General features: G+C 70.4%; 37 protein-coding genes, 2 tRNA genes, 2 pseudogenes and 1 riboswitch (1 of these 42 cut by a window edge). Of the genes and pseudogenes, 18 read left to right on the top strand and 23 right to left on the bottom strand.

The window, feature by feature from the left end:
• Positions 1-272: 272 nt before the first annotated feature.
• A complete protein-coding gene (locus tag KWI83_RS29515; protein WP_218517422.1) occupies positions 273-821 on the bottom strand; it encodes a MarR family winged helix-turn-helix transcriptional regulator in 549 nt (182 codons plus the stop codon).
• Positions 822-961: 140 nt separating this feature from the next.
• Here KWI83_RS29515 and KWI83_RS29510 point away from each other — a divergent pair, with 140 nt between their 5' ends.
• Positions 962-2239, top strand: a complete 1278-nt coding sequence (locus tag KWI83_RS29510; RefSeq protein WP_218517429.1) for an MFS transporter — start codon at positions 962-964, stop codon at positions 2237-2239.
• A gap of 24 nt (positions 2240-2263) precedes the next feature.
• On the opposite strand, the gene KWI83_RS29505 is transcribed toward KWI83_RS29510, so the two are convergent.
• Both KWI83_RS29505 and KWI83_RS29500 read right to left on the bottom strand, forming a co-directional pair.
• A complete protein-coding gene (locus tag KWI83_RS29505; protein ID WP_218517421.1) occupies positions 2264-3910 on the bottom strand; it encodes a SpoIIE family protein phosphatase in 1647 nt (548 codons plus the stop codon).
• 242 nt (positions 3911-4152) lie between these two features.
• Entirely contained in the window at positions 4153-5538 is a 1386-nt protein-coding gene (locus tag KWI83_RS29500; RefSeq protein ID WP_218517420.1) for an NAD(P)/FAD-dependent oxidoreductase, read from the bottom strand.
• A gap of 406 nt (positions 5539-5944) precedes the next feature.
• On the opposite strand from KWI83_RS29500, the gene KWI83_RS29495 reads away from it, so the two are divergent.
• Positions 5945-6694: a TetR/AcrR family transcriptional regulator gene (locus KWI83_RS29495; protein ID WP_218517419.1), complete on the top strand. Its 750-nt coding sequence runs from the start codon at positions 5945-5947 to the stop codon at positions 6692-6694.
• 227 nt (positions 6695-6921) lie between these two features.
• Positions 6922-8730: a sigma-70 family RNA polymerase sigma factor gene (locus KWI83_RS29490; RefSeq protein WP_218517418.1), complete on the top strand. Its 1809-nt coding sequence runs from the start codon at positions 6922-6924 to the stop codon at positions 8728-8730.
• 4 nt (positions 8731-8734) lie between these two features.
• Here the strand turns inward: KWI83_RS29490 and KWI83_RS29485 are convergent, their stop codons facing one another.
• Positions 8735-10825: an asparagine synthase-related protein gene (locus KWI83_RS29485; protein ID WP_218517417.1), complete on the bottom strand. Its 2091-nt coding sequence runs from the start codon at positions 10823-10825 to the stop codon at positions 8735-8737.
• A gap of 745 nt (positions 10826-11570) precedes the next feature.
• Between KWI83_RS29485 and KWI83_RS29480 the strand changes: the two genes are divergently transcribed.
• The 4 genes from KWI83_RS29480 to KWI83_RS29465 all read left to right on the top strand — a co-directional run bounded on the left by KWI83_RS29480 (position 11571) and on the right by KWI83_RS29465 (position 16991).
• Positions 11571-12995, top strand: a complete 1425-nt coding sequence (locus KWI83_RS29480; protein ID WP_218517416.1) for an MFS transporter — start codon at positions 11571-11573, stop codon at positions 12993-12995.
• Between the two features lie 175 nt (positions 12996-13170).
• Positions 13171-14379 carry an L-2-hydroxyglutarate oxidase gene (gene lhgO, locus KWI83_RS29475; protein WP_374106403.1) on the top strand — a complete coding sequence of 403 codons (1209 nt, stop codon included), beginning with the start codon at positions 13171-13173 and terminating at the stop codon, positions 14377-14379.
• Positions 14380-14807: 428 nt separating this feature from the next.
• Entirely contained in the window at positions 14808-15638 is an 831-nt protein-coding gene (trmB, locus tag KWI83_RS29470) for a tRNA (guanosine(46)-N7)-methyltransferase TrmB (protein ID WP_218517414.1), read from the top strand.
• A gap of 42 nt (positions 15639-15680) precedes the next feature.
• Positions 15681-16991, top strand: a complete 1311-nt coding sequence (locus KWI83_RS29465) for a PrsW family intramembrane metalloprotease (RefSeq protein WP_218517413.1) — start codon at positions 15681-15683, stop codon at positions 16989-16991.
• A gap of 121 nt (positions 16992-17112) precedes the next feature.
• On the opposite strand, the gene KWI83_RS29460 is transcribed toward KWI83_RS29465, so the two are convergent.
• The 4 genes and pseudogenes from KWI83_RS29460 to KWI83_RS29445 form a co-directional block, all read right to left on the bottom strand.
• Positions 17113-18162 carry a M23 family metallopeptidase gene (locus tag KWI83_RS29460; protein ID WP_218517412.1) on the bottom strand — a complete coding sequence of 350 codons (1050 nt, stop codon included), beginning with the start codon at positions 18160-18162 and terminating at the stop codon, positions 17113-17115.
• 11 nt (positions 18163-18173) lie between these two features.
• Positions 18174-18352: riboswitch (cyclic di-AMP (ydaO/yuaA leader) on the bottom strand.
• A 263-nt stretch (positions 18353-18615) separates the two neighbouring features.
• Positions 18616-18689: transfer RNA gene (locus KWI83_RS29455), tRNA-Met, on the bottom strand.
• A 565-nt stretch (positions 18690-19254) separates the two neighbouring features.
• Positions 19255-19879: pseudogene (ribA, locus tag KWI83_RS29450) on the bottom strand (GTP cyclohydrolase II).
• 122 nt (positions 19880-20001) lie between these two features.
• Positions 20002-20514 carry a MarR family winged helix-turn-helix transcriptional regulator gene (locus KWI83_RS29445; protein ID WP_218517411.1) on the bottom strand — a complete coding sequence of 171 codons (513 nt, stop codon included), beginning with the start codon at positions 20512-20514 and terminating at the stop codon, positions 20002-20004.
• An 84-nt stretch (positions 20515-20598) separates the two neighbouring features.
• Here KWI83_RS29445 and KWI83_RS29440 point away from each other — a divergent pair, with 84 nt between their 5' ends.
• On the top strand, positions 20599-21729 hold the full coding sequence (locus KWI83_RS29440) for a dihydrofolate reductase family protein (protein WP_218517410.1): 1131 nt from the start codon (positions 20599-20601) through the stop codon (positions 21727-21729).
• A 128-nt stretch (positions 21730-21857) separates the two neighbouring features.
• Positions 21858-22463 (top strand): flavin reductase family protein, encoded by a 606-nt coding sequence (locus KWI83_RS29435; RefSeq protein ID WP_308122249.1) that lies wholly within the window; start codon positions 21858-21860, stop codon positions 22461-22463.
• Between the two features lie 303 nt (positions 22464-22766).
• Here the strand turns inward: KWI83_RS29435 and KWI83_RS29430 are convergent, their stop codons facing one another.
• The 6 genes and pseudogenes from KWI83_RS29430 to KWI83_RS29405 all read right to left on the bottom strand — a co-directional run bounded on the left by KWI83_RS29430 (position 22767) and on the right by KWI83_RS29405 (position 29004).
• Positions 22767-23486: a leucine-rich repeat domain-containing protein gene (locus KWI83_RS29430; RefSeq protein ID WP_308122248.1), complete on the bottom strand. Its 720-nt coding sequence runs from the start codon at positions 23484-23486 to the stop codon at positions 22767-22769.
• 809 nt (positions 23487-24295) lie between these two features.
• Positions 24296-24682 carry a hypothetical protein gene (locus KWI83_RS29425; RefSeq protein WP_218517408.1) on the bottom strand — a complete coding sequence of 129 codons (387 nt, stop codon included), beginning with the start codon at positions 24680-24682 and terminating at the stop codon, positions 24296-24298.
• 117 nt (positions 24683-24799) lie between these two features.
• Positions 24800-26002, bottom strand: a complete 1203-nt coding sequence (locus KWI83_RS29420; RefSeq protein WP_218517407.1) for a hypothetical protein — start codon at positions 26000-26002, stop codon at positions 24800-24802.
• A gap of 40 nt (positions 26003-26042) precedes the next feature.
• Positions 26043-26762, bottom strand: coding sequence for a TIGR02391 family protein (locus KWI83_RS29415; RefSeq protein ID WP_256362962.1), 720 nt, complete (start codon positions 26760-26762; stop codon positions 26043-26045).
• A gap of 800 nt (positions 26763-27562) precedes the next feature.
• The gene (locus tag KWI83_RS29410; RefSeq protein WP_218517406.1) at positions 27563-28102 is read right to left on the bottom strand and encodes a GNAT family N-acetyltransferase; all 540 of its coding nucleotides are present in this window, start codon (positions 28100-28102) and stop codon (positions 27563-27565) included.
• Positions 28099-29004, bottom strand: a pseudogene (locus tag KWI83_RS29405) (hypothetical protein). The gene KWI83_RS29410 and the pseudogene KWI83_RS29405 overlap by 4 nt, the downstream one beginning before the upstream one ends.
• 619 nt (positions 29005-29623) lie before the next feature.
• Between KWI83_RS29405 and KWI83_RS29400 the strand changes: the two are divergent.
• The 7 genes from KWI83_RS29400 (at position 29624) to KWI83_RS29370 (ending at position 38619) form a co-directional block, all read left to right on the top strand.
• Positions 29624-30070: an ATP-binding protein gene (locus tag KWI83_RS29400; RefSeq protein WP_218517405.1), complete on the top strand. Its 447-nt coding sequence runs from the start codon at positions 29624-29626 to the stop codon at positions 30068-30070.
• A gap of 227 nt (positions 30071-30297) precedes the next feature.
• Positions 30298-30486 (top strand): hypothetical protein, encoded by a 189-nt coding sequence (locus KWI83_RS29395; protein ID WP_218517404.1) that lies wholly within the window; start codon positions 30298-30300, stop codon positions 30484-30486.
• 190 nt (positions 30487-30676) lie between these two features.
• Entirely contained in the window at positions 30677-30856 is a 180-nt protein-coding gene (locus tag KWI83_RS29390) for an FxLD family lanthipeptide (RefSeq protein WP_016825826.1), read from the top strand.
• A 213-nt stretch (positions 30857-31069) separates the two neighbouring features.
• Positions 31070-34024 (top strand): lantibiotic dehydratase, encoded by a 2955-nt coding sequence (locus KWI83_RS29385; RefSeq protein WP_218517403.1) that lies wholly within the window; start codon positions 31070-31072, stop codon positions 34022-34024.
• Entirely contained in the window at positions 34021-35295 is a 1275-nt protein-coding gene (locus tag KWI83_RS29380) for a lanthionine synthetase C family protein (RefSeq protein ID WP_218517402.1), read from the top strand. Before KWI83_RS29385 ends, KWI83_RS29380 begins: the two co-directional genes overlap by 4 nt.
• A gap of 21 nt (positions 35296-35316) precedes the next feature.
• Positions 35317-37398: a methyltransferase, FxLD system gene (gene fxlM, locus KWI83_RS29375; RefSeq protein ID WP_218517401.1), complete on the top strand. Its 2082-nt coding sequence runs from the start codon at positions 35317-35319 to the stop codon at positions 37396-37398.
• Positions 37399-37485: 87 nt separating this feature from the next.
• The gene (locus KWI83_RS29370; protein WP_218517400.1) at positions 37486-38619 is read left to right on the top strand and encodes a hypothetical protein; all 1134 of its coding nucleotides are present in this window, start codon (positions 37486-37488) and stop codon (positions 38617-38619) included.
• A 6-nt stretch (positions 38620-38625) separates the two neighbouring features.
• Here the strand turns inward: KWI83_RS29370 and KWI83_RS29365 are convergent, their stop codons facing one another.
• The 5 genes from KWI83_RS29365 to KWI83_RS29345 form a co-directional block, all read right to left on the bottom strand.
• Positions 38626-40332 carry a relaxase/mobilization nuclease domain-containing protein gene (locus tag KWI83_RS29365; protein WP_218517399.1) on the bottom strand — a complete coding sequence of 569 codons (1707 nt, stop codon included), beginning with the start codon at positions 40330-40332 and terminating at the stop codon, positions 38626-38628.
• A complete protein-coding gene (locus KWI83_RS29360; protein WP_218517398.1) occupies positions 40329-40898 on the bottom strand; it encodes a MobC family plasmid mobilization relaxosome protein in 570 nt (189 codons plus the stop codon). Before KWI83_RS29360 ends, KWI83_RS29365 begins: the two co-directional genes overlap by 4 nt.
• A gap of 345 nt (positions 40899-41243) precedes the next feature.
• A complete protein-coding gene (locus KWI83_RS29355; protein ID WP_308122247.1) occupies positions 41244-42083 on the bottom strand; it encodes a DUF2637 domain-containing protein in 840 nt (279 codons plus the stop codon).
• 517 nt (positions 42084-42600) lie between these two features.
• Positions 42601-43911: a DUF3631 domain-containing protein gene (locus KWI83_RS29350; protein WP_218517396.1), complete on the bottom strand. Its 1311-nt coding sequence runs from the start codon at positions 43909-43911 to the stop codon at positions 42601-42603.
• Positions 43912-44142: 231 nt separating this feature from the next.
• Complete coding sequence (locus KWI83_RS29345) at positions 44143-44373, bottom strand: hypothetical protein (protein WP_043434156.1); 231 nt, start codon at positions 44371-44373, stop codon at positions 44143-44145.
• A 94-nt stretch (positions 44374-44467) separates the two neighbouring features.
• Here KWI83_RS29345 and KWI83_RS29340 point away from each other — a divergent pair, with 94 nt between their 5' ends.
• Positions 44468-45157, top strand: coding sequence for a helix-turn-helix domain-containing protein (locus KWI83_RS29340; RefSeq protein ID WP_218517395.1), 690 nt, complete (start codon positions 44468-44470; stop codon positions 45155-45157).
• A complete protein-coding gene (xerC, locus tag KWI83_RS29335) occupies positions 45154-46791 on the top strand; it encodes a tyrosine recombinase XerC (RefSeq protein ID WP_218517394.1) in 1638 nt (545 codons plus the stop codon). The genes KWI83_RS29340 and xerC overlap by 4 nt, the downstream gene beginning before the upstream one ends.
• A gap of 34 nt (positions 46792-46825) precedes the next feature.
• On the opposite strand, the gene KWI83_RS29330 is transcribed toward xerC, so the two are convergent.
• The 4 genes from KWI83_RS29330 to KWI83_RS29315 all read right to left on the bottom strand — a co-directional run.
• Positions 46826-46898: transfer RNA gene (locus KWI83_RS29330), tRNA-Lys, on the bottom strand.
• 98 nt (positions 46899-46996) lie between these two features.
• Complete coding sequence (locus tag KWI83_RS29325; protein ID WP_218517393.1) at positions 46997-48571, bottom strand: amino acid permease; 1575 nt, start codon at positions 48569-48571, stop codon at positions 46997-46999.
• 68 nt (positions 48572-48639) lie between these two features.
• Complete coding sequence (locus KWI83_RS29320) at positions 48640-51720, bottom strand: VCBS repeat-containing protein (RefSeq protein ID WP_218517392.1); 3081 nt, start codon at positions 51718-51720, stop codon at positions 48640-48642.
• 191 nt (positions 51721-51911) lie between these two features.
• Positions 51912-53169: the 3' portion of a DEAD/DEAH box helicase gene (locus tag KWI83_RS29315; RefSeq protein WP_218517391.1), read on the bottom strand. It continues 905 nt past the right edge of the window; only the last 1258 of its 2163 coding nucleotides appear in the window; its start codon lies beyond the right edge, outside the window — the gene reads right to left on this strand; the stop codon is at positions 51912-51914.

Below are 53169 nucleotides of genomic sequence, written 5' to 3'. Positions count from 1 at the left end.
TCTCAAACCTTAGCGGATCCTCTCGGCGATTCCCAATCGACTCTCATTCGAGTCGACCGACGCCACCGAGTCCCATTCGGAATTGAATTCGGGCACGCCGAAATCGACCCCGTCGGGAGATCGTGCTGGAGGTTTGGTTTGCCGCTCTCGCGGCGGGAGGCGCTGCCGAAGAACCGTTACGGCTCCGTGGCAACCCGAAGAACCTTACGGATCGGGCGGGGGGCTGTCAAGCACCCCCTGTCCATCCCCTCGTAAGGAGCCGGAGGGCCCCGTCAGTCGAGGTCGCTGAGGCGGCCGCCCGCGTCCGGCTGGGCGTGTTCCACCCTGCGCAGGAGCCTGGTCAGGACCTCGCCGAGGGTCGTCCGCTCGTCCGGGGACAGGTCCTGGAGGAGGTCCTCCTCGAAGACCGACGCGAGGCGCATCGCCTCCAGCCACTTCTCACGGCCCTCCGACGTCAGCTCCACGATCACCCGTACGCGGTTGCTCTCGTCCCGCTCCCGGGTCACCAGTCCCTCGGCGACCATGCGGTCGATCCGGTGGGTCATCGCGGCCGGCGTGAGGCCGAGGCGCTTGGCGAGGTCGCTGGGGCCCATGCGGTAGGGGGCGCCGGACAGGACGAGGGCCTTGAGGACCTCCCACTCGGCGTTGCTGATGCCGAGAGCGGCGGTCTGGCGGCCGTAGGCGACGTTCATACGGCGGTTCAGCCGGGACAGCGCCGAGACGATCTTCTCGACCTGCGGATCGAGGTCCTGGAACTCGCGCTGGTACGCGGCGATCTGCTCTTCGAGGGTCGGCTCAGTGACGCCGGGGGTGTCGCCCATGGGGCGAAGTATCGCACGAGGCTCGTTGGCATTGAAGTCCTTCTGTATGTAGTCTTTAGCTTCGAAGTTTAGTTTCGAAGTCTTCAGGTCTAACCTCTGAAGCCTTCGCGATCTTGAGAGAGGTGAACGTGACCAGGGCGATGGGCGCAGCGATGCGCCGGATCCACGTGGGTAACGCACTCAGCGCCTTCGGGCTCGGCTTCACCGTCCCCTACCTGTACGTCTATGTGGCGCAGGTGCGGGGACTGGGGGCCGTGACGGCGGGGCTCGTCCTCGCCGTCTTCGCCGTGGCCGCGCTGATCGTGCTGCCGTTCGCCGGGCGGGCCATCGTCCGGCGCGGCCCGCTGCCGGTGCTGCTCGCCGCCCTGGTCACCGCCGCGATCGGCGCGCTGAGCCTGGGCCTCGCGGGCAGCGCGGCCGCCGTACTGCTGTCGTCGGCCGCGCTGGGCGCCGGGCAGGCCGTGATGCAGCCGGCGCTGGCGACGATGATCGTGGACTGCTCGTCGGCGGAGACGCGGTCGCGGGCGTTCGCCATGCAGTTCTTTCTGCAGAACCTCGGGCTCGGCGTCGGTGGGCTCATCGGGGGGCACCTCGTCGATGCGACGCGGGTGTCGTCGTTCACGCTGCTGTTCGCGATCGAGGCGGCGATGTTCCTGCTGCTGGTCGTGGTGATGGTGACCGTGCGGATGCCGCACTCGCCGCGGATCGCGGATGCGCCGACGGCGGCCGTGTCCGCCAAGGGCAGCTGGAAGCAGCTGCTGGGGAACCGGGCGATGGTGCAGCTGTGTGTGCTCGGGTTCGTGCTGTTCTTCGCCTGCTACGGGCAGTTCGAGTCGGGGCTCAGTGCGTACGGGGTCGAGGCCGCCGGGATCTCCACGTCCGCGCTCGGGACGGCGCTGGCCGCCAATACCGCGATGATCGTGGTGGCGCAGTTCCTGGTGCTGAGGTTCGTGGAGCGGCGACGGCGGTCGCGGGTGATCGCCGCCGTGGGGTTGATCTGGGCCGTGGCCTGGGTCGCGGCGGGGTACGCCGGGCTGGGGCACGGCAGCCAGGAGATGGCGACCGCTGCCTTCATCTCGACGTACGCGCTGTTCGGGCTGGGTGAGGCGATGTTGTCGCCCACGGTGGCTCCGCTCGTCGCCGATCTTGCGCCCGGTGGGATGGCGGGGCAGTACAACTCCGCCTTCGCCCTGGTGAAGCAGCTGGCCCTGGCCGTCGGCCCGGCGGTGGGCGGGCCCATGGGGGCCTCGTTGCACGCGCCGTACATCGTGACGTTCCTGCTGTTCTCGCTGGGGATCACCGTCCTCGCCCTGCGGCTGGGGCGGCAGCTGACCGAGGCGCAGGACCAGCCGTGGCCGGCCCGCAGCCGTGTCGTGACGCGGGGCGGGGCCGCGGAGCCGGTGCCGACCAAGGCGTAGCCGTACGGTCCGCAGCCGCGCCGGTCAGATCGACTTGCTCGGCAGTGCGAACTCGCACCACACCGCCTTGCCGCCGCCCGGCGTTCTCCGGCAGCCCCACGCCGAGGCGATCGTCGCCACGATCGCGATGCCGCGGCCCGACTCGTCCCCCGGCTCCGCTCGGCGGCGGCGGGGGAGGTGGTCGTCGCCGTCGGTGACTTCGATGATCAGGCGGCGGTCGGTGCGGCGCAGGCGCAGGCGCATGGGTGGGGTGCCGTGCTGGAGGGAGTTGGCGACCAGTTCGCTGGCGGCCAGGACCCCCAGGTCGTGCAGGTCGGTCGGGAAGCGCCAGCTGGTGAGGACGCCGGAGGCGAAGGCACGCGCGCGTGGGGCCGCTTCCACGCCGCCGAGGAGTTCCAGGGCGGCGTTGCGGAAGAGGTCGCTGTCGGCGCCGGTGCGGGCGGGGTGCTGGAGGACCAGGACGGCCACGTCGTCGTCGTGGTCTGCGGTGACGCCTGCCGAGCGGAGCAGGCGGTCGCAGATCACCTGGGGCGTGCCGGTGGCGCCGGCGAGGGCGTTCTGGAGGGCCTCGATGCCCTCGTCGAGGTCGGCGTCCCGGCGTTCGACCAGGCCGTCGGTGTAGAGGACGGCCGTGGAGCCGGGGGTGAGCGGGACCGAGCCCGAGGCGTGCATCCAGCCGCCGGTGCCGAGGGGTGGGCCGTTGGGCTCGTCGGCACGCAGGACCGTGCCGTTCTCGTCGCGGACGAGGATGGGGAGGTGGCCGGCGGATGCGTACACCAGTCGGCCCTCGTTCGGGTCGTGGATGGCGTAGACGCAGGTGGCGATCTGGTTGGCGTCGATCTCCGTGGCCAGGCCGTCCAGCAGTTGCAGCACCTCGTGCGGGGGCAGGTCCAGACGGGCGTAGGCGCGGACCGCCGTACGGAGCTGGCCCATGACCGCCGCCGCGCGGACGCCTCGGCCCATGACGTCGCCGATCACCAGGGCCGTGCGGCCGCCGCCGAGGGTGATCACGTCGTACCAGTCGCCGCCGACCGCGGCCTCCGTGCCACCCGGCTGGTAGGCGACGGCGATGCGCAGGTCGTCCGGTTGTTCGAGTTCCTGGGGGAGCAACGATCTCTGGAGGGTGACGGCCGTCTCGCGCTGGCGGCGTTCGCTGGCCCTGAGGCGTTCGGCAGCCTCGGCGTGGTCGGTGACGTCGGTGGCGAAGATCAGGACGCCTGGGCCGTCGCCGTCGGCCACGGGGGTGCAGGTGAAGGTGTAGGAGCGGCCGTCGGGGGCCTTGCGGGACTTGACCGTGCGGGGCTTGCCGCTGCGCAGGACCTGGTCGAGCAGGGGCAGCAGGCCCAGGTCGCGGAGTTCGGGGAGGGCCTCGCCGGCCGGTTCGCCCGGCGGGCGGCCGCCGAAGGCCGTGGCGTAGGCGTCGTTGACGTAGGCGAGGCGGTGGTCGGGGCCGTGGACGAGGGCGACGAGTGCGGGGACGCGTTCGAGGACCGCGCGTACCGGCAGTTCGTCGACGGCGGGGGTGGACGGCGGGTCGTCGGTCAGTTGTTCGGCGCGGGCGGCGGGGACGGAGCCGTCCCCGCGACGGTTCGTGGTGACCGTCTGGTCGGTCCGCGCTGCGGCGCGGCGCTGTGTTCCGGGGAGCCGGGCGCTCCAGCGCGTGAAGTTCACGAATCCTTGCCTCGTGTAGTCGTCGTCGACCGGCTCCGGACCCGGCCCGGTCCCCCAGGGGTGACGCGGCGGTGGCCGTGCCTTGTCACGGCCCCTGGGAAGTGCAGCACTTGGGAAAAGCCTCGTGGGTTCGGTGGGCAGGTGGGTGGCGGCCCGCCCTCGCGTGGACCAGTCTGGCAGGGTGGCCGACCGGGCCGACATCCGTCAGACGCCGGGGTGGCCGTAGGAGTTCCTCGGGATGGTCAGGTCGACCCCTTCGGGTCGTAAGGAGGCTTTCCACCGGCCGCGAGTTCGAACTCCGCTCGGGGGTGTTCGAGTGAACCGAGGGAGACGATCTCCCGTTTGAAGAGGCCGGAGAGGGTCCATTCGGCGAGTACGCGCGCCTTGCGGTTGAAGGTCGGCACCCTGCTCAAGTGGTAGGCCCGGTGCATGAACCACGCGGGGTAGCCCTTCAGTTTGCGCCCGTAGACGTGGGCGACGCCCTTGTGCAGTCCGAGGGAGGCGACCGAGCCGGCGTACGTGTGGGCGTACGTCTGGAGGGGCTCGCCGCGCAGGGAGTGGACGATGTTGTCGCCGAGGACCTTCGCCTGGCGGAGCGCGTGCTGCGCGTTGGGGGCGCACTTCGCGGCGGATGCGCCGGGCTCGCGAGGCGCGTCGGCGGTGACGTCGGGCACGGCGGCCGCGTCACCGGCGGCCCACGCGTGCGCGTGCCCCTCGATCGCCAGCTCCGGGGTGCACTTCAGGCGGCCTCGCCCGTTGCGCGGGAGGTCGGTGGCGGCGAGCAGCGAATGGGGTTTGACGCCGGCCGTCCAGACGACCGTACGGGTGGGGAAGCGCTGTCCGTCGCTGAGCACCGCCACCCGGTCGGCGCAGGACTCCAGGCGGGTGTTGAGGAGGACCTGGATGTTGCGGCGGCGCAGTTCGGTGACCGTGTAGCGGCCGAGTTCCTCGCCGACCTCGGGGAGGATGCGGCCGGAGGCCTCGACGAGGATCCACTTCAGGTCCTCGGGGCGGATGTTGTGGTAGTACCGCGTGGTGTAGCGGGCCATGTCCTCCAGCTCGCCGAGCGCCTCGACGCCGGCGTAGCCGCCGCCGACGAAGACGAAGGTGAGGGCCGCGTCGCGGATCGCGGGATCGCGGGTGGAGGAGGCGATGTCCATCTGCTCGATGACGTGGTTGCGCAGGCCGATGGCCTCCTCGACGGTCTTGAAGCCGATGCCGTGGTCGGCGAGACCGGGGACGGGCAGGGTGCGCGAGATCGAACCGGGGGCGAGGACCAGTTCGTCGTACGACAGCTGCTCGGCGCCCGTGCCCTCCTCCTCGGTGGCGAGAGTGGTGAGGGTCGCGAGGCGTTCGGCGTGCCGGATGGAGCGGACCTCGCCGACGATCACGCGGCAGCCGGGCAGGACGCGGCGCAGCGGTACGACGACATGGCGCGGCGAGATGGAACCGGCGGCCGCCTCGGGGAGGAACGGCTGGTACGTCATGTAGGGGTCGGGCGTGACGACCGTGATCTCGACCTGGCCTCGCCCCAGTTCCCGCCTCAGCTTCCGCTGCAGGCGCAGGGCCGTGTACATCCCGACGTAGCCGCCGCCGACAACGAGAATGCGCGCACGTTCCTTCACCATCCCATGACGCACCCGTCGCTTGCGTTTGTCCACAGCCCCGACAATTTGTGTGACCGGGCGGGGAGCGTGCCCATGGTTGGCCGAAATGACCGGGCCGGAGGGAGCCGTGCAGGTCAGGTGGTGTATGCCGGGTGAGACAGGGGGGCGCAATCAGGACGTATACGCCCCGTACTCCGATCGGGGGGCGCTCCGTGCGGAACCTGCCCCTTCTGAATTGACTGTCTCTCAACTATGTTCGTGTGTCGACGGGGTGTAGGGGGATGCGCTCGTCGGTTCTCCGGGTTCGCGACGGGCGGGCCCGGCGGCCCGGCGGGCCGGCTCGCGGGTAGGGGCCTGTTCCACGCGCTCCGGCTACCAATGGCGGGGAGTGTCTCCGGGGGGAGACGTCATTACCGGGGGATTTCGTATGCACATTCAGGATTCTCGTTGGTCTTCCGCGTCTGCCATCGCACCTGGTGGCGCGGTCGGCGCGGTGGCGGGGAACGGACGCGGGGACGGCCCGCGGACCGCGCCGCTGCGTGTGGACGCACAGCGCAACCTCGAACATGTACTGCGGGCCGCGCGCGAGGTCTTCGGCGAGCTGGGCTATGGCGCGCCGATGGAGGACGTGGCACGCCGCGCGCGGGTCGGTGTCGGCACGGTGTACCGGCGCTTCCCCAGCAAGGACGTCCTGGTGCGGCGAATAGCCGAGGAGGAGACCTCCCGGCTCACCGACCAGGCCCGGGCGGCGCTCGGCCAGGAGGACGAGCCCTGGTCGGCCCTGTCACGCTTCCTGCGCACGTCGGTGGCGTCCGGCGCCGGGCGGCTGCTGCCGCCGCAGGTGCTGCGGGTCGGGGTCGCCGAGGAGGGCGAGAGCGACGAGGCACGCGTGCCGCAGCAGCGGACGCAGCCGGGCGGCGGTGAGCTGCGGCTGGTGCCGGAGGCGCCCGCGGCGGCCGGGGACGACGCGGGTGCGGCGGCGCTGCTCGACGTGGTGGGCCAGCTCGTGGAGCGGGCGCGTGCGGCGGGCGAGCTGCGGCCGGACGTGTCGGTCTCGGACGTCCTGCTGGTGATCGCGACGGCGGCACCCTCGCTGCCGGACGCGGCGCAGCAGGCGGCGGCCTCGGCGCGGTTGCTGGACATCCTCCTGGAGGGCCTGCGGTCGCGGCCGGTGTGACGGTGGGCGTGGGCGCCGCGCCGCCCACGCCTCGCCCGCCCCTTTCCGACCGGTGTCCCACGGCAACGCGTGGTCTGCTGCTCCGAACGACTGAGCCCCAGCACTGGCTCACGACAGGCCCCCACGGACGGGTGGATGGTCTCCGCGACCACCTCCTGAACAAAAGCCAATATGGCAACCTGGCCCCTGTTCGGCACTGGTTGGGCAGGCGGCGGGGGCTTTCCGGGATGAGCGCTGACGGGCGGGACGAGTCACGGGGTGACGAGGGCGGTGAGGTCGACGGTCCGACCGCACCCCAGGTGCCGGCACAGCGCGAGCGGCGGGAGGACAGTGTCCTGCCGCCGCCGATCGAGCTGCCACCGTCCGACACCGAGCTGATCGGCCGGATGCGCACGGGTGACGACACGGCCTACGAGGAGCTGTACCGCCGCCACGCGCAGGCCGTACGCCGGTACGCGCGCACGTGCTGCCGCGACCCGCACACCGCCGACGACCTCACCGCCGAGGTCTTCGCCCGCATGCTCCAGGCGGTACGCGGCGGGCACGGCCCCGAGCACGCCGTACGGGCCTATCTGCTCACCACCGTCCGGCGCGTGGCCGCGCACTGGACGAACTCCGCCAGACGCGAGCACCTCGTCGATGACTTCGCGGTGTTCGCCGCCCAGTCCGCCCGCGCCTCCGAGGTGTCCGACACCGACACCCTGGACCTCGGCGCGGACGTGCGCGCCCTGCACGCGGCCGAGCAGTCCCTGGCGATGCGGGCGTTCCGCTCGCTGCCGGAGCGCTGGCAGGCCGTGCTGTGGCACACCGAGGTCGAGGACGAGTCGCCGAGCGAGGTCGCCACGCTCTTCGGGCTCGACGCCAACGGCACGCGCGTGCTCGCCAGCCGCGCCCGCGAGGGCCTCAGGCAGGCCTACCTCCAGGCGCACGTCAGCGCCACGCTCACCAGCGACGAGGAGTGCGCCCGCTACGCCGACCAGCTCGGCACGTACGCCCGCGGCAGACTGCGCACCCGCGCCGAGCGGGGGCTGCGCAAGCACCTGGAGGAGTGCGCCAGGTGCCGGCTGGCCGCGACCCAGATCGAGGAACTGGCGAGCGGCATCCCCGCCGTCGTGCCGGTCGCGGTCATCGGCTGGTTCGGGGCCGCCGGGTACGCCAAGGCGGCCGGGATCGTCGCGGGCGGCGCCGGGGCCGGTGCGGCGGGCGTGGCGAGCGGCGGGGGCGGTGCGGCGGCGTCGGAGGGCCTGGGCGCGCCGGTGAAGGCCGGGGTCGCGGCCGGTGTGGCGGCCACGGCGATCGCGGTCGTGGCCATCGCCCTGGCCGGCAACGACGTCCCGGCCGAGAGGAAGCCGGCGGCCAAGCCCCCCGCGTCGGCCCCGGCCGCCCAGCCGGAACCGCCCCCACCCACCCCGCCGGTACAGGCCCCGGAGCCTCCCCCAGCGCCCCCCGTCATCCCCGCGGCCAACCCGACCCCCACGCCCGCCCCGTCACCAACCCCAACCCCGACACCGACCCCCACCCCGGAGCCGACCCCGACACCCCGTCCGACGCCACCCCCCACGCCAACGCCCACTCCGCCCCCGGCACCGACTCCCCCGCCCCCCGTCTCCTACCAGCTCAACGAGCTGTCCTACGACGCCACGGGCGACGGCACCGAGCCCGAGCTGCGGCTGAGCGAGAGCGGCTGGGTCTGGCAGCGCTACGGCCTGTCGATCGGCGGGACGGCGTACGCGCGCGGGGTCAGCGTCCACGCCCGGTCGTCCGTCACCGTCGACCTGAACCGCGCGTGCACGTCGTACGACGCCCTGGTCGGCGTCGACGACTCGACGATGGGCCTGGGCACGGTCTCCTTCTCCGTCTACGCCGACGGCGCCCGGCTCTGGAAGTCCGGCCTGATCAGGGGCGGGGACGCGGCGACACCGGTGCATGTGAACCTCACCGGGCACAGGACGGTACGCCTGGTCGTACAGCCGCACGGCCACGTCGGCCACGTGGGGGTGGCGGACTGGGCGGAGTCCGAGTTCACGTGCGGGTGAACCCTCACCCGCCGGACGCCAGCGCTCCTCGCCGCGGCGTGATCCCCGCGGGCACCGCACGCGCGCGTGCGGGCGTCCCGGTCCAGCACGTGCCCCGACGGGCCAGCAGCCGTCGTAGCCACAGCTCCAGGGACACCAGGTCGGCCAGGCCGTCCAGGGGCAGCGGTTCGCCCTGGGTCGCCGCGCGCAGTGCCTTGCGGACGACGCGGGCCTCCACCAGACCTGCCTCCGCCAGCAGGGGCGTGTCGAACAGTGCCATCAGGGAGTCGACCGCCACCCGGAGACCGGCCCGCGCCGCGGCGGCCGCCGGTGCGTGGGAGGGGGCGCCCCAGCCGGGCGGGAGGTCGGTGATGCCCGCCCCTTGCAGGACCGTACGCAGGATCGCGGCGCGCGCCCCGGGCTGGACCCGCAGGGCCTCGGGCAGGGCGCGGCAGGCGCGTACGACCTGGTTGTCGAGGAACGGTGCGTGCAGGCGCTGGAAGCGGATCTCGGCGGCCTGTTCCAGCACCCGGATGTCCGCCGCCGTACGGGCGAGCGCCGCCCGCGCGCGGAAGTCGCCCGGCCGCTGACCGGGTCCGAGCCCGGCGCCGGAGCGATGTGTGGCCCCCTGCAAGCGAATCGATACTTCAGCCAGCGCCTCTCCGGTCAGCCAGCGCGCCGCCGGTCCGGGTCTGGCCCAGGTCAGCGCGGCGAGCGAGGCACCGACCGCGCCCCCGGGTTCCTCGAACCGCTTCTGCAGCAGCCGCTCGGCGAGGCTCTCCAGGCCCGACCCGTAGGGCGTGCGGGCGAGCCGCCGTGCCGCCGCGTACACGCGCGCGGGGACCAGGACGGACCCGTCGGCCTTGGCGAGGGCGGCCACCGGCCGGACGAGGTGGCGCCGCTGCCGGTCCATCAGCAGGTCGGCGAGGCGGGCCGGATGGGCGTCCAGCACCTGGCGGGCACCGTAGCCCGTGAGGTGGTCCGCGCTGCCGGAGGCGAGCCGGGCGCGGTGCCGGACGGCGGTGACCAGGCTGGGGCCGGGTTCGTCGGTCAGGGGGCCGTCGAGGTCCGCGTACGGCAGGGTCTCCTCGCCGCCCGCCACCACCACGTGGTGGAAGCGGGGGTTGGCCGCCAGTGCTCCCGCCCGTTCCAGCTCGGCCTCCCGGCCGCCGACCGCCAGATCGTTGAAGGTGACCGCCAGCAGCCGCTCCCCCGCGCCGGTGCCGTGGCCCAGCACGGTGCCCGGCATGCCCGGCAGCCCTGCCGCCAGCAGCGCCAGCGTGCCCGAGGCGGGCCCGCCCGACAGGTCCGCTCCGATGCCGGGGACCGGCATCCCGCGCGCGGCACGTCGTTCGGCGGGGCCCATGCCGGGAACGGGCCCGGGGTCGATGTCGGCGCCGGGGACGTGCCGGGGGGCGGCGAGGCGGGTGCGGACGGCCTCGACGAGGGCGTCGCGGACGGCGTCGACCGCGCGGTCGGGGTCGGCGGGCGGTGCGGCGACGGCGAGGGAGGCGACCGGTTCGTATCCGGCGACCTCGCGCGCCCCGGCGCGCAGGATCAGCGCATGCCCCGGCGGAACGCGACGTACGCCGTCGTACGGGGTGGAGTCGTGCAGCGCGGCGGGGACGTCGGGGGCGGCCAGCAGCGCGGCGAGGTGCCCGAAGTCGAGGTTGGCCTCGATGAGGTCGGCCAGCGGCAGCGCGGCGGTCGCGTAGGCGGTGCCGCCCGCCCAGGGGGTGTGGAAGACGGGCCTGGCGCCCGCCAGATCACCGCAGACGGTGATGCGCCGGCCGACCTGGACGACCGCCGTGTAGCTGCCGGGCCAGGCCGTCAGATGCCGAAGTGCCCCTCCGCGCGCGGTGAACAGCCCCAGGCGCAGTTCCTCGTCGGTCGCGCCGCAGGTGCCGAGGACCGCGATGCGGGTCTGGGCGTCGGCCGTGACGAGGCGGACCTCGTCGGGGCGCCAGTCGCCGACCGCCCACAGCGGATCCGGGTCGCCCCACAGGAGTTGGGAGCCGACCGGGTGCAGGCTCTCGCCGTCGTAGCCGGTGGCCCCCGCCGAGCCGATCCCGGCGGCTCCCGCGGCGGTGCTGCTCCAACCCACCAACCACCGCATCGACGCCTCCACAGGCTGTGGACAACCAGTGCACCGTACGAACCGGTTCACCATGCTGCCACGAAGAACGCGCCGCAGAGCGGCGGCGGTGCCGCTTGTGATCCCTCGAATGCGCCCCGCGCACCGCCTCGCGCAACCCCGAACCACCCCGGAGATACCCCGGAGGCCGCCGCATGACGCCCTCGGGGCCGCCCCAACAGCGGCTGGACGCAAGGCGACTACGACGCGAATGCGCCCCCGATACGCTCCCTGGTGACCCCCAACGCGCCCTCAAACTCCGTGGTGGCCACGGGAATTGCACACAGAGGGCGGGGTCTATTTTCGGCCAAATCGACCCCGGGCAGGTGCACGTGCATACGCTCCGTGCACGCTCCGTACAGGCTCTGCGCACCGCTCCCCGTACGCACGGTCCGGGAGGCGGAGCACGCCTCCCGGACCGGTCCGCCGCCCGCGGGGATTGAGGCGGCGGTATCCCCCAGCCCACTGGTCCAGTACAGCGGGCCGACCCACGCAGAGCCATGGAATCGCTCCCCCGTTGGCCGGAGAAGAGCGCACGGACGGGCGCACGGCCACACACCGGGAGCACGCCACAACTGTGCGTACCGGGACCGCACTTCCGTACGGACCACAATCCCGCCATCCGGAACAATGCCCCTTAACGCTTGGGATGCGGCGAACTACGCTGGGTTTACGAATGCCGCGTGGTTATGCCAGCACGGCAGCCGTCTGTGTCGAGGGGTGGCGCATGTCCAGGGAGCAACGCGGGCCGAACGAAAAGCTCGGCGCCGTTCTCGCCCTCGCGGGAATCAGCAACGCGGGACTCGCACGACGCGTCAACGACCTTGGCGCCCAACGCGGGTTGACGCTTCGCTACGACAAGACGTCGGTGGCGCGCTGGGTGTCGAAGGGCATGGTGCCGCAGGGTGCCGCGCCGCACCTCATCGCGGCCGCGATCGGCCAGAAGCTCGGCCGTCCGGTGCCGCTGCACGAGATCGGCCTGGCGGACGCGGATCCCGCGCCGGAGGTCGGCCTCGCCTTCCCCCGGGACGTCGGCCAGGCGGTCCGGTCGGCGACGGAGCTGTACCGCCTCGACCTCGCCGGCCGCCGGGCCGGTTCCGGCGGCATCTGGCAGTCGCTCGCCGGTTCGTTCGCAGTGAGCGCATACGCAACGCCCGCCTCACGGTGGCTGATAACCCCGGCCGACAGCTCGGTCGCGCGCGAGGCGAACGCGGCGGAAGGTTCCGGCGCACCGATCAAAGTCGGCCACAGCGATGTGCAGAAGCTGCGGGAGGCCGCGGAGGACGCCCGGCGCTGGGATTCCAAGTACGGGGGCGGCGACTGGCGTTCGTCGATGGTCCCGGAGTGCCTGCGGGTGGAGGCGGCACCGCTGCTGCTCGGCTCGTACTCCGACGAGGTGGGGCGGGCACTGTTCGGGGCGAGTGCCGAACTGACGCGTCTTGCCGGGTGGATGGCCTTCGACACCGGGCAGCAGGAGGCCGCGCAGAGGTACTACATCCAGGCGCTGCGGCTGGCTCGGGCGGCGGCTGACGTACCCCTCGGGGGGTACGTGCTGGCGTCGATGTCGCTGCAGGCGACCTACCGCGGTTTCGGCGACGAGGGCGTCGACCTCGCCCAGGCCGCACTGGAGCGCAACCGTGGGCTGGCCACCGCCCGCACCATGAGCTTCTTCCGCCTGGTCGAGGCACGTGCGCACGCGCGCGCGGGTGACGCCCAGGCCGCCGGGGCGGCCCTGAAGGCGGCCGAGGGCTGGCTGGAACGATCCCGCGACGGTGACAATGACCCGTCCTGGCTCGGTTTCTACTCCTACGACCGTTTCGCCGCCGACGCGGCGGAGTGCTACCGGGATCTGAAGGCGCCGCGGCAGGTACGGCGGTTCACCGAGCAGGCGTTGTCGAGGCCGACGGAGGAGTTCGTCCGCTCGCACGGGCTGCGGCTTGTCGTGTCCGCGGTTGCCGAACTGGAGTCCGGAAACCTCGACGCGGCGTGCGAGCAGGGGGTGCGGGCGGTGGAGGTCGCGGGGCGGATATCGTCCGCGCGGACCACGGAGTATGTGAGGGATCTTCTGCATCGGCTGGAGCCGTATGGGGATGAGCCGCGGGTTGTGGAGTTGCGGGAGCGGGCTCGGCCCTTGCTCATGGCTCCCGCGTAGGCCGAGGGTCCCGGAGCGTCTGCCCCATTGCTGTGGTCTTGGGACTGCGGGTGGTTCGTGGTTGGTCGCGCAGTTCCCCGCGCCCCTGTGGGGGCCTGCGGCCCCATAGGCGGCGCGCTGGTTTGAGGGCGTTGTCAGTGGCGCAGTGCACTATCGATAGCGGGAGGTGGTGCGGGTGCGGAAGGTCGCCTACGACTGTGACGTGCTGGTGATCGGCGGCGGGATCGTCGGGCTGTCGGCGGCGTATGCGATCACGCGTGCCGCGCCGGGGACACGGGTGACGGTGCTGGAGAAGGAGGCGGGGCCCGCCCGCCACCAGACGGGGCGCAACAGCGGTGTCATCCACAGCGGGATCTACTACCGCCCCGGCTCGCTCAAGGCGCGGTACGCGGTGCGGGGCGCGGCGGAGATGGTGAAGTTCTGCGCGGAGTACGACATCCCGCACGCCGTCACCGGCAAGCTGATCGTCGCCACCGAGCGCTCGGAGCTGCCCCGGCTGCACGCGCTCGTGCAACGCGGCCGGGAGAACGGCATTCCGGTACGGGAGCTGGTCGCGGGCCAGATCGCGGAGTACGAGCCGGAGGTGCGGGGCCTGGCGGCGATACACGTCGGGACGACCGGGGTCTGCGACTTCGTCGCGGTCGCGCGGCAGCTGGCCGAGGCGTCCGGGGCCGAGATCCGGTACGGCGCTCAGGTGCTGCGCATCGACCGGCGCCCGGAGCTGGGGGTCGCCGCGCGGACGGCGGACGGGGCCGTGGTGCGGGGGCGGGTGCTGGTGAACTGCGCCGGGCTGTACTGCGACGAGGTGGCCCGGATGACCGGGGACGATCCCGGCATGCGGATCATCCCGTTCCGGGGGGAGTACTACGAGCTGGCGCGGCCGGAGCTGGTGCGCGGCCTGGTCTATCCGGTCCCCGACCCGGCGTTCCCGTTCCTCGGCGTGCACCTCACGCGCGGCATCGACGGCGGCGTCCACGTCGGCCCCAACGCCGTACCGGCGCTCGCCCGCGAGGGCTACGGCTGGGGCGTGGTCCGGCCCCGCGAGCTGGCCCGGACGCTGGCCTGGCCCGGAGCGTGGCGGATAGCGGGCCGGCACTGGCGGTACGGGGGCGGGGAGCTGTGGCGATCGGTGTCGAAGGCCGCGTTCACCGAGGCGGTGCGGCGGCTGCTGCCCGCGGTGACGGAGGCGGACCTGGTCCCGGCGGCGGCCGGGGTACGGGCCCAGGCCGTGCTCCGGGACGGCACGCTGGTGGACGACTTCCTGATCCAGGAGGGTGCGCGCGCCGTGCACGTCCTGAACGCCCCGTCCCCCGCGGCGACGGCTTCCCTGCCGATCGGCCGAGAGGTGGCCCGACGGGCACTGACCGCACTGGCCCGGGCATGAGCCGCGTACAGCAGCCCGCACTGTCAGGTCGGCAGCGGCCGCGTGCCTCGCGCCCGTGCCCGCGGTCCCGCACGCCCGTCCACAACCCCCGAACCTCATCCACAGCCGCCTCCGCACGACGCCCGCAGATACCGCGTGCCCGCTCCCGGACCCCGCACGCGCGCCCGCAGCCCGCACGCCCATCCACAGCCGCCGCAGGCGCGCCCACAGCCTCCGCACGCACACCGGCACACCCCGCACGCCCGCTCCCAAGCCCCGCACCCGCCTCCACAGCCGCCACAAGCGAGCCCACAGCCTCGGCACTCACAACCGCACACCCAGCACCGGCGTCCACAGCCCCCGCACGCGAACCCGCCCAACCCGCACGCGCGTCCACAGCCCCCGCACGCGAACCCGCCCCACCCCGAACCCGTAAAATCGAACCCACTGTGTCTGACTCCCTCAACTCCCCCGAAGCCCCCCACCCCACCCCCGACGGCGGGATCCGCCGTCCCCGGGACAAGGGGGGGCCGCGCTTCCCGGACGGTCCCAAGGCGGACCCCGCCGGTTCGCACTTCGAGCGGCGGATCCGGAGTTTTCAGCCGCGGCGGAGCCGGGTGACCGCGGGGCAGGCGGACGCGTTGCAGCGGCTGTGGCCCAAGTGGGGGCTGGACATCGACGGGCGGCGGGTCCTCGACCTCGCCGAGCTGTTCGGCAACGACAACCCCGTCGTGCTGGAGATCGGCTTCGGCATGGGCGAGGCCACCGCCCGGATGGCCGCCGCCGACCCGGACACCAACATCCTCGCCGTGGACGTACACACCCCCGGCCAGGGCAATCTGCTCAACCTCGCCGACCAGGGCGGCCTCAGCAACATCCGGGTGGCCAACGGCGACGCCATCATCCTGCTGCGCGAGATGCTCACCCCCGACTCCCTCGACGGGCTGCGCGTCTTCTTCCCCGACCCTTGGCCCAAGAAGCGGCACCACAAGCGCCGGCTGATCCAGCCGGACTTCCTCACCCTCGCCGCGAGCCGCCTGAAGCCGGGCGCGATCCTGCACTGCGCGACCGACTGGGAGCCGTACGCCGTGCAGATGCTGGAGGTGCTCACCGCGCACCCCGCCTTCGAGAACACCCGGCCCGACGGAGGTTTCGCGCCGCGCCCCGAGTTCCGCCCGCTCACCCGTTTCGAGGGTCAGGGCCTGGACAAGGGTCATGTGGTGAACGACCTGCTCTTCCGCCGCGCACCGCACGACGACCAGCACGAAGGTCAGCCGTAAAACCTTCCCTCGTTCGAACCTCCCCTCGTTAGGGTCAATGCCGTGGCGATCAGTCCCCCGTACCCGACGAACCCCGGCGTCCCCACCGGCGGCACCCTGCGGCACGCGCACTGGTGGCAGCAGCGGTGGGTGCGGTACGGCGCACTGATCACGCTGCTCGCGCTGTCCGGCCTGGTGATCCTCGCCCTGGTCCGGGAACAGACCGGCACGGAGGGCTTCCTGGTCGGCCTCGGCCTCGCGATCCTGCCCGTACCGCTGCTGATAGCCGCCTTCCGCTGGCTGGACCGGGTCGAGCCCGGCCCCTGGCGGAACCTGCTGTTCGCGTTCTCCTGGGGCGCCTGCGCGGCCGCACTGATAGCGATCATCGCGAACAGCTTCGCGACCCAATGGATAGCCACCGCCACCGCCGACCCGACCAGCGCCGACACCTGGGGCGCCACGGTCATAGCCCCGATCGTCGAGGAGTCCGCGAAGGCGGCCGCGATCCTGCTGCTCTTCCTCTTCCGGCGCCGCGACTTCACCGGAATCCTCGACGGCGTCGTCATAGCCGGTGTCACCGCCACCGGCTTCGCCTTCACCGAGAACATCCTCTATCTCGGCACCGCGTTCGGCACCGACCAGCTGGCCGGCCACAGCGGCATCGCCTCCGTGACCGCGGCGACCTTCTTCGTGCGGGTCATCATGTCGCCGTTCGCGCACCCCCTGTTCACCGTGCTCACCGGCATCGGCTTCGGCATCGCCGCGCTCGCCGGGGAGCGCCAGCGGCTGCGCCGCGTCCTGCTGCCACCGGCCGGGCTGCTGCTCGCGATGGGCATGCACGCCTTCTGGAACGGCTCGGCGACCTTCGGCGACTACGGCTTCTTCGCGGTGTACGGCGGCTTCATGGTGCCCGCGTTCGGGCTGCTGACCTGGCTGGTGATCTGGACCCGGCAGCGTGAGCTGCGGACCGTACGCGAGGAGCTCCCGGCGTACGTCGTCGCGGGCTGGCTCTCGCCCGCCGAACCGTTCGCCCTGGGCTCGATGCGGGCCCGCCGCCTGGCCCGCGAGTACGCTGGCCACCACCTCGGCAAACCGGCAGCCCGGGCGGTCGCGCAGTACGAGGCGTACGCCACGTCGCTGGCCTTCCTACGGCATCGGGGCCGCCGGGGCCGCGCCCGGGCGGACTTCGTCGTCCGGGAACGCGAGCTGCTCCAGGAGCTGTGGAGCCGCCGGGAGATCGCCCGCCCGGCGCTGGAGTACGCGGCACGGGTGACCGCGCCGCCGGTGCCGGTGATGATGCCGCCGGTGTACGGCTGGACGCCGGGGTACGGGCCGACGGCGCCCTACCCGGCGTACAACCCGTACCGGTCGTAGACCCCCGACAGGCTGGGGGCAGCCGAACCCGGCAGCCCTGACATCGGGGGGTTGCCGTCAGGGCCACCGGCGTTCGAAAGAAGCGTCACTCAGGCTCTCTCAGGCGCGTTTCAGGCACCTCTCAGGGGTTGAGCCCCTTGCTCCGCAGCCAGGCCAGCGGGTCGATCCCGCCGGATCCGCCGGTGTGCACCTCCAGGTGCAGGTGGGCGCCGGTCACGTTGCCCGTCGCGCCCACGCGGCCGATCACCTCGCCCGTGGTGACCTTCTGGCCGACGCTGACGCCGATCGAGGACTGGTGGGCGTACCAGATCTCGGTGCCGTCGTCGAGGGTGAGCACGGTCTTGTAGCCGTACGACCCGCTCCAGCCGGCCTCGGTGATGGTGCCGCTGTGGACGGCCTTGATGGGCGTGCCGGTGGGGGCGGCGAAGTCGAGGCCGGTGTGGTAGCCGGACGACCACAGGGCGCCGGCCTGGCCGAAGGTGGAGGTGATGGTGTACGAGGAGGTCGGCAGCGCGTACTGCTTGGCCAGCGCGGCGAGCCGCTCGGCCTCGGCCTTCTTCCGGGCCTCCTCCTCGGCCTTCGCCTTGGCGGCGGCGGCCTTCTCCTCGGCCTCCTTCTCCGCCTTGGCCGCGGCTTCGGCGGCGGCCTTCTCGGCGGCGGCCGCGGCCTCTGCGGCGGCCTTGCTCTCGACCTGCTCCTGCTGCTGCTCGGCCTGCGCGATGATGCGGGCGCGCAGCGCCTCACCGGCGTCGGTGGTGCCGTCCGCGGTGTCCGCGGCGGTCGTGCCGAGGCTGCTGAGGGGGGCGCTCGCGGCCTTGGTGTCGGCGGTGTCGGAGTCGTCGTCGGATATCAGCGCGCCGACGGAGGGCAGGTCGGGCAGGGAGATCGACACCGGCGGCTTGCCGGTGTTCGCGCTGGCCATGCCGCCCGCGCCGACCGCGGCTATGACGCCGACGCCGAGCACGGTGGAGCTGCGGGCGAGTCCGCCGCCGCGCTGCTTGGTGACGCGATGCCGGCCGCGTACGGGACGGATGGAGTCCGCGGTGGGGTTCCACTCCTCCCACGGGCCCTCGTCGGTGCGCTGTGCGCCGTAGACGAACGTGTCGGTGCTGTCGGCGGTGCGCTGGTCCGGCACGAACGGGGCTTGTGGGGCAGGCCGGTTGGACGCCACGTAGGCGTACTCCTTTCCTTCCTTCTCGCCTACCGGGTTAGCTGACGGGTTCGGAGCAGGAAGGTCTCCTACGCGCGTAAACCAACCGTACTGGTACGGCGGCATACGCCCGATTCACCCCAAGGTGGTGGTTCCCCGGTTCCCTGTGTGGCCGGTGAGGGCCGCGCGCGGGATTCGGCGCGTGCGCACGGAGCCGCCTCTTGTGACGGCTGGGACGACCGCGCTGCGTTATCGGACGTTAATAGAACCGGGGCCTGATTTCCAAGCTGTTCCGCTTGATCATTAACGTCTCCTGCCAGGACGTACTGGCCATGAACGGCGAAATCGGGCGAGTTGACCGACATTCAGGATCGTAATCCTGCCTGACTGTGTGTCAGCTGTTACGCGGAGGGCGCTCCCGGGAACGACTCGGGGCCGGAATCCCTGATCTGGATTCCGGCCCCGGGCCTTCAGTAGCGGGGACAGGATTTGAACCTGCGACCTCTGGGTTATGAGCCCAGCGAGCTACCGAGCTGCTCCACCCCGCGTCGTTGTGTCACCAGTGTACGCCATGCGCGGGACCGGTCACGCCACCCGATCGAGCAGTAGCCGGTCGCCCATGTCTCGCGTTCCTCAATCTCGTCGTGGCCGCCGAGGAGGAGTTCGGCGTCGCGCTGCCCCACGAGCCGCTGGACCTGTCCCCCGCCTCCACGCTCGGCGAGGCCGCCCGGGTCTTCTGCGATGCGTCGTGACGCCGCGGTCACCAGGGGCCGGGCCGGTGCCTTGATGGGAAAGCGGCGCGTCGGCGCGACCGCCGGGGACCGTCCCCGCAACCGTCGGGGACCCCTCCCGCCGCCGCAGCCCTGGCTTCCGTACGGAGGCGACGCCCTCCGGCCCGTCTCCCAGCACGCCCGCCCCACCTCGCGCCGGCACCGGAACTCGCCGCCTTCGGAGTCACGCACACCCTCGCGAGATCGACCTACTCCTTCAGCACCTTGATCAGGCGGTACCGGCCGGACGCCCCCAAGGACACCTGCGGGACCGCCGCCGCGTTCAGCAAGCTGGTCATCGACAAGCTCCGGCAGTCCGACCCGCCCGTGTGGGCACTCCGGCTCACCCCGCGTTCAGCTCCGCGAGCGGCAGCGTGTGCTGGGTCTGGAGGACCTTGGCGCGCAGGTAGCGGACGTTGTGGGCGGTCGTGAAGACGCCGGTGGGGATGCGGTCGTGGACGGTGATGCCGACCCCGCGGAGCTGGTCGGCCTTGTCGGGGTTGTTGGACAGGAGGTCGAGGTCCGTGATGGACAGGGCCCGGAGCATCTGCGCCGCCGCCGTGTAGTCGCGGGCGTCCTCCGGGAGACCGAGCGCGGTGTTCGCCTCGTACGTGTCGAGGCCCTGGCTGCAGGGCGTACGCGTCGAGCTTGTTGTAGAGACCGATGCCGCGCCCCTCCTGGCGGAGGTAGAGCAGCACGCCGCCGCGGGCCGCGATGCGCTCCACCGCCTCGTGCAGCTGAGGGCCGCAGTCGCAGCGGGCGGAGCCGAAGAGGTCGCCGGTGAGGCATTCGGAGTGCAGTCGCACGAGGGGGCGGGGGCCGGGTTCGCCGAGGACGACGGCCACGTGTTCCTGGCCGTCGGTCAGGCCGTGGAAGGTGACCAGGTCGGCGTCGGCGCTGTAGCCGTCATGGAAGCGCAGCGGTACCCGGACGCGGGCGCGCGGCGTGGCGGCGGGGAAGTCGGGCATACGGGTCTCCGGGTGAGTGTTTCAGATTTGAAGCAGCTCCTCGACCGGCGACCCTACTGCATGCTTTAAATTTGAAGCAACAACTTGTGCGTGACCCATCTCACGGGCCCCCATGAGGCGGGTCACGAGCACGGTGACGACCGGCGCCGCCACGGCACATCCCCCGCCGCATTGCCGCCACCGTCTCCCTGAAGGGCCTGCGCGACCTCCGTGAAGATCTCCTCCAGCTGCCCCACCTGCCGCGGCGTCAGATGATCGAACAACGTCGCACGCACCGCCTCCACATGCCCCGGGGCCGCCCGCTCCACCACGGCCATCCCCGCGTCCGTCAGCGCGGCCACGCTCCCCCGCTTGTCCCCACGGCACTCCTCGCGCCGTACCAGCCCGTCCTTCTCCAGCCGGGTGACGGCGTACGTCAGCCGACTGCGGGTGATCTTCAGCTTCTCCGCGAGATCGGTCATCCGGAGGCGGCGTTCCGGGGCCTCGGAGAGGTTGGCGAGGATGGAGTAGTACAGGTGCGGCATGCCGGCCTCCTGCTGGAGCTGCCGGTCGAGCGCGTCCTCCAGGAGGAGGGTGGCTCCCATGTACGCGCGCCAGGCGCGCTGCTCCTCCGGGGTGAGCCAGCGAGTCGTCATGCCGCCAGTGTAGGTTTGTTTAAAATTTTAACCAAGCCCGCCGGTTCCCTCTCCGGTCCGCCGGCCCCGAGGTGGAGTGCGCCCATGCCCTACCCCTACGTCCTGCTGTCCGCCGCCGTCTCCCTCGACGGCTACCTGGACGACACCGGCCCCGAACGCCTCCTCCTGTCCAGCCCGGCCGACTTCGACCGGGTCGACGAGGTACGCGCGTCCGTCGACGCGATCCTCGTCGGCGCCGGCACGATCCGCGCCGACAACCCCCGGCTGCTGGTCAACTCCCCCGAGCGGCGGGCGGCCAGGGTGGCGGCGGGGAAGCCGGAGTACCCCCTGAAGGTCACGGTGAGCGGTTCCGGCGAGCTGGACCCGACCGCCAACTTCTGGCACACGGGCGGCGAGAAGGTCGTCTGTACGACGACGGAGGGCGCCCGGCGCCTCAAGGAGACGCCCGTCGCGGCGGACGTGGTCGCACTCGGCGACACCCTCGACTGGCGGGCGCTGCTCGCGCATCTGCACGACGTACGCGGCATCCGCCGCCTGATGGTGGAGGGCGGCGGCACCATCCACACCCAGCTCCTCCTGGAGGGCCTGGCCGACGAACTCCAGCTCGTCCTCGCCCCCCTCTTCGTCGGCGACCCGTCCGCCCCCCGCCTCTTCGGCCCCGGCCACTACCCGCCCGGACGCCTGCGCCTGGTCGAAACACGGCCCATCGAAGACGTCGTCCTCATGCGCTACGAGCCCACCGCCCCCGGCGTCGGGCCGCTGGCCTCGGCGGCCGACCGCCACTGGCTGGCACTGGCGTGCGAGCTGGCGGCGCTCTGCCCGCCGTCGGAGACGGCCTTCAGCGTGGGCGCGGTGGTCGTGGCGGAGGACGGGACGGAGCTGGCGCGGGGCCACTCGCGGGAGGGCGGCGACCCGGTCGTACACGCGGAGGAGGCGGCCCTCGCGAAGATCGACGCGCGGGACCCTCGGCTCCCCAGGGCCACGGTGTACACCAGCCTGGAACCATGCACCCACCGCGCCTCCCGCCCCCGCCCCTGCGCGCAGCTGATCCTCGACGCCGGTGTGGGTCGCGTGGTCACGGCCTGGCGTGAGCCGGACACGTTCGTGGCGGGGGCCGACGGGAGTGGGGTGCTGGCGGGGGCGGGGGTGGGTGTGGTGGTGCTGGCCGAGTACGAGGGGGCGGCCAAGGGGCCCAATCGGCATCTGGCCGGGTGAAGTGTTACGCGCATGCTTCGCCCGCCACCGAAACGTCGCGGGCCTAGCGTTCGCGCATGACGACCGACACCACCGCCGCCACCACCACTGGCGTGACCGGCACCCCTGGTACGACGAGCACACACCGCGTGATCCGCCCCAGCATCCTCTACTTCGGAACCCCGGTGGTCCTGCTCACCACCGAGAACGAGGACGGGTCCTTCAACCTCGCTCCGATCTCGTCGGCTTGGGCGCTGGGGCAGCGCGTTGTCCTGGGCCTGGGAAGCGAGAGCCAGACGGTACGGAACCTCCGGGCGTGCCCGGAGCTGGTGATCAGTGTCGCCTCACCGCAGGTGTGGGAGCACGTGGAGCGCCTCGCACCGCTCACCGGGGCGAATCCGGTACCGCCCGGCAAGAGGGCGGTGTACCGGTACGAGCGGGACAAGTTCGCCGCGGCCGGACTCACGCCCGTGGACTCCGACGTCGTACGGCCGCCGCGGGTCGCCGAGTGCGGCCTGCAGTTGGAGGCGCGGGCGGTCGGGTTGACGGCGGGCGGCGAGGGTCTGTTCTTCAGCGTGGAGTGCGAGGTGCTGCGCGTGCACGCCGACGAACGCGTCGTCATACCGGGCACGCACCACATCGACCCGGCCGTGTGGAGCCCGCTCATCTACAACTTCCGGCACTACCACGGGCTGGCGCCCGAACTGGGGCACGGCTTCCGGTCGGAAACGGCGCGAACGCCGGCCCAGCCGTGACGCCCGGACCCCTCAGCCGCGCTCGGGTCGACTGCCCCGAGGCCCCGGAACGCCTCGACCCCGGATCAGGTGCGCCCTGACCGGGGTCGATCCGTAGGCCCTGTGGGACTCGAACCCACAACCAATGGATCAAAAGTCCTGGCCAAGGCTTGCTGGGCGGTTCCGGGCCGTTCGTCGGTGTCCGGAACCACCTGGTCAGGGTAGGTGCTGCCGCATGCTCAGTCCACGCCGTGATGGCCTCTGCTACATCATCCGCTCACGCATCGCTCACGCACGGCACGCCCCTGAACAGCGGCTTTCGGTCTACAAGAGGACGACGCACCCTCGCTGCTCCAGTGCGGTCAGCAGCGAGGGGGAGGGCTCGCAGGCGTTCCAGCGCAGGTCCAGCTTCTCCAGCGCAGGCATGTCGGCGACCCAGCCCGGCAGCCGTGTGAGGCGGTTGCTCCGCACGTCAAGTTGGCGGAGTCGGGGCAGGTCGGCCAGTGCTTCCGGGAGCTCGCCGAGGGCGTTCTCCCTCAGGTCCAGGTGGCACAGTTCGCGGAGGTCCGCCATGGACCGCGGCAGGCTTTCGACCGCGTTGCCCCGGAGCCACAGCTCGCGCAGGCTGTGCAGGTAGCCGATGCCGTCGGGCAGCGTGGTCAGCCGGTTGTGCTGCGCCCGGAGTTCGATCAGGCCGGCCATCCGGCAGACGGTTTCGGGCAGGGCGGTCAGCGCGTTCTCGCCGACGTTTAGGTAACGCAGCCTCGTCAGGTTTCCCAGGGCGTCGGGGATCTCGGTCAGGTCGTTGTCGTGCAGGTAGAGGCAACCGCTGAGGCCAACCAGGTCACCGAGTTCGTCAGGCACCGAGGTGAGGTGGTTGTGCCCGAGGTCCAGCGTCGTCAGCCGGAGCATCTGTCCGATCTCCGGCGGGAGGTCCGTAAGCCCGTTGTCCGCGAGGATCAGTACCTGGAGTTCGGTGTGCTGCCAGACGGACTCGGGGACTTTGCCCAGCTGTTGACGCCACAAGTTCAGTAGGTGCGGCACGGCTTGATCCCTTCCCGGGTATGCGAGCGGGCCAGTCCTACAAGGAGTCACCTCGCGCGGACTACAGCGAATCGGTCGACGCGGGAGAACCATCAGAGCGGGCAGAGATTCTTTGAGCGATCCTTCGCGCACGCTTGATTAGGTCAGCAGCTTTATCTGGCGATAGATCGAATTCCATCCCGTGAGCAATCCTGTTTCTAACTAGAAGAATTTCCCTCAAGTCTTGGCGGAAGTCTTGACCCAAGCCATACTGGTCGGCGTGGTCATCGATTAGCGCACCAATCGGCCGAGCGGCTGTGTCTGCTCCTGCCGTTGCAGCAGAACTGTCACGAATCGCGCGCTCGATCTCGATCCAAGCTTCCATTACTTGCCACCTCGTATGCTCACGAGACGCGACAACAGCCTGAGCCTTCGCTGCCCTGGATGCGTAAAAGGCCCCAAGCGCTGCAACAACTGCACTAATTGAAGCTGTAAGCACACTCAGCCCAGCTACCACAAAGCCTTGCGAGGGTACAGTCACATGCCGCAGAAGGAGCCAAGACAGGAAAGCCCCAACCAGAACACCAACAGTCACGGTCGAAGCACGAACGATCGTCTTCTTCTTAACCTTGAGGTAATCACCAAAGAGCTCAGAAGGAGCGCCCTTTGCTGCAATTGCAACATCTTCTCGGGTGACTACAGCAGAGCCCCTTTGGTCTGCACAGAGCCGGGCGCGCAGAAGCAGCTCCCTCTCTGCCTTCTCGGACCAGCGTCGCAACTCCGACTGAGCATCCTCTGTAACCGAGTATCCAAATACCTCTCGTGATGACTCAGCCATCATTGCGCCCCAGGAAAAATGCGATAATGCCCGTCGTTGCAGAAACGGCGAACCCAATTGAACCAGTCGCCGTGTCCATACTTCCGGCAAACACACCAGCTACTACGGCCGCCGCATACGAGACGAGCTGCATAGCGTGTTTGAACTTAGGCGTTGGTCGCTGGATATGGCCTCGACGCCCAAGGAGATCCGCCTCTTGCACCATGCTGTTTGTGATCATCGGAGCGCCCCCTCCGACATGCAGGCTCGCCTCCAAGCGTCCGGCCTCGCGGAGCACGTCCTCCCCGTACGCCTTCATGCACTCTTCGAGTGCCTGTCTCGCCGGCGGAGCAAGCGAGGAGCTGCCTGCAACTTCGATCGTCAGGTCATCTGATGCCACAACGGCCAGACTATAGGCTGAACTGAGTCTCTGTCAGCCGCAGACAACAAACCAGAGTCCCCTGCCGACAGTTCAATCCTTGCGCTTCGAGTGAGCGCCGAGAGGGATTGAAAATCGCTAGCCAATCGGACTGTAATACATTCCCCAGCGGCTATTGGAGCAGGTGCCGAGAGAGCGCTCCAGGTGGGTGTAGATGTTCTGGTCGAACGGGACGCGCGCTTTGGGAACGTTGCTGTAATGCCCCCACTCTGCAAGATTTTGTTCGCTCGCGTGGTGGACGCAGTAGTTAAAGCAATCAAAGAGGGGCGGATCGTTGAACAGAAACCAGAAGTAGGGGAAGCTCCTCGGCACGCTGTCTATAAGGGCGCGCAGATCGCTGGTGCCCGCATCAGCAACATACTTCGAGGGTGCACCTTCGAGGAGTGCTACGGCTTCACCAAACAACCCAGCCAGGGAGTAACACACATACAGTGATGCCAGCAGGACCGATAGCTGCGAATAGTCTTGGCCAATACCAACTCCCGTCCCGCCGTAATGGATGTTGCTCCTTTCGCGCAGCTCACGCGCAGCTCCATGCGTTGGGTGGAGGAATTTTCCGAGGAAGGTGTAGTGCGCCTCGATCCGCGCAATGGCAGCCGAATCAACCAAATCATTTAGCTCGAGGCTTTGCAGCAGGGCGTCGTAGGCGAGGTAGTGCCGGTAGCTGAACGTTGCCCCTCTCTGGTGCTCCTCTAGGGCCTTCTTAGTTTCTTCCGGACGCGGGTAATACTGGAAGTAATCTTCATCATTAAGGCGCATCACCTCAGGCCGGAACTGCTGGAACTGGAAGTAATGGATAGGGATCACGAAGTCAGGGTCTTCTTTGTCCTTCAATCCCTCGAAGATGTGCATGAGGTGCCTGGCGGGCGCTCTGGGGTACTTACGCACCGCGATGCGCTGTGATGTACCAGCTGCCCGCTTCGCTTCTAGTTCCTCTTGTTCCTTCCGAAGACGTACATTGAATTGCCCTTTGGTCAGGTTTGAGAGGTCTTGCAGCCGAAAGTATTTACGTCCTCGGCACATCAACATAAAAAGGAGGTAGTGCTCCAGCAGCGATCGACTGAGCCCAAGCGAATCGGCGATCTTGCGGTTTCCGATGAGCGTGAGACAGCTATCCGCAGTTTCAGTGCGGAGGTTTACGAACTCCAGCATCTCATCGTACAGAGCATAGTGGACCTCCCCATGCCTGATCTTTCCGCCCCAGGCTACGTATTCGCTAATCATGGAGCGAGTGTGCTGATTTACGCGGCCGATCTCACGAGTCAGACTGGCATCTTCCATGTGCCTGCATCCTTTGCCGACGATTGGTGGTGATCACTCGTCACAGGTTTAGGTCTTCACCATGCTGGTGTCTCAGCTGCGTCAGGATCAGACTCCCGACCCCCAGGACGCCGAACGCGTACCGCTTAGCATCGTCCCGCCTCTGGATGTTGTGGCGGTCAACGTTGCTCAGAGCCTGGGCGAAGCCCATGCCGAGCATCCGCCAGCCCTCCCACTCGCCGCTCTCCTTGCCCAACCGGAACTGGGCAGCATCCGCGAAGACTGTCGAGTACAACCCCTTGCCGACAAGGGTCTTGCCATTCTTGTCTTTGGGATCGCCACACCACTGACGTACGTGGTGTTCGACAAAGATGGCCGTCTGGCTAGCTACCGCCTGCCAGTCTTCGTTTTCCACGTAGTTTTTGACGAACGCCCAGAGATCCGGGTCAAAGGCGGTCTCATCCACTGCGTCGTCACTGGTGCCTGCGTCCTCCAGCTCGAAGATGGCCGCCTCGATGACACCACAGGCCCGCTTGAGCCCGCTAAGGAATGACGAGTCAAATGAAGACTGCGGGCTGTCAGTCGAGAAGACCATGGGTCGGTAACGAACCGCCTCGAAGTCCTTGAGCAAGGCGTGGTCTTTTCCGAGCGATCGAGTAAGTACGGATCGCACCTGCCCCTTCCAGGACGAGAAGCGGTCGGGGCTCTTCAACGCGAGGCCCTCAGTTCGCGCCTGTTCCTGGAGTTGCTTCAGACTCGCGATGGCCTTCTGTGTCTGCATGCGGGACTCCTCCTCCAGAAGCCGACAGCTCCGCGGCCATGGTCAACTATCGACACACAGTAACCCCAACAGACCGGCAATCACTCACACTCCGTCAAGCCTTGGGCGGGCAAAAGGAATAGACCACCGTTCATACGTGACTTTTTGTGATCACTTCTGTCGACTAGTGACCGTGCCCATCTCCCGCTCCAACACCCGCACGAAGGCCACGCCGCCCTTGGAGAACGACCATCCCTCATAGCAACCTCGACGCTCGGTAACGGGTCCAGCGCTGCGAGTTGGGTGTACCTCGGCTGACGCGGCCCAGATAGGCAATCCAAAACGTTCATGTAGCGGATACTGCAATCGCCGTACCAAAGCTCAGCCCGGAAGTCCTTGGTTGGCAGGGGCGATGCGTTCTCAGACTGTGAGTCGGAGTATGGCTGTCGCGTGCTGAGGGCGTGACCCGTAGTGATCGGCTGCGGCGGCGATGTTGGTCCAGTCTGCTTGGCGCATGATGCAGCCCAGTTCGTTCGAGGGACTCGTTCGGCACGTTTCAGGGTTGCTGGCCTTCGCCTCGGATATCGAGCCGGAATGGGCAGAATCGGTAGAGCAACGGTGGACTGCGGCATTCCAACGTGATGGTTGGTCAATACCGGGAGAATGATCGAGCAAGCGTCGTACCCCACGCATCTCTTGGGGCACGACCGAGCAGTGATGAGAGACTGCAGTGCGGGGCAGACCGCGCGACATAGCGCGAAAGACTGGGCCCAGAACTACAGCACGATGCTGGATTCCTCCCAGGTTGTCGTGGACGCTGGTCAGCCGACGGCTCGGATCATCACGGTGAGAACCGGTGAGGCTGGTGATGGCTGGCTCTGCCCGATGTCCTCGTACCCCCACGACCTGTAGAGCGCATGGACCTTTCCGTCGCCGGCCGCTGGGTTGACCATGAGCGTGACGAATGGCTCGTCGCGGGTGGCGAGAAGGGCGTCGTGGATGCGGCGGGCGGTGCCGGTCTTCCGCCAGGTCGGCCGGACGCCGATTTCCTTCAGGGCCAGGGCCGGGCGCTCGGTGTACTTCGCAGCCGGCGTCGGGCTGGTGCGCTGCCAGTAGCGGTCGCCGTGCTCGATGGTGTTGCTGTAGGCGTAGCCGACCGGATGTCCGTCTGCATATGCGAGGACGGCTGTGAACCCCGGCTCCCCGCCGTGTCGGTCCAGGCGCTCGCCGAACGAGGTGACCGCGTAGTTCGGCAGGTGGAGGAGTGGGGCGCGTACGTCGGCGTACACGTCGAGGAGGTCGCCGCGGGCTGTGTCGAGGGTGGTGAAGGTGCGCAGTTCGATGGCGGGCGCCGTTGTCATGCAGCCATCCTCCAGGCGGCGGTGTGCTCGGTCCAGGTCTGCACGGTGGAGCTGCCCGGCGCCGTGGCGCGCAGCGCGGCCCCGAACTCCTGCAGCATGCGCGTGACCCGGGCGTGCTGGGTGGCGGCTTCGGCAGGGACCTTCATCGCGGTGGCCGTGGCGGCGTCGGGGGCACCCTGCGCGAGCTAGGCGTGTGCGAGCCGGGTGGTGGTGATGGCCCGGGAGCGGATCATGTGGGGCCGGAGGGCGGACAGGCAGCGGTGGGCGTGGTACTCGGCGGTCGAGTAGTCGCCGAGCGCCAAGTGTGCGGAGAGGGCCAGGGAGTCCAGCTCGGCCTGGTCGTAGAAGGCGAGCATCCACACCGGCCGGTAGTCGGCGGGGTCGGCGCGCAGCATGGCGTCTTGCGCCTGATCGAAGGCGCGGCGGGTGCCGGTGCGGTCCTGCGCTGTGCCGTGGATGGCGCCCTGGCGGGCCAGGCCGAGCGAGGCGAAGAGGGGGTCTCGGCGGGTGAGGTGCAGGTTGCGGGCGACGTCGTTGGCGGCGAACGCGTCGGCGGGGCGGCCCATGTGGCGGTACATGGTGCCCGCGTGGCTCCAGATGCGGAACTTGATTGCCTGGTCGCCGGACATCTCGGCGAGGGCCTGGGCCTCGCGCATGTGTGCCTTGGCGACGTCGTAGCGCCGGCCGTCGATGGCGGCCCACATCGCGGAGGAGCGGAAGGCGGCTGCGGAGGCGTAGAGGTTGCTGCGTACGCGCTGGGTGGCGCTGCCCGCGTTCTGGAGGTTCAGCGCCTCGTCGGCGAGGGCGGCGGCCCGGTGCTCGATGCCAAGTTGTCCGCCGTGGCGGTGGTCGCTGGCGATGATCTCGGCGAAGCGCTTGTTCAGGCGGTTGACGTCACTCATGCCGATACGGCGCGGCGACGCGGTACCGGGTGCGGCTGCCGCGGCGGCAGCCGCAGCAATGCTGCCGACGAGGGTACGGCGCTTCATGTCGGGGTCCTCCTGCTGCGGTGGGGCCGGGATGGACGAAGGCCGGCCCCGTGGCACGAACCCTAAAGCGACGGCGGGTAATCCGGTGACGTCCTCAAGTGCCCTGCGGGCAGCTGACTTTGGCCACGTGACCCGGCCCGCTTTCCATGCCCTCACAGATGAGCCGTCGAGCCCTCCAGGGCGCCCGGTCAACCGTTCAATGGCCCTGTTCACGGCCTCGGCGAGGCTGTTGGAGCTGTAGCCGTGTTCGGTCATCCACGCCTCAAGAACGGTGTTGCGGGTGGTGTCCATGCGGGCACGGTAGCCCGCGCGATCCTCACCCGCCAGGTAAAGGAGAGGTCAAAACGCCCTAGGTCGGTCCGTCGACTGAGCACCTGAACGTCCTAACCAACCTGCTGTGAAAGGGAGTTGTCTGGGTGCTGGTCGCCCGCCGCGCCCCACCGTGCGGGCGGCTGTTGACGGCCCGGCCCGCCCCTGAGGTTCCCCCGCGGGGGCGGGCCGGGCGCCGAGACGACACGAAGGCTCCACCCCAATGACGAGTCTGAGAACACCAGTTGAGGCCCTCTCCGTCGGCCACCCCACGTACAGCCAGACCTTCCCGTGCAAGCCGTCCACGGCCGAGATCGGCCGCGGCCTCGTCCGAGACGTCCTCGGTGTGTGGCACCTCGACGGCCTCGCCGACCGAGCCGCGCTGATCGTCACGGAGCTGATCGCGAACGCCTCCCGGCACACCCCATGTTCCGAGATCCGCCTCACGGTTGCGCGACCGGACGCGACACGACTGCGTGTCGGGGTCGTGGACCGGGAACCAGCGCGTCTGCCCATACTCAGCCAGGCGGCTGACGACGACGAGTCGGGGCGCGGACTGCTCCTCGTCGATGCGGTCGCCGACCGCTGGGGCTATGACCTGCACGGCTCGGGCAGACGCCCCTGGGGCAAAGAGGTCTGGGCGGAACTCCGCACCGGGGGCGGCGAGTGAGCATCCCGGCCACGGCGCCCTCGCCCCTTCCGGATCTCGCTCGACTCCGGCCCCGCCAGCAGATGGCCATGGACTGCGCCCTCTGCGCCTGGCCGCTGGGAGCGAGCGGTCGACGGCTGGGCGAGATACGCCACCGGGGCCTGCCGTTCCAGCTCTGGGCCTGCGCTCCCAACTGCCAGGCCGCCAGATCGACCATCCCGACCAGCTGAGAAAGGGGACGTCCTTCCATGGAGTGGCCGTGGATCACCGGTGATTGCTGGCTCGGCTGCGGGCGTACCGGAGTCCTGGTGATCTGGCTCGGCCCGGTGCAGTGGGACGGGCAGCACGCACCCTTCTACGCGTGCGAGCCGTGCCTCGATCGTCTCAAGGCCCAGGCACTCGCCTACTTCATGAAGCGGCGGCCGACATCCGCTTGATCGGACTCACGGCACACGACTTCCCGGCGTGAGGCAGGCAGCCCGCGAGGACTTTCCTACGCGGAGCACGTCCCCTCGTGCCGGGCGGCCAGGAGCCGTCCGGGGAGCAGCCGTCTGGCGACGCTCCCGTGGCGGCACCTGGTGGGCACTCCAGCCCAGTAACACCACAACGATTGCGAGGAGTTGCAGCATGACGCGCAGCACCGTAGTTCCCAGCCGCACCGAAGTACGCCCCCAGATCCCGGGGGCGTCGGACGGCTTCGACCTGGACGTCTCCCTCGTCGAGATCGCCGACCCGGCGGGCTTGGTCAACCTGACCGACGACAACTGCGGGTCCACCTGCGGCGCCTGCACCACCAACGTCGCCTGACCGGCCCGAGGTCAATCCGGTCTGGTGCCGCCGCGTCTCCGCGCGGCGGCACCAGCCGCCCGCCCCCACCTACGGAGGTACTTGGTGGTTGCTCCGCCCGCAGCTTTCCGCACCGGCTCCACTGCTCTCGTGCGCGCCGTGGCCCGGCCCTCCCTGCCGTTTCCTCCCTGCCCTGACCTCGATGACCGCTCGCCCACTGGTTCGTCTACCCGCATGGCGTGGCTACGCGCGGTCTGGGCGAACAAGGAAGTCGCCGAGGCACTCCAGCACTCCAGCCCGGTCCTGGCCGCGCAGGTACGGGCTCTGTGTACGGCCGAGCACCCCGCCCGCCGCGACGTGCAGCGCGCGACGCTGTCCGTAGCCCGCTACCTGCTTCGCGCCCAGCACCGGGCGACGCCCTTCGGCCTGTTCGCCGGCGTTGCAACCGCTGAGTTCGGCCCGCAGGCGCGGGCAGACTGGGGCGAGGAACACATGGCCGTCGGCCGCGCGGGGGCAGAGTGGCTGGCGGCCCTGGTCGCACGGCTGGAGTCATGCCCGGACCTCCTCGAACGGCTGCCCGTCGTCATCAACAACACCGTGGCGTACCGGGGAGACCGGCTCATCGTGCCCTTCCAGCCCGACGTCCAGGACGACCGGACTCGCGCAGTCGAGGCGTCTCTGGCCCTGACCGGACCGGTGCGCGCGGTCGTTGCCGCGACCCGACTGCCGATCCGGTTCGGCACCCTCGCGGACAAACTCCAGGCGGACTTCCCCGAGGCCGGTCCCGAGAAGTTGTGTCAACTGCTTACGGAGTTAATCCGGCGGCGGGTGCTGATCACGGGCCTGCACTCTCCGAGCACCGAGACCGATGCCCTCGGGTATCTGGTGGGCCAACTCGACGCGATCGACGCCGGGAGCCTCGCCCCGGTCGCGGAGACCGTACGCGAGCTCCACGCAGTGCGGGCGGGCCTGGAGGAGTGCGCCACATACGGCGGCCGGGACAGCGTCGCGGCGCGGATGCGAGACCTCGTCCCTGGCCTGCGTCGCCACCCCGTCGCGCTCGACCTCCGTCTGGGCGCGCAGATCGTTCTGCCGGAAGCGGTCGCCCGAGAGATCGAGCGCGCCGCTCTCACCCTGACCCGCTTGAGCATCCGCCCGTACGGGACCGCCGCCTGGAACGAGTACCACCAGCGGTTCTACGAGCGGTACGGCATCGGCACGATGGTGCCGCTCGCGGAGGTCGTCGCGGACAGCGGCACCGGCTATCCCGACGGTTACCCAGGCGCTCCGGCCAGCGCACGCAGGCCCCGCGTCTCCGCTCGGGATGACACCCTCGTACGGCTGGCTCAGGCCGCCGCGCTTGACGGCCGTGACGAAGTGATCCTCACGGACGAACAGATTGAGACCCTGGACGTGGGTCCCGATGAGCCACGGCTGCCGCCGCACTTGGAGATCGGAGTGCAGGTGCACGCGGCCAGCCTGGAGGACTTGCAGCGTGGGCGGTTCCGGCTGGAGATCACGAGCGTGTCCCGAGGCGCCGGCGTCTCCACAGGCCGATTCCTCAGCGTGCTGGCCCCCGCCGACCGCGAGGCCCTGGCCGCCGAGCTTGCCGACCTCCCGGCCGCAGACGGCAACACCGTGCCCGCGCAGCTCTCTTTCCCACCCCTGCTTTCCGAGAGCGCCCACGTCACCCGCTCCCCACAGGTTCTACCCACCGTGATTAGCCTTCAGGAGCACCGCGCCCCGCAGGACACCATCCTCACCCCGGAGGACTTGGCTGTGGGGTGCGACGGCCGCCGCATGTACCTCGCCGTCCCTGAGCGAGGCCACCGCGTGGAGGCCGTCGGGATGCACGCGCTGAACCTCCGCACCCACACCCCACCACTGGTGCGGTTCCTCACCGAACTGTCCCGCGCCCAGTGCGCGCAGGTCACCGTCTTCGGCTGGGGCGCCGCAACGGCGATGCCGTTCCTTCCACGTCTGCGGTACGGCCGGACAGTGCTGGCCCCGGCGCGCTGGCGGCTGGAAGCGTCCGAACTGCCCGGCCGTGCCCGTCCTCGGGCTGAGTGGGACGCCGCGCTCAGCGACTGGCGTGCCCGGCGGAGACTGCCGCGCCGCGTCCATCTCGTAGAGGACGACCGGCGCCTCTTCCTCGACCTCGACGAGGCCGGCCACCGTGCGCTCCTGCGCAAGCACCTCGACCGGACGCGCCTGGCCGTACTCGTCGAGGCCCCGGAACCAGATGCGTATGGCTGGTGCGGCGGGCGAGCCCACGAGGTCGTGGTGCCACTTAAAGCAACCAGGCCGTCGACATGGCCGCCACTGCCAGCCCCCAGCCGGGCCCGTGCCCTGTCTGCGGCCCAGATGCAGACGCCTGCCTCTTCGTCGGTTCTTCTGGCCGCGCTCTACGGTGACCCACGCCGCCAAGACGTCTTGCTCTCCCGGCACTTGCCCGGCCTCCTCGAACAGCTCGGCAACCCGCCGTGGTGGTTCATCCGCTTCCGCGACCCGGACCAACACCTCCGCGTACGCATCGCCCTCCCCAACCCGGAAGCCTTCGCCAGCACCGCTCGAACGGTGAGCGCTTGGGCCGACGAGCTACGCAGCATCGGCCTGCTGGCCGACCTGCGCTATCCCACCTCCTACCGGGAGATGGGCCGTTGGGGCTCCGACACCGCATGGGAGGCGGCCGAGGAGGTGTTCCGGGCGGACTCGCGCGTCATCCTGGCCCAGCTCACGCAGCCACAGCGCCCCAGTCAGCGCACGCTGGTGGCGGCCCACACTGTTGCGATCGCCTCCGCGTTCCTTGGCAGCACCGAGGCCGGGATGCGGTGGCTGATCGATCACATCCCGCCGACAGCCCCCGCTCCCGTTCCACGCCCGCAGTTCACCGCCGCCGTACGGCTCGCCGACCCGTGCGACGACTGGGCGGGGCTGCGCCAGGTCCCGGGCGGGGACGCCATCGTGTCGGGATGGGCTGACCGGGATACGGCGCTCGCCGCATACCGGCCGCACATGCCCGGCCCGGACACCCAGGGCATCGCCGTCGACGACGTCCTGACCTCGCTGCTGCACGTTCACTTCGTGCGCCACGTCGCCGTGAACTTCCCGGAGGAAGAGGTGTGCCTCTACCTGGCGCGCTCTGCTGCCCTGGCCTGGACCGCCCGCACCAGGAGGACGGCGTCGTGAGCCTCCACCCCGCGCTCGGCCTGGTCGACGCCATCGCCGCCCGGCTCGCCGACCCCGACACCGCGCCCCTCGGCTCCAGGACGCTTTCCTCGGACCGGCAACACCTTGCATACGGCCCGCCGGGAATCGCGCTCCTGCACATCGAGCTGGCCGCTAACGGCCGCGGCCCGTGGCACCGCGCCCACGCCTGGCTCACCGCCGCCTCCCGGCAACCGCTCACCAGCGGCCCGGACAGCCACCCGTTCTACGGAGTTCCCGCCTTCGCCCATGCCCTGAGCTGTGCCGCCGACCACCTTCCCGGCTCCTACCTGCGCGCCCTCGACGTGATGGACGGACAGATCACAGTCGACGTCGGACGCCGTCTCGACGCCGCACACCGCCGCATCGACGCCGGACGCCTGCCGCAGCTCGCCGAGTTCGACGCCATCCGGGGCCTCACCGGATACGGCGCCTACTTACTGCGCCGAGACCCCGGCAGTTCCACGATGCGCGCCGTTCTCGACTACTGCGTGCGCCTCACCGAACCGATCACCCACCACGGCGAGACCCTGCCGGGCTGGTGGGCGGAGACCGGGCCCTCGGGCAGCCCGGACGACCGATTCCCTGGCGGGCACGCCAACACCGGTATGGCGCACGGCATCGGCGGCGTGCTCGCGCTCCTGGCCCTCGCAGCTCGGAACGGCTACGTCATCCACGGGCACCATGCAGCACTGCGCACCATCCTGACCTGGCTGGACCGTTGGGAGGAGATAGTCGACGGCGGACCGGTCTGGCCGTACTGGGTCACTCAGGGCCAACTGCGCAGGGGATGTCTCGGCCCGTCAGCCCCCAGGCGGCCATCCTGGTGCTACGGCACCGCCGGCCTCGCCCGCGCCCAGCAACTTGCGGCGCTTGCCTTCGGCGATGCCAGCCGCCAGATCGACGCGGAGAACGCGCTCGTGGCCGCCCTCACCGATCCCGAGCAGCTGAAGGCCACGACGGACAACGGCCTCTGCCACGGGTTCGCCGGCCTCGCCCACACTGCCGCGCGTACGGCCGACGACGCCCACCCCTCGACCGCGGGAAGACTCCGCGCCGCGATCCCGGCCCTCCTGGCTGAGATCACCCCGCCGGGCACCGACCCCGAACTCATGGCCACGGCGCTCATCCAGGACCGGAAAGGCGGCCCCGGCCTACTCGACGGCGCCGCCGGCATAGCCCTGGCCCTCCTCGCGCCCAGCACCGCCGCACCACCCCAGTCCGCCTGGGACGCATGCCTCCTCACCGCTTGAACCACCGACCGAAGGACCTCTATGCCTCCCGACCGCTGGCAGCAGCACAACATCACCTTTCTCGACCGCGAGAGCGCCCGGCGCACCATCGCCGAACGCCTCGGCCCCGCCCTGATCCAGGCCGAGGCCGACGGGCAGCTCACCGGCTGGTGGTTCATGAACAAGCAGCCCTGGCCACTGCGTTACCTCGCCGACAAGCCCTCACCAACCATTGAGTCGCTCCTGAGCGATCTAATCGGCGACGGCGTGGCCGTGTCGTGCCTGCCCGGCATCTACGAGCCCGAGACCGACGCATTCGGCGGACCCGAGGCCATGGACGCAGCCCACGAACTGTTCCACAGCGACTCCCGCCACCTGCTCACCTACCAGACGAGCCCGATGCACCTGGGACGCCGGGAGACCACAGTCTTGCTGGCGAGCGTCATGATGCGCGGCGCTGGACTCGACTGGTTCGAACAAGGCGACGTATGGGCGAAGGTAGCGGCCCTTCGACCGGCCACCAATCCACCACCACCCGAACGAGCCGCCGAACTGGCCCCGCCCATGCGGAAGCTCATGACCGCCGACGCCCACAGCCTCTGCCGCCTGGGCGGCCCACTCCACGCTCACGAGGAATGGGTGACCGCCTTCGAACGGGCTGGTGCCACGCTCGCCGACCTCGCAGGCCGCGGCGCCCTCACCCGCGGCCTGCGAGCCGTCATCGCCCACCACGTGATCTTCCACGCCAACCGCGCCGGTCTCCTCCGGGACGACCAGAGCGCCCTGTCCCACATCGCACGAGAGGTAGTCATGGGAACGAGTGACCACACCGAGTCGCCCACCGAGGCAACGGCCAGCATCGATAGCGTCAGCGCGGTGAACACCGACACGATCACCACCCCCACGGCGGACGCCGAGCGCCTCCGCAACACCCTGGTCGACCAGCTCCGCGCGGACGGACACGCCCGCACGCCCGCCGTCGAGACCGCGTTGCGGACCGTGCCCCGCCACGTGTTCGTGCCCGACGCGTCACTCGAAGACGCCTACGCCAACGCACCGGTACACATCAAGTACAACACCGACGGCACGTCCATCTCCTGCGCCTCCCAGCCAGGCGTCGTCGCCCTCATGCTGGACCAGCTCGACGCCCAGCCCGGCGAGCGCATCCTCGAACTCGGTGCCGGCACCGGCTACAACGCCGGTCTGCTCGCCCACCTGGTCGGCGAGAACGGACACGTGACCACCCTCGACGTCGATGACGACCTCGTGGAGGGTGCCCGCACGCACCTCGCCGCCGCCGGAATCACCAACGTCGAGGCCGTGACCCGCGACGGGGCACTCGGCTACGCCGAAGCAGCACCGTACGACCGGATCATCGCCACCGTCGGCGCGCACGGCGTACCGCACGCCTGGCAGCAGCAACTCGCACCCGGCGGCCGGCTCCTCGTCCCCCAGCGCCTCAAGGGCACCGTCTCCCGCTCCATCGCCTACGAGCAGCGCGACGGCCGGTGGGTGTCCCTCGGCAGCGAGATGAACACCTTCATGCCGCTTCGGCGGGGCATCGCTGACGACGACCGCCGAGTGATCCCTCTCAGCACGGACGGCGCCGTACGACTCCAGGCCCCCGCCGGGCTCAACATCGACGCCGACGCCCTCGCGGGCGTACTCGACCAGCCGCGCACCGAGGAATGGACCGGCATGACGGTCCGCGCCATGGAGTCGCCAGAGTGGATGGAACTGTTCATCACCTGCTCCCTGCCCTCCGGTCTGATCCGGATGCTTTTCCCCCAGAGCGCCAAGGGCACCCTGCTCACCGAGGACCCCTACCCCTCGTCGACCGCGGTCGTCGACAAGGGTGCCGTCACCTACCTCGCCCGGCGCCTTTCGAAGGAGAAGACCCCCGAGGGTGGCAAGCTCTGGGAGTTCGGTGTCGTCGGCCACGGCCCCGGCAGCGATGAGCTGGCCGCGAGGGTCGCCGACGCCATCCGCACCTGGGACCGCGACTACCGCGACCGTGAGGCCACGTTCGAAATCCAGCCTCTCGACGCCCCCGAGATCGAGCAGCGCCCGGGGCTCTTCGCCCTCGACACCCCGCTGAACCGCATCGTCGTCGACTGGCGGTGACGCCCCACGTGTAGCGGACGGTGCCTGCGGCACGCAGGCGGCGGGCACCGTCGCCCCACCAGCCCTCACTCACACACTGGGGGACCCATGGATCCGCACGGACCCACAGCCCAGCGCTTCCCGCTCGTCGCCCGATTCCGGCCCGCCTGCCTGCCCCTGCCCGAGCGTGTGCGCAGTCTCGTCGACCTGGCCGACACCGTGGTGAACAAGACCGACCAAGGGCTTGCATCGGCCGTCTACAACCAGGCCGCGCTCATCGCCTCCGACCTCGGCCTTCCCGATCTCGCCCGCGAGATGTGCCACCAACACGCCGCCGCCTACCTCCACGCCTGCCCCCTCCCCGGCATGAGCGCGATCCGAGGGTTGGAACCGGTCGTCAACCTGGCCCGCCTCCAGATTCGCGCCGGCCGCGCAGATGAGGGGCGTCAGCGACTGCTCGACCTGTACAAGGCCGTCGAGGCGGGCACAGCCGCCCGGTTCGAAGGCGTCAACGTACCTGCGGACCTCACTACGACCGGTGAAGACCGCCAGGAGGTTCGCGCGTGGCTGTGGCGCGTCCTCCTCGCCGACGGCACACGCACCCTCACCGCCGAGGGGCGATGGGCCGAGGCGCTGGCGCACATCGAAGCCCACCATGGCATCGGAAAACGGATGCTCGACGGCCGACAGGTCGCCGTACTCGCCGCCCTCGCCGCGGGTGACACCGCCTGGGCAGCTGTCCTCCTTGCCGACACGATGCCCGGCGACCCGTGGGAACAAGCCGTCACGGCATGCCTGACCGTTCTATGCCGCCGCGACGCCGGGCAACCGATCGACGGTCACCTGGCAGACCTGGTGACGGCCTACCTCGGACGGAAGACCGAACCCGGGATGACCGTCTTCGACACCCGGCTCGGACTTACAGTCCTCGACGCGATCGGTTCCGCCGGGGCGCTCGCCGCGCACCGCATCGTCGAGCACCTCCACCGCAGGACGACGGACGCAGAAGACGGCTACGCGGCCCGCGAGAACTTGGCTCATCCTCTGTACACCGAGATCGCCACGGACCGGCAAGTGCAGGACTGTCGCACCCTGGTGTGCGCCTGCGCCCTCGGCGCTGGGATCCTCCCGGACGAGCTGAGAGGAGAACTGACGGCGGCTCTGCGCGCCAGCGATAGCGTGATCCGGGAAAGCGTCACACGTTCCTCCGATCCCGGAGGAACGCGACCCCTGCGGTTCTGACGGTGTCTATCGGCGCTGTTGTTTGGTAGGCGATGGAGGCACTGAGGGGAGTCGCCCGTTTCCGGTCTGCCGAGTGGGGATCGAGCCTGCCATGGTCGACTGCAGGCGGGCAGCTTCGGCGCGGCGGTTGGGTGCTGGGTTTCGGCCGGTGTGCGCGATGCGGGTGATCAGGACGCGGGCGGGCTGTCGTGCGGTGGTCAGCTCGCGCTGGGCAGCGGCTTCCTTGAGGAGCTGGTGCGGTTGATGCCCGCGGGCTTCCGCGTTGGCGAGGACAGTGGCGAGCGCGGGCCAGGCCGGATCGGTGAGGATTCGCTCGGCGTGGTCGGGGACGGCTGCTCGTACGTCGCTGGCCAGAACGCGGCGGGCTTGATCCCTGGGCGGTCGGGCTGTGAGTTCGGCGAGCGTCGGGGCGAGGGCCAGGTCGGCGGCTGTCTGGAGGTGCTGGACGGCCTGGCGGGCGGCGTCGGCCTGGTGGGCGTGGTGCTTCGCTTCGTGCCAGCGCCCGGCGACGATGGCGGCCCAGACGAGGGCTGCGACCAAGGCGGCCAAGGCGCTGCCGTCGGGGCCGGTGGCGGTGTGCACGATGTCGCGTGCCGCGCTGCGCAGGGCGTGGGCAGCTCGGTCTTCCGCCCGTACCTGGGAGCGCTGGGCCCGGGCGAACGCCTTGGAGGCGGCGTGGAGTTCGGCGCGCAGATGGGCGGGTGCCTTCTGCGCGGTGGCTTCGAGGAGTTCGCCGAGGGCGGTGATGTGGGCTTGGGCGTGGATGTCGTCGGCGAGGTCGGTGTGGAGGGTGTCGAGTGCGTCTGTGGCTTGGTGCCAGGGGGTGCTGGGGTGGTTGCGGCGGGCGGTGGGGTGTTCTTCGGGCCGGCTGGATTCGAGGCGGGCCTTGATTTTGGGCAGGGAGAGGTCGGGGGAGATCTTGCTTCCGGGGTGGTAGATCTGCTCGCCGGCCTCGTTGAGGTCGCCGGGTCGGCCGGCGGCGTAGCCGAGGAGGTCTCCTGACGGGCCGCGCCGGACCTGGACCTCGACGCCGCTGGCTTCGAGGTAGGCGATGAATTCCTCGGCGCCTGTCACGTGGGGGATGGCGGCGCGGATGCGGTCCTGGAGCCACTCGGGGCTGGTCTGGTTCCAGCCGAGGCGTTCGGCCTTGTGCATCTCGGCCTGGGTGGGACGGCGGGCGCCGGTGCGGTCACTCTTCTTCAACTGGCGCAGCCCGTAGTCCTTCTCGATCTCGCGGCAGGCGTCGCCGACGCGCAGGCCGCTGTCGTGGAGTTTGGGGCGACGGCCGTCTTCGCGGACGGTGGTGGCGAGGATGTGGATGTGGTCGTCGGCGTGGCGTACGGCGATCCAGCGGCAGGCCAGGTCGTCGCCGGTGGGGGCGATGCCGGCCGCCTCGACGATGCGCTGGGCTATCTCGCCCCACTCGGCGTCGGAGAGGTAGCGGTCCTCGGGTGCGGCGCGGACGGGGCAGTGCCAGACGTGGTCGGTGACCTTCTTGCCGAATTCGCCGTTGCGCAGCCGCACGGGCTCGTCGAGGTAGCGGGCGAGTTCGGTGAGGGTGGCGTCCTCGTCGCGGCCGGGGTCGGGCATGCCGAGCATGGCGAACCCCGCCACGATGTGCGGGTCGAGGTGCTCGTCGTGCTTGCCGGGGCCGTAGAGGTAGGCGAGCAGGCCGCGGGTGTTGGACCCGGCCGGTTTGATGGCGGCGATCACGCGGATGCCTCCGTCTCTGGATCGACGGGCTGACGCAGGGCTTCGGCGATCAGCTCCAGCAGGTCGTGGAGTTCGGTGAGGCGCTGGCGAATGTCGGGTGGGGTGTGGTCGCTGTTGAGGGCACGGGCGATCTGGTTGATGTTGACGCCGATCCTGTTGAGCTGGCGCAGGGCCTGGGCGCGGAAGATGTGCGTGCGGCGGCGGTCCTCGGACAGGGGCAGGTTGGCGGTGAACCGGCCGGTGATGAAGGCGAGGACGATGTCGGCGGCGAAGCCGGAGTCCCCCTTGTAGCCGTGCTCGACGGCTGCCTCCTGAAGACGGGCTCGCTGGTCGCCGGTGAAGCGCAGCGGGCCGACACGGTCGTTGCGCTTGGTGCCGGTGAAGCGGCGGATCGTGGGCTGGACGCTCTTCATGACAGGCTCACCGCCGACAGCCTCAGCGGTGTCGGTGGCGCGTACGGGGCGCAGGGTCTCGCGCTGGACGGTGTGGAGTGTGTCCTCGTCGGGGCCGCCCTCGACCCCGACGTCCTGGCCTGGCGCCCCCTGGCGCTGGGCCTCCTCCGCCACCCCCGGGGCGGAGACCCCCGAAGACCGGCCTTGAGTCGGACTCGGGGTACTACTGGCTCCGCCAGGGGCACCCCGTCCGAACGCACGGCGCCAACGGTCCATCAGCGTAGGGGACTTCGTCAGCTGCGGCAGCTCGTCCGGGGCGTTCTCGGGGTGGAGCGGGTCGTGCGTCATGGACGGTTCTCCAGAAAGGCGTGGGGAGGGCGCGCGGGGCAACGCGAAGATCAGACGGAGTTCGGACGGCTGCCACCTCATCCACAGGTGTGGACGATCACGCGTTACACGGGACGGTGACCGGCGGGCCGGGTGACCGGAAGGGTTCCGGTCACCCGGCAGCGGTTCCGGTCAGCCGCCGGGCAGATCGGGCTCGGCGGAGGGTTCGAGTTCGGCCCGGAGGATGTCCATCACCTCGGTCAGCCGCTTACTGCCGACCGTCAGCCCTTTGTCCTCAACCGCCGTCCGGACGACGGCCCGGGTGAGTTTGCCCTGCTCAGCGGCAGCAGCCCGGCCGATCTCCACGAGTACCTGGAGCGGGGCGCCGGGCGGACGGCCACCGCGCAACTTGCCCGCTGCAGCATCGGTCGGCGATTCCGGCGACTGGACGGATACGGCAGCCGACGGCTCAGCGGCCGGGCCGGGCTCAACCAGTAGACCGGCGGGCCGGACGCCCTCAGCCGGAGCCTCGCCGGACTGGACGACCGTGGTGGTCAACAGCTCGGCGGGCTGGACGGATGTGGTGGCCGGTTGTTCCGGCACCTGCGCGTAACCGGGGGCCGAATGGTCGACAACAGGCTGCGCGACGAGCTCGTGGATCTGCCGCATCAGCACGCCGAAGGCCACCATCGCGGCGGCCGGGGGAACCGCGGCAACAACGTAGTCGAGCAACGGGACACTGCCGACTTCGCGCGTGCCGGTCACCCCGGCCACGTTGAGCCCGATGGAGCCGAATGATCCGATGGCGGTGACGCCGATGGCCCATTTGTCAGTGACGCGGCGCAGGCCCGCACGGAGCATGAGGAGCTCGCCCGCGACGATGAACGCGTCCAGTGTCGCGGGCCACGCCCATCGGCGGGTCGGCGAGTCGCGGAGTCCGTGCTGGGCGGCGACCTCGGCCAGGTGTGCGTAGGAGAGCCAGAACGCACCGGCGGTAAGGGCGACGATGACGATGCCGGCCGTGCGGAGCACGTACTGCTCCGCGGTGAGCTTCGTCTTCGCTGGTTGCTCCTGACCGGGCTGGTCACCGCGCGGCGGGCGGTCTCGGCGACGGGACATGAGAGGGATCCTCAAGCGGGATACTCCTGGGGTATTGGTGTGGTGCGTCTTTGGCGTCTTGGCCGTTGCAGGCGCAGGTCACAGCGGGTACGGCAGCCGTCTGGCCCTCCGTCCTGGCAGGCGCTGCCGACGTCTTGTTCCGAGACGGAACCCGCGCGGGATGTCCTGGCGGGCCTGGCTTCGGTGTGGCCGTGCCCCCGGCCGGGACGGTGGCGTTGCGTCTTCCGTCCCGGTGGGCAGGGCTGCGACCTGCGGCGATACGGCAGGACGGCGGCGGACGGCACAAGACGGATACGGGCGGCGTCTTGGTGGCAGGGGTGCGATTGATGATCGCGTTTCCGTCTTGGCACCGGTTGCCGTCTTGCCTGTAGGCCGTGTGACCTGCGAGATCACGGCAGGGACGGCAAGTACGGCAACCAGGGGGCGGGCATCAGTCCTTGCCGCGAGGGGTGTCGGCGTCGACGGGGTGGACGGCGGGGCAGTACCGGCGCCAGGCATCGAGGAACTTGTTGCGCATGTAGCCCTTGCGCTGGGTCCGGTCGGCCATGCGCACGTTGCCGGGCTTGATCTCGTACGCGCGCAGCATCCTGCTCAGCTCACGCGCGGTGAGCCCGCCGCGTCCCCACTCGGCCCACGGAGCCTCGGGGTCCTGGCGCAGGTGGTGTAGGAGTTCCTCGGTGGACAGGCTGTCCACCTCGCGCTGGGCGTAGAAGACCCGGCGGATGTCGGCGAGGATCCGCGCCCCGCTGGGGTGGTCCTCCTCGGCCGCCGCTTCGGCGGCGACCATCCGCGCACACGCCGCCCGCGCCAGCCTGGGCCAGTGCCCGCCGGCCAGGTCGGCGACGATGACCAGGGGTTCCCAGGTGTCCGCGGCACGGTCCTCGACGGGCATGTCCGGCTCCAGGTTCGCGGCCTCGTCCAGTAGAGGCTTGGCCCACGCGGCAATGCGGTCGCGTAGATCATGCAGGGCTGGGATGTCACGGCGAGAACGGAAGGGCTTGACCTTCTCGCCCTCGGCCCGGCGCCGCATGCGGATCACGACCGACCGGTCCATGACCGTGTCGGGCAGGTCGCCGATTCCCGCGATGGCCGCCATGGCGAAGGTGGCGAAGCGGTGCGGGGTGTGGTCGTTGCCGACGACGCGGGTCACGTAACGGCCCCGCTGGTGACCGGCGTTGAGCAGGCCGCGCGTCTCCTCGTTCTTCTCCGCGACCTTCGGGCCGAAGATGGTGTCCGCCTCATCCACCAGGAGCGTGGGCGGGTTGTCCTCGGAGATCGACCGAAAAATGGCCGCCGGGGTCGTGTTGATGGTCAGCATCGGATCGTGGACCGTCTCGGTCAGCACGTCCAGCAGCCGCGACTTACCGCACCGCTTCGCCGGTCCCACCACCGCCAGCCGAGGGGCGTGCTGCCATGCGGGCTGCAGATGCGTCGCCACCACCCACAAAGTGATCGCGTCCAGCGCCTCCGGCGAGGGAAAGATCACGAATTGGGCTATCCGTGCGCGCAGTTCGTCCAGCAGCTCGGAGCCGTGCGTCGGCTCCGCATCGGGTATCTCCTCCGGCCCGCCCGGCGTAACCGCCTCGTCGCTGCTGCGGGCGGGCACACCGCCGCCCTGGCCCGGATCCGCGTCGCCGACCGGCGTGGCGTGCAGGTGGGCGCCGGGTCGGCCGGGGATGGCCGCTGCGGGCCAGATGGCCTGCGCGGGGGCGGAATAGGGCTCGGGGTTCTCGGGTTGCACTCGGCAGCTCCTCGTCTGGCGGTGGCGGGCTCGCACGCCCGTGCCGCCGGGTTGGTTCGTCCAGGGCCGTTCGGGGTTGCTCGGGCCTCCGGCGTTGCACCGCCGGGGGCCCACCCCTTTCTCGCGGGCGCCAGGCCATCGCGAGGGAACACGGACCGTACGTCCACGCGGCAACAGTCCAGCGCTTCTGTGTCAGCTCAGCGCAGAATGGTCTGCTACGGCTCCCCGCTCTCACGCGGCCAAGCCCAGCAGCGCCAACAGGTCAGCGGTCACCACCCGGTAGGCATTGCCCAGCCGCAGCACCTTGCACGGGTACTGGCCGCGCTTCGCCAGCTCGTACCCCTTACTCCGCCCCAGCCCCAAAGCCCGGTTGCCTGTCTCCAGGTCAACAGCGGCGGGAAGCTCCAGCAGCTCCTCGCGGCTCATGCCCTTCACCCGGCCGACGGGTTCGTTCTCGCGCATAAGCGCTCCCTCCATGACTGAGCCCTCGGCGAACACGGCGATCGCGCTCGTCTCCAGGCCATGGAATCAACGCTAGGCAAGTTAATGTGTCTTCATGACACAACGCCGTTCCGACCATGGATACGAGAAGGACACCGAGGTCGACGACCTCGAATGGGAGGACCACGTCATGGCCACCGTGGCAGGCGAGGTCCGCAGACGACGGAAGGAACTGCGGTGGAGCGCACAGGATCTGGCCGACAGGTGCGAGGAGATCGGCTACCCGATCCCCCGCAACGTGATCGCCAACATGGAGTCCGGCCGCCGCGCCGTCCTCCCCCTGGTCGAGATCATGGTCCTCGCGAAGGCCCTACGCATGTCCCCGATCAGCCTGTTGTACCCCGTCGGCTACGTCGACGAAGTCCGCCAACTCCCCTACGAGGACCCGCGACCGACCTGGGACGCGTTGCAGTGGTTCATCGGCAACTCACCCGCCGAGGGCGCCACCGACTACATGCTCGACCACTTCCTCGCCCACGACCTCGAACTCCGCTCGGCTCTGGCCGCCGTGAAGAGCGAGGACTACGAACGCTGGAAGGTCAAGACCGCCGCGAACCGCGTCCAACGGGAAGCGGCCGAGCGCGCCCTGGCCCGATACGCCGACCAGGCAGCCAAAGCCAAGCGCGAGCTGCTCCATCACCGCGACGCCATCCGGGAAGGCGGCGGCACCCCACCGCACCTGCCCCCGCAGCTCGACGACGTCGATCCACCGGACACCGACCCCACCGAGGAGAATGATTTTTGAAGGGTTCCACCCACCGCCGCTGCTACTGCCGCGACCCACACACCGGCAAGCCGCTCGGCAAGAAATGCCCCAAGCTCTCCGGCCGCAAGCACGGCTCGTACTCCATACGCCAGGAACTCCCGCCCCGCGAAGACGGCACCCGGCGCTCCTTCAACCGCGCCGGCTACGACTCCCTGAAGACGGCTCAGGCCGACCTCGACCACGTCCGCGCTCTGCTCGCCCTGGCGGACAAGGATGACCCCGACAGCCTCCAGCGCCTCATCGCCCTGCTGGAGGCGGTCGCAGCCGAGAAGGCCCCGCTGCCCGCCATCGAAGAGACCCGACGCCGCCTGAGGGCGGGCCTGGCCCTCCGTGGCAGCCTCACCGTCGGCGAGTGGCTCGACCAGTGGTTCGCCGCGAAGAAGCGCCGCAAGACCACGCTCAACGGCTACGCCTCCCACATCCGCGTCCACCTGAAGCCACGCATCGGCCACGTACGCCTCGACCGCCTCAACGTCGGCCACTTGGTGGAGATGTTCGACGGGATAGCCGACGACAACGAGGTCATTGCGGCCGAGAACGAGGCCCACCGCGAGCAGATCGCCCGCTGCAAGCCGAGCAAGCCCGGCCGCCCCGTAGGAGCCGAGCGGAAGCTGCTCGCGGCCGAGCGGGCCAAGCTGGCGGAGATGAAGCCGTTCCGGAAGATCACCGGTCCGGCATCCCGTCAGGCGATCCGCCGCACCTTGCGCGCGGCCCTGAACTCCGCGATCGCCCAGCAGCTCATCACCTTCAACCCGGCGGCCCACGTCGAGTTGGAGTCCGGCAAGCGCCCGAAGCCACTCCTCTGGACCGATGAACGAGTCCGGCGCTGGCGTGAGACGGGCGAGATCCCCGGCCCCGTGATGGTGTGGACCCCGCAGCAGTTCGGCGCTTTCCTCGACGCAGCCGAGGGCGACCGCCTGTACGCGATCTTCCACCTCATGGGTACCCGCGGTCTCCGTCGCGGCGAAGCGGTCGGCCAGGACTGGCACGAGATCGACCTCGTTGCCGGCCTTATCACTCCCGCCAAGGAGATCGTGGTAGATGGCTGGGACCCCTACGAGTCCGAGCCCAAGACGGACGGTAGCGCCAACACGATCGCGCTCGACAGCACGACCATCACGGAGCTGCGCGACCACAAAACCCGCCAGGAGAAGGAGCGCGCGCAGTGGGGCGACGCCTGGCAGGACACGGGCAAGGTCTTCACCAAGGAGGACGGCTCCTGGCTGCACCCGGAGACCGTCTCCGAGACGTTCCGCCGCATCCTCGCCACGACCGACCTGCCACCCATCACACTGCGGGACCTGCGCCACGTCGCCGCGACGCTCACGCACGGAGGCGGCGGCGACATCCACGCGGTGAAGGAGACCTTGCGGCACTCCACCATCACGCTGACCTCGGACACATACACGAGCCTGCTCCCTGAGCTGGACCGTGAGATCGCCGAGAAGGCAGCGAAGCTGATCCCTCGATCGCGTCCGGCAGCTGCTGATTCGTCCGCCCAAGCGGCACCCGATCCGCAGGCCACGAGCGCATCCGCTCACGCATCGCTCACGCAGTGGCTTCAAAACGAAGCAGCGCCCGACCCGACCGAAGCCGACTCAGGCGCTGCGTAGCAGGTCAGAGGCTGTTTGCCTCCCCCGCCACCGGTAGGCCCTGTGGGACTCGAACCCACAACCAATGGATTAAAAGTCCACTGCTCTGCCAATTGAGCTAAGGGCCCAGGCGATGTTGCCTCCCCGAGCATAGCCCGAGGAGGCCGCGTCGCCGATCGGGTATCCGGGGGACGGGGCCGGGTCCGGGGTGGAAGGGCCCGAAGTGCTAGGGATCCACCGGTTCGCGATCTATCGGCGGCACCGGGCCGGGCGCGTCACCGCGTTCCGTCGTCCGGCGCGCCGCCTCCCTCCCCACCGTCCGCTCATGCTCCGGGTTCAGGAACCAGTGCCGAGCCGACGCCACCCACCAGCTCGCCGCGAAGCCCAGGACGACCAGGACCGCGATCGGGGCGTAGTTGAAGGTCTCCCAGGTGACCGGGGAGACCTGCGGGAGCATGAACAGGATCGTGATGACGGCGACCCAGCCGACGGCCACGACCCCGACCGGACGCGACCAGCGGCCCAGATGCCACGGGCCCCGTTCGAAGGCCTCGCCCTTGCGCAGGCGCAGCAACGTCGGGATGACGTACGCGATGTACAGGCCGATCACCGCGATCGACGTCACCGCCGCGTACGCCGTGACATTGATCAGGTAGGGCAGGCCCAGGGCGAGGGCGCCCAGCGCGGCCAGCCACACCGCCGCCACCGGCGTGCGGGTGCGCGGGCTCACCGTGTGCCAGACGTGGGAGAAGGGCAGCGCGCCGTCGCGCGAGAAGGCGTAGATCATGCGGCTGTTGGCGGTCACGGACGCCATCCCGCAGAACAGCTGCGCGCCGATCACGACGAGCAGGAGCAGTTTGCCCGCCGTGGCGCCCAGGGCGTCGAGCAGGATCTGCGCGGGCGGCGCGCCCGTCGGGGACGTGCGCGCGCCCTCGTACGACTGGATGGCGAAGGTGAAGCCGAGTAGTAGGACGAAGCCCGCTATCCATGACGTCCAGATCGAGCGGACGATGCCCTTCGGGCCCGCCGTGGACGCGTCCCGTGTCTCCTCCGTCATGTGGGCCGAGGCGTCGTAGCCGGTGAAGGTGTACTGGGCCATGAGGAGGCCCAGGAGGACCACGTACACCGCACTGCCCCAGCCCGTGTTGTTCACGAACTCGCCGAAGACGAACGACGCCGACTGGTGGTGATCGGGTACGAAGGTCAGCGCGCCGACGATCACCGCGACGCCCAGCACGTGCCACCACACGCTGATGCTGTTGAGCAGCGCGACGATGCGCACGCCGAAGGTGTTCAGCAGGCCGTGGAGCAGCAGGATCCCCGCGAAGAGGAGCATCGTGCGGCCGGGGGTGACCTCGAAGCCGAACTGCAGGTTCAGGTACGCGCCGAGGAACGACGCCGCGCCGAAGTCGATGCCCGCCGTCACCGCCACCTGGCCCAGCACGTTGAACCAGCCCGTGAACCACGCCCAGGCCGCGGCCGTCCGCGAGGGCGCCAGCCGGTGCGCCCAGAAGTACAGGCCCGCCGAGGTCGGGTACGCCGAGCAGATCTCGGCCATGGACAGACCGACGAACAGGGTCATCAGGCCGACCGCGACCCAGCCCCAGGTGATCACCGCCGGGCCGCCGGTGTTCATGCCGAACAGGTAGAGGGTCAGGCAGCCGGACAGGACCGAGATGATCGTGAAGGAGACCGCGTAGTTGGAGAACGCCGACATACGGCGGGCGAGGACCTGGGTGTAGCCGAGCTGGGCCAGACGTTCCTCGTCCGTCGGCCCGCCACGCAACGCGTCATCTGTCATGCCCCCAGCAATTCCCTCGCCGGGGGCGTGACACACGTCACAGGCTGACCAGAACAGGCCCTTGCCGGCTAGGACAGGCCCTTGTAGCCCTGCCAACCCGTCCCGATCCGCACCCGCGCCCCGAACGAACCCTTCCCCGTCCCGGGCACCCGGTACAGCACACCGGCCGTGTCCCGCGCGACCAGATCGGCCGTCCCGTCCCCGGTGATGTCGCCCACCCCGACGACCACGTTGTACGACCCGCCCCAGTTCGACGACAGCTTCACGCGCGATGTGAAGGCGCCCTTGCCGGTGCCGTAGTACCGGTACAGCGCATTGGCCTTGTCCTGGGCGACCAGGTCCCCGATGCCGTCCCCGTTCAGGTCACCGGCGCCGACGACCTTCTTGTACGTCTTCCAGTTGTCGTACAGCTTCACGCGCGCGGCGAACTTGCCCGTGCTGGTGCCCTTGTAGACGTACACCGTGCCGGTGGAGGCCGTGCGGGCGAGCAGGTCGGGCCGGCCGTCCTTGGTGATGTCGCCGGGCGAGGTGAGGATGTCGTACTGGTTCCAGCCGGTGCCCGTCCCGATCGTGGTGTACGGCGTCGACGGCTTCAGCGCGGCGCCGCAGGCCGGCTTGTACAGCCGTACCGTCCCGCTGCTGAACTTCACGAGCACGTCGTTGCAGCGGTCCCCGCTCGGATCACCGACCGGCACCGCCCTCACGCTGGTGGACCAGCCACTGCCGGTGACCTTTCCGGAGAACGTGCCCCTGCCCGTGCCCTGCTGGAAGGTCAGGCGGCCGGAGGAGTCGAGGGTGAGCAGGTCACCGATGCCGTCCGGTCTTCCCGACGGGCCCACGTGGTCGTGGCGCACCGGCCCGCCCTTGTGCAGCCGCGCCGTGCCGCGCGTCTGCAGCGGGCCGCCGACGCCGTCCGCCGGAGTGGCCTGGAGGGTCCAGTCGTAGGTGCCGTTGGGGAGGAGGGTGCCCCCGGTGCCCCTGCCGGCCCAGCCGACGCTCAGCTCGCCGCGCGCGGCCCCACCCCCGTGGACGGCGACGACCTTGCCCGTCGCCCTGTCCCGCACGGTCAGCTCCCAGCTCGCCGACGGCTTGGACAGCAGCACGGTGGTCAGCGTGTCCGGCACCGCGTCGATCTCACGGGCCTGAACGTACGCCGCGTTCTGCGCGGGCCCGAGCAGCCGCAGCGGCTGCTGTGCCACGCCGGACGGTACGAGGTGCACGCGCTCCTGCCCGTCGACGTAGACGGCGTTGGCGCCGGACTCGTCCACCGTCCAGCGCACGTCCCGCTGCGAGACCCCGGTGTCGGGCAACTCACCGATGACCCGGCTCGCAGGCGTGCCGTCGGTGACCGTGGTGAGGGTCAGCTTCCCGGCAACCTTGTCGTGCGTGACGACGTACCCGTCGCCGAGCTTGGCCTCACCCGTGGGGACGGGCACGGACCTCTTCGCCGTACGGTCGTAGACCCCGGCGCGGCCGTCGCAGCTCCAGTACAGGTAACGGCCCAGCGCCTGGAGCTCGTTCGGCGTGCAGCCGGCTTCGGTGGTGAGGGTCTCGGTGGTCTTCTTCGCGGCCAGGTCGTACGCCGTGACCGCCCCGGCGGCCGTACCCGCCGTCCACAGCACCCCACCGGCGAGCGCGGCCGCGCCCGGGGCGCGGGTGACGGGCGAGGTGGCCCAGTCGTCGATCCGGTACACGTACTGCTTGTCCGCGGTCGTGTGCAGCACGTACCGGCCCGAGACATCGGTGATCCGGCCGCCTGCGGGCACGGTGCGCTGCCACGGCCCCGTCGGGCCGTCAACGCGGATCGTGTCCTCCTGCGCCGAGCCGTGCTCCAGCCAGGCGATCCGGCCGTCGGCCGTGCCGAACAGCCGGGAGCAGGCGACGTCGGTCGCCGGGCAGGCCGTCATCCGCGAGCCGGTGTCGGGCGTGAACGACGTGCGCGTGCCGAACGTGGGCGTGCCGTGGGTGGCGACGGTCCGTGCGTAGTCGTCACGCTGCCCGGCGGCACTGGTGTCGGTGACGACCAGGCGGCCGTGCTCCAGGGAGATGCCCTGGATCGGGGCCGGCGGCCTCGGCAGCGGCTTGACCCGCGTGACCACCGGCTTGCCGTCCGGGCCGGCGTGGATGCGCTGGATGCCCCAGTCGTCGGCGCCGGTACGGCCGACGGTGACGGCGGAGCCGTCCGGCACCGCGGACACCTCCAGGCGCGTGGCGGTCAGCAGCGTCACCTCCGGGCCGCCCGCTATGGGCCGGGCCTTCACGTCGTCGGAGCCGCTCGGCTGGTGCACCAGCCAGTCGCCGACCACGGCCAGGTCGTCGACGCCTCCGTTGCCACCGCCCACGGCCACCTCGACGGGGGTGGCCGACAGGTCCGAGCGGGGCACCACCAGCACCTTGGCATCCTGGACCCGGTACATGGCGACGTACTCGGGCGAGATCTTGACCAAGGCGTACGTCGTGCCGGGCAGCGCCCGGGTCCAGCCCTGGACCTGGCCGGTCGTGCGGTCGACGGCCACCATGCGGGGGGTGCCGTCCAGGTCCGCGTTGAAGAACAGACTCGACGCGTCCGCGCCCCGCGCATGCCCCAGCCGCATGCCGGCGGGCAGCCCGCCGACCTCCCTGTCGACGACGGTGCCGTCCGCGGCCACGGTCAGCAGATGCAGCACGCGCCGGGTCGTGCCGTCCGGGTCGGTCACGGACTGGGCGGTGACCACGGTGGTCCCGTACACCCCGAGCAGCCCCTGGCCGGCCGGCAGTCGAACGGTGCGGGTGCTGCCGTCCACCGGGTTCCACAGGTCGATACGTCCCTCGGGGTGGCGGTACGCCAGGATGTCGCTGCCGGTGCCGCTGAGGGCCACGGTGCGTGCGGCCGCCGGTGCCTCGAAGCTCCTGCCGTCGGAGTACCGGGTCCACAGCAGCCCGGTGTTGCCCTCCAGCCGGTGGTACACGCCCTCGGTCCCGGCACCGTCGGTACCCGTCTGGGTGTCCGCGTGGTGCAGCACGGCCACGGTTTCGCTGTCGCGCAACGCGGCCGGTACGACCGTCTCCTGCGGCGTGTCCGCCACGGCCGTGGTCGGCAGCAGCGGGCTCAGACCGGCCGCGAGCGCGGCGGACGCGGTGACGAGTCGTACGAAGGCATGGCGAGCCAAGGAAACACCCTCCCCTGCGGGTGAGAGGGAGCCTGTGCCCCGCGCCGGTTCCCCCCGCCCCGGGGTCACATCCCTCTCAGAAGTCGGCTGATCATACAGTCGTCGCACATGCTTTCGGGGTGGAAAAAGCGCCGTGGCCCCACCCGGCGAGAGGTGGGGCCACGGCGCTCATGGCTCACGTGCTGCGGAGGTCAGCCGTTGCGCTTCCAGCGCGGCTTGTCCTCGCGGCGCCCGAAGGAGCCGCCGCCGCGGTGGTCGTCACGGCGGCCGTTCGGGCGCTCGTGACCGCCGCTGCGGAAGCCGGGGCGGTCGCCCTGGCGGTCGCGGTTGAACGGACGGTCGCTGCCACGGTGGCCACCGCGCTCGTCACGTCGGTCGAAGGAACGGGCGGGACGGTCGTCCCGGCGGAAGCCGCCGCGGTCGTCGCGACGCTCGAAGGAACGGCCGCCACGGTCACCGTCACGGCGCTCGAAGGAACGCCCACCACGGTCGTTGTCCCGACGCTCGTCCCGGCGGAAGCCGCCCCGCTCACCGTCACGGCGCTCGAAGGAACGGCCGCCCCGGTCGTCGCGGTCGTCCCGGCGGAAGCCACCCCGGTCGTCGCGGTCGTCCCGGCGGAAGCCACCCCGGTCGCCGTCCCGGCGCTCGAAGGAACGGCCACCCCGGTCACGGTCGAAGGAACGACCGCCCCGGTCACGGTCGAAGGAACGACCACCACGGTCACCGTCCCGGCGGTCCCGGCGGTCACGCCGCTCGTACGACGCCGAAGCCCCCGTACGCTCCGGCCGATCCACCCGTTCGGGCCGCTCGAACCGCTCGGACCGCTCGGACCGCTCGGACCGCTCGACGTCCCGCGCCGCCACCTGCCCCGGCACCGACACCTCGACCACGTCCGGCACCTCGGTCACCGCGGCCGCCTCGGCCACCGCGACCTGCGCGCCCTGCGCCTCGGCCACCGCCGCCTGCGGGTCCTCGCCCCGCTCGCGGGCGACCCGGGCGATCAGCCGGTCGGCCTCCTCGCGCAGCTCGGCGGCGCGCCGCTGCGCCCGCTCCAGTTGCTTGGTGAGCTGGGCGACCTCGCGCTCGGCCTGCTGCGCGGCGTTGCCCGCGGACTCGGCCTGCACCTCGGTCATCGACCGGGCGCCGGTGATCTCGGCGACCTCGGGCTCGAACGCGCCGGCGCCCTGGATGATGTGGCGCGAGGCGTCGACGCCCGCGTCCTCCATCAGGCGGAAGATCTGACGGCGCTGGTGCGGCAGGGCGAGCGACACGACCGTGCCGGTGCGCCCGGCGCGCGCGGTACGGCCCGCCCGGTGGAGGTAGTCCTTGTGGTCACCGGCGGGGTCGACGTTCAGCACCAGGTCGATGCCGTCGACGTGGATGCCGCGCGCCGCGACATCGGTGGCGACGAGCACGTTGACGTACCCGTCCTTGAAGTCCGCCAGCGTC

It is taken from the genome of Streptomyces sp. TRM70350, from assembly GCF_019219825.1.
GTDB lineage: Bacteria > Actinomycetota > Actinomycetes > Streptomycetales > Streptomycetaceae > Streptomyces.
This window is presented reverse-complemented; position numbering and strand designations above follow the sequence as displayed.

Bases quoted from the DNA above. Each gene is read 5' to 3' on its own strand.
- KWI83_RS29370 (WP_218517400.1), top strand. From the start codon at position 37,486: ATGGATCCGCACGGACCCACAGCCCAGCGCTTCCCGCTCGTCGCCCGA.
- KWI83_RS29485 (WP_218517417.1), bottom strand. From the start codon at position 10,825: ATGCGGTGGTTGGTGGGTTGGAGCAGCACCGCCGCGGGAGCCGCCGGG.
- KWI83_RS29420 (WP_218517407.1), bottom strand. From the start codon at position 26,002: ATGGAAGATGCCAGTCTGACTCGTGAGATCGGCCGCGTAAATCAGCAC.
- KWI83_RS29345 (WP_043434156.1), bottom strand. From the start codon at position 44,373: ATGCGCGAGAACGAACCCGTCGGCCGGGTGAAGGGCATGAGCCGCGAG.
- KWI83_RS29495 (WP_218517419.1), top strand. From the start codon at position 5,945: ATGCACATTCAGGATTCTCGTTGGTCTTCCGCGTCTGCCATCGCACCT.
- KWI83_RS29440 (WP_218517410.1), top strand. From the start codon at position 20,599: ATGCCCTACCCCTACGTCCTGCTGTCCGCCGCCGTCTCCCTCGACGGC.
- KWI83_RS29490 (WP_218517418.1), top strand. From the start codon at position 6,922: ATGAGCGCTGACGGGCGGGACGAGTCACGGGGTGACGAGGGCGGTGAG.
- fxlM (WP_218517401.1), top strand. From the start codon at position 35,317: ATGCCTCCCGACCGCTGGCAGCAGCACAACATCACCTTTCTCGACCGC.
- KWI83_RS29510 (WP_218517429.1), top strand. From the start codon at position 962: ATGGGCGCAGCGATGCGCCGGATCCACGTGGGTAACGCACTCAGCGCC.
- KWI83_RS29400 (WP_218517405.1), top strand. From the start codon at position 29,624: ATGACGAGTCTGAGAACACCAGTTGAGGCCCTCTCCGTCGGCCACCCC.
- KWI83_RS29500 (WP_218517420.1), bottom strand. From the start codon at position 5,538: ATGGTGAAGGAACGTGCGCGCATTCTCGTTGTCGGCGGCGGCTACGTC.
- KWI83_RS29445 (WP_218517411.1), bottom strand. From the start codon at position 20,514: ATGACGACTCGCTGGCTCACCCCGGAGGAGCAGCGCGCCTGGCGCGCG.
- KWI83_RS29385 (WP_218517403.1), top strand. From the start codon at position 31,070: ATGGCGTGGCTACGCGCGGTCTGGGCGAACAAGGAAGTCGCCGAGGCA.
- KWI83_RS29415 (WP_256362962.1), bottom strand. From the start codon at position 26,762: ATGCAGACACAGAAGGCCATCGCGAGTCTGAAGCAACTCCAGGAACAG.
- KWI83_RS29515 (WP_218517422.1), bottom strand. From the start codon at position 821: ATGGGCGACACCCCCGGCGTCACTGAGCCGACCCTCGAAGAGCAGATC.
- KWI83_RS29395 (WP_218517404.1), top strand. From the start codon at position 30,298: ATGGAGTGGCCGTGGATCACCGGTGATTGCTGGCTCGGCTGCGGGCGT.
- KWI83_RS29325 (WP_218517393.1), bottom strand. From the start codon at position 48,571: ATGACAGATGACGCGTTGCGTGGCGGGCCGACGGACGAGGAACGTCTG.
- KWI83_RS29480 (WP_218517416.1), top strand. From the start codon at position 11,571: ATGTCCAGGGAGCAACGCGGGCCGAACGAAAAGCTCGGCGCCGTTCTC.
- KWI83_RS29390 (WP_016825826.1), top strand. From the start codon at position 30,677: ATGACGCGCAGCACCGTAGTTCCCAGCCGCACCGAAGTACGCCCCCAG.
- KWI83_RS29410 (WP_218517406.1), bottom strand. From the start codon at position 28,102: ATGACAACGGCGCCCGCCATCGAACTGCGCACCTTCACCACCCTCGAC.
- KWI83_RS29340 (WP_218517395.1), top strand. From the start codon at position 44,468: ATGACACAACGCCGTTCCGACCATGGATACGAGAAGGACACCGAGGTC.